At 64.2% G+C, this 54,862-nt stretch carries 55 protein-coding genes (1 of these 55 cut by a window edge); 29 read left to right on the top strand and 26 right to left on the bottom strand.

Going from position 1 to position 54,862, the window contains the following annotated elements:
• Together ACPZMI_RS24825 and ACPZMI_RS24820 are read right to left on the bottom strand one after the other, a co-directional pair.
• A protein-coding gene (locus ACPZMI_RS24825; RefSeq protein WP_186710331.1) for a C13 family peptidase crosses the window boundary here: on the bottom strand, window positions 1-1,625 show its 5' portion. The gene continues 109 nt to the left of window position 1, outside the view; 1,625 of the gene's 1,734 nt are visible here — the first part of the coding sequence; it begins with the start codon at window positions 1,623-1,625; the stop codon falls past the left edge of the window.
• 94 nt (window positions 1,626-1,719) lie between these two features.
• The gene (locus tag ACPZMI_RS24820; RefSeq protein WP_426353242.1) at window positions 1,720-2,175 is read right to left on the bottom strand and encodes a MaoC family dehydratase; all 456 of its coding nucleotides are present in this window, start codon (window positions 2,173-2,175) and stop codon (window positions 1,720-1,722) included.
• Between the two features lie 148 nt (window positions 2,176-2,323).
• Here ACPZMI_RS24820 and ACPZMI_RS24815 point away from each other — a divergent pair, with 148 nt between their 5' ends.
• The 3 genes from ACPZMI_RS24815 to ACPZMI_RS24805 are packed head-to-tail and all read left to right on the top strand — an operon-like array spanning window position 2,324 to window position 3,999.
• The gene (locus tag ACPZMI_RS24815) at window positions 2,324-2,686 is read left to right on the top strand and encodes a CidA/LrgA family protein (protein WP_186669247.1); all 363 of its coding nucleotides are present in this window, start codon (window positions 2,324-2,326) and stop codon (window positions 2,684-2,686) included.
• Window positions 2,683-3,399, top strand: coding sequence for an LrgB family protein (locus ACPZMI_RS24810; protein WP_063542592.1), 717 nt, complete (start codon window positions 2,683-2,685; stop codon window positions 3,397-3,399). Before ACPZMI_RS24815 ends, ACPZMI_RS24810 begins: the two co-directional genes overlap by 4 nt.
• A gap of 9 nt (window positions 3,400-3,408) precedes the next feature.
• Window positions 3,409-3,999 (top strand): LON peptidase substrate-binding domain-containing protein, encoded by a 591-nt coding sequence (locus ACPZMI_RS24805; RefSeq protein WP_426353241.1) that lies wholly within the window; start codon window positions 3,409-3,411, stop codon window positions 3,997-3,999.
• Between the two features lie 44 nt (window positions 4,000-4,043).
• Here the strand turns inward: ACPZMI_RS24805 and ACPZMI_RS24800 are convergent, their stop codons facing one another.
• A complete protein-coding gene (locus ACPZMI_RS24800) occupies window positions 4,044-5,360 on the bottom strand; it encodes a bifunctional DedA family/phosphatase PAP2 family protein (RefSeq protein ID WP_426353240.1) in 1,317 nt (438 codons plus the stop codon).
• A 4-nt stretch (window positions 5,361-5,364) separates the two neighbouring features.
• The gene (locus ACPZMI_RS24795) at window positions 5,365-6,051 is read right to left on the bottom strand and encodes a DNA-3-methyladenine glycosylase (RefSeq protein WP_186669253.1); all 687 of its coding nucleotides are present in this window, start codon (window positions 6,049-6,051) and stop codon (window positions 5,365-5,367) included.
• Between the two features lie 308 nt (window positions 6,052-6,359).
• Between ACPZMI_RS24795 and ACPZMI_RS24790 the strand changes: the two genes are divergently transcribed.
• The 13 genes from ACPZMI_RS24790 (at window position 6,360) to ACPZMI_RS24730 (ending at window position 18,740) form a co-directional block, all read left to right on the top strand.
• On the top strand, window positions 6,360-7,625 hold the full coding sequence (locus ACPZMI_RS24790; protein WP_186711433.1) for a glutamate-5-semialdehyde dehydrogenase: 1,266 nt from the start codon (window positions 6,360-6,362) through the stop codon (window positions 7,623-7,625).
• 1 nt (window position 7,626) lies between these two features.
• On the top strand, window positions 7,627-8,286 hold the full coding sequence (nadD, locus tag ACPZMI_RS24785) for a nicotinate-nucleotide adenylyltransferase (protein WP_186669256.1): 660 nt from the start codon (window positions 7,627-7,629) through the stop codon (window positions 8,284-8,286).
• 45 nt (window positions 8,287-8,331) lie between these two features.
• Window positions 8,332-8,754: a ribosome silencing factor gene (gene rsfS / locus ACPZMI_RS24780; protein WP_054892808.1), complete on the top strand. Its 423-nt coding sequence runs from the start codon at window positions 8,332-8,334 to the stop codon at window positions 8,752-8,754.
• Between the two features lie 9 nt (window positions 8,755-8,763).
• On the top strand, window positions 8,764-9,231 hold the full coding sequence (rlmH, locus tag ACPZMI_RS24775) for a 23S rRNA (pseudouridine(1915)-N(3))-methyltransferase RlmH (RefSeq protein ID WP_054892809.1): 468 nt from the start codon (window positions 8,764-8,766) through the stop codon (window positions 9,229-9,231).
• A 17-nt stretch (window positions 9,232-9,248) separates the two neighbouring features.
• A complete protein-coding gene (gene mrdA / locus ACPZMI_RS24770; RefSeq protein WP_186669257.1) occupies window positions 9,249-11,144 on the top strand; it encodes a penicillin-binding protein 2 in 1,896 nt (631 codons plus the stop codon).
• A 38-nt stretch (window positions 11,145-11,182) separates the two neighbouring features.
• Window positions 11,183-12,286 carry a rod shape-determining protein RodA gene (rodA, locus tag ACPZMI_RS24765; RefSeq protein ID WP_054892858.1) on the top strand — a complete coding sequence of 368 codons (1,104 nt, stop codon included), beginning with the start codon at window positions 11,183-11,185 and terminating at the stop codon, window positions 12,284-12,286.
• A 17-nt stretch (window positions 12,287-12,303) separates the two neighbouring features.
• The gene (gene mltB / locus ACPZMI_RS24760; RefSeq protein WP_426353239.1) at window positions 12,304-13,314 is read left to right on the top strand and encodes a lytic murein transglycosylase B; all 1,011 of its coding nucleotides are present in this window, start codon (window positions 12,304-12,306) and stop codon (window positions 13,312-13,314) included.
• Entirely contained in the window at window positions 13,314-14,315 is a 1,002-nt protein-coding gene (locus ACPZMI_RS24755) for a septal ring lytic transglycosylase RlpA family protein (RefSeq protein WP_426353238.1), read from the top strand. The genes mltB and ACPZMI_RS24755 overlap by 1 nt, the downstream gene beginning before the upstream one ends.
• A 171-nt stretch (window positions 14,316-14,486) precedes the next feature.
• A complete protein-coding gene (locus ACPZMI_RS24750; RefSeq protein WP_186669260.1) occupies window positions 14,487-15,647 on the top strand; it encodes a D-alanyl-D-alanine carboxypeptidase family protein in 1,161 nt (386 codons plus the stop codon).
• Between the two features lie 75 nt (window positions 15,648-15,722).
• The gene (locus ACPZMI_RS24745) at window positions 15,723-15,998 is read left to right on the top strand and encodes a DUF493 domain-containing protein (RefSeq protein WP_054892813.1); all 276 of its coding nucleotides are present in this window, start codon (window positions 15,723-15,725) and stop codon (window positions 15,996-15,998) included.
• The gene (gene lipB, locus ACPZMI_RS24740; RefSeq protein ID WP_186669262.1) at window positions 15,998-16,645 is read left to right on the top strand and encodes a lipoyl(octanoyl) transferase LipB; all 648 of its coding nucleotides are present in this window, start codon (window positions 15,998-16,000) and stop codon (window positions 16,643-16,645) included. The genes ACPZMI_RS24745 and lipB overlap by 1 nt, the downstream gene beginning before the upstream one ends.
• A 2-nt stretch (window positions 16,646-16,647) precedes the next feature.
• Window positions 16,648-17,664, top strand: coding sequence for a lipoyl synthase (lipA, locus tag ACPZMI_RS24735; RefSeq protein ID WP_238343328.1), 1,017 nt, complete (start codon window positions 16,648-16,650; stop codon window positions 17,662-17,664).
• 137 nt (window positions 17,665-17,801) lie between these two features.
• Window positions 17,802-18,740 carry a S66 peptidase family protein gene (locus ACPZMI_RS24730; RefSeq protein WP_426353237.1) on the top strand — a complete coding sequence of 313 codons (939 nt, stop codon included), beginning with the start codon at window positions 17,802-17,804 and terminating at the stop codon, window positions 18,738-18,740.
• Between the two features lie 35 nt (window positions 18,741-18,775).
• Here the strand turns inward: ACPZMI_RS24730 and ACPZMI_RS24725 are convergent, their stop codons facing one another.
• From ACPZMI_RS24725 to leuS, 5 genes are all read right to left on the bottom strand, one after another.
• Complete coding sequence (locus ACPZMI_RS24725; protein ID WP_186669264.1) at window positions 18,776-20,089, bottom strand: lytic murein transglycosylase; 1,314 nt, start codon at window positions 20,087-20,089, stop codon at window positions 18,776-18,778.
• 54 nt (window positions 20,090-20,143) lie between these two features.
• Window positions 20,144-20,308 (bottom strand): alternative ribosome rescue factor ArfA, encoded by a 165-nt coding sequence (arfA, locus tag ACPZMI_RS24720; protein ID WP_039580593.1) that lies wholly within the window; start codon window positions 20,306-20,308, stop codon window positions 20,144-20,146.
• 132 nt (window positions 20,309-20,440) lie between these two features.
• The gene (gene holA, locus ACPZMI_RS24715; RefSeq protein WP_186669265.1) at window positions 20,441-21,478 is read right to left on the bottom strand and encodes a DNA polymerase III subunit delta; all 1,038 of its coding nucleotides are present in this window, start codon (window positions 21,476-21,478) and stop codon (window positions 20,441-20,443) included.
• 36 nt (window positions 21,479-21,514) lie between these two features.
• Window positions 21,515-22,120, bottom strand: coding sequence for an LPS-assembly lipoprotein LptE (locus ACPZMI_RS24710; protein WP_426353236.1), 606 nt, complete (start codon window positions 22,118-22,120; stop codon window positions 21,515-21,517).
• A 60-nt stretch (window positions 22,121-22,180) separates the two neighbouring features.
• A complete protein-coding gene (gene leuS, locus ACPZMI_RS24705) occupies window positions 22,181-24,787 on the bottom strand; it encodes a leucine--tRNA ligase (protein WP_426353235.1) in 2,607 nt (868 codons plus the stop codon).
• A gap of 238 nt (window positions 24,788-25,025) precedes the next feature.
• On the opposite strand from leuS, the gene ACPZMI_RS24700 reads away from it, so the two are divergent.
• Both ACPZMI_RS24700 and ACPZMI_RS24695 read left to right on the top strand, forming a co-directional pair.
• Window positions 25,026-25,340, top strand: a complete 315-nt coding sequence (locus ACPZMI_RS24700; RefSeq protein ID WP_054892821.1) for a hypothetical protein — start codon at window positions 25,026-25,028, stop codon at window positions 25,338-25,340.
• A gap of 130 nt (window positions 25,341-25,470) precedes the next feature.
• Window positions 25,471-26,232: a YdcF family protein gene (locus ACPZMI_RS24695; RefSeq protein WP_411383717.1), complete on the top strand. Its 762-nt coding sequence runs from the start codon at window positions 25,471-25,473 to the stop codon at window positions 26,230-26,232.
• Window positions 26,233-26,334: 102 nt separating this feature from the next.
• Here the strand turns inward: ACPZMI_RS24695 and lnt are convergent, their stop codons facing one another.
• The 8 genes from lnt to ACPZMI_RS24655 all read right to left on the bottom strand — a co-directional run bounded on the left by lnt (window position 26,335) and on the right by ACPZMI_RS24655 (window position 33,845).
• The gene (gene lnt / locus ACPZMI_RS24690; RefSeq protein WP_426353234.1) at window positions 26,335-27,852 is read right to left on the bottom strand and encodes an apolipoprotein N-acyltransferase; all 1,518 of its coding nucleotides are present in this window, start codon (window positions 27,850-27,852) and stop codon (window positions 26,335-26,337) included.
• A gap of 8 nt (window positions 27,853-27,860) precedes the next feature.
• Window positions 27,861-28,700: a CorC family transporter gene (locus tag ACPZMI_RS24685; protein ID WP_186669271.1), complete on the bottom strand. Its 840-nt coding sequence runs from the start codon at window positions 28,698-28,700 to the stop codon at window positions 27,861-27,863.
• Between the two features lie 29 nt (window positions 28,701-28,729).
• The gene (ybeY, locus tag ACPZMI_RS24680) at window positions 28,730-29,203 is read right to left on the bottom strand and encodes an rRNA maturation RNase YbeY (RefSeq protein ID WP_186669273.1); all 474 of its coding nucleotides are present in this window, start codon (window positions 29,201-29,203) and stop codon (window positions 28,730-28,732) included.
• The gene (locus ACPZMI_RS24675; protein WP_063542619.1) at window positions 29,196-30,194 is read right to left on the bottom strand and encodes a PhoH family protein; all 999 of its coding nucleotides are present in this window, start codon (window positions 30,192-30,194) and stop codon (window positions 29,196-29,198) included. The genes ybeY and ACPZMI_RS24675 overlap by 8 nt, the downstream gene beginning before the upstream one ends.
• 131 nt (window positions 30,195-30,325) lie before the next feature.
• On the bottom strand, window positions 30,326-30,877 hold the full coding sequence (locus tag ACPZMI_RS24670; RefSeq protein WP_186669275.1) for a tetratricopeptide repeat protein: 552 nt from the start codon (window positions 30,875-30,877) through the stop codon (window positions 30,326-30,328).
• 231 nt (window positions 30,878-31,108) lie between these two features.
• Window positions 31,109-32,392: a glutamate-1-semialdehyde 2,1-aminomutase gene (gene hemL, locus ACPZMI_RS24665; RefSeq protein WP_411383719.1), complete on the bottom strand. Its 1,284-nt coding sequence runs from the start codon at window positions 32,390-32,392 to the stop codon at window positions 31,109-31,111.
• A 17-nt stretch (window positions 32,393-32,409) separates the two neighbouring features.
• Complete coding sequence (gene thiE / locus ACPZMI_RS24660) at window positions 32,410-33,033, bottom strand: thiamine phosphate synthase (RefSeq protein ID WP_426353233.1); 624 nt, start codon at window positions 33,031-33,033, stop codon at window positions 32,410-32,412.
• Window positions 33,034-33,047: 14 nt separating this feature from the next.
• Complete coding sequence (locus ACPZMI_RS24655) at window positions 33,048-33,845, bottom strand: hydroxymethylpyrimidine/phosphomethylpyrimidine kinase (RefSeq protein WP_186669278.1); 798 nt, start codon at window positions 33,843-33,845, stop codon at window positions 33,048-33,050.
• A gap of 264 nt (window positions 33,846-34,109) precedes the next feature.
• On the opposite strand from ACPZMI_RS24655, the gene ACPZMI_RS24650 reads away from it, so the two are divergent.
• From ACPZMI_RS24650 to ACPZMI_RS24635, 4 genes are all read left to right on the top strand, one after another.
• The gene (locus ACPZMI_RS24650; protein ID WP_426353232.1) at window positions 34,110-36,101 is read left to right on the top strand and encodes a sensor histidine kinase; all 1,992 of its coding nucleotides are present in this window, start codon (window positions 34,110-34,112) and stop codon (window positions 36,099-36,101) included.
• A 95-nt stretch (window positions 36,102-36,196) separates the two neighbouring features.
• Window positions 36,197-37,840, top strand: a complete 1,644-nt coding sequence (locus tag ACPZMI_RS24645; protein WP_186669280.1) for an acyl-CoA dehydrogenase family protein — start codon at window positions 36,197-36,199, stop codon at window positions 37,838-37,840.
• Window positions 37,841-37,975: 135 nt separating this feature from the next.
• Entirely contained in the window at window positions 37,976-39,478 is a 1,503-nt protein-coding gene (gene amn, locus ACPZMI_RS24640) for an AMP nucleosidase (RefSeq protein WP_186669281.1), read from the top strand.
• Between the two features lie 6 nt (window positions 39,479-39,484).
• Window positions 39,485-40,114 carry a pseudouridine synthase gene (locus ACPZMI_RS24635; protein WP_238348373.1) on the top strand — a complete coding sequence of 210 codons (630 nt, stop codon included), beginning with the start codon at window positions 39,485-39,487 and terminating at the stop codon, window positions 40,112-40,114.
• 7 nt (window positions 40,115-40,121) lie between these two features.
• Here the strand turns inward: ACPZMI_RS24635 and ACPZMI_RS24630 are convergent, their stop codons facing one another.
• A complete protein-coding gene (locus tag ACPZMI_RS24630) occupies window positions 40,122-40,325 on the bottom strand; it encodes a DUF2788 domain-containing protein (protein ID WP_013974331.1) in 204 nt (67 codons plus the stop codon).
• 53 nt (window positions 40,326-40,378) lie between these two features.
• Entirely contained in the window at window positions 40,379-40,855 is a 477-nt protein-coding gene (locus tag ACPZMI_RS24625) for an Lrp/AsnC family transcriptional regulator (RefSeq protein ID WP_016712159.1), read from the bottom strand.
• A 404-nt stretch (window positions 40,856-41,259) separates the two neighbouring features.
• Between ACPZMI_RS24625 and ACPZMI_RS24620 the strand changes: the two genes are divergently transcribed.
• Window positions 41,260-42,099 carry a DUF6515 family protein gene (locus ACPZMI_RS24620; RefSeq protein ID WP_426353231.1) on the top strand — a complete coding sequence of 280 codons (840 nt, stop codon included), beginning with the start codon at window positions 41,260-41,262 and terminating at the stop codon, window positions 42,097-42,099.
• Between the two features lie 43 nt (window positions 42,100-42,142).
• On the opposite strand, the gene ACPZMI_RS24615 is transcribed toward ACPZMI_RS24620, so the two are convergent.
• Together ACPZMI_RS24615 and ACPZMI_RS24610 are read right to left on the bottom strand one after the other, a co-directional pair.
• Complete coding sequence (locus tag ACPZMI_RS24615) at window positions 42,143-43,012, bottom strand: cation diffusion facilitator family transporter (protein ID WP_426353230.1); 870 nt, start codon at window positions 43,010-43,012, stop codon at window positions 42,143-42,145.
• Window positions 43,013-43,037: 25 nt separating this feature from the next.
• Window positions 43,038-43,457 (bottom strand): polyribonucleotide nucleotidyltransferase, encoded by a 420-nt coding sequence (locus tag ACPZMI_RS24610; protein WP_186669286.1) that lies wholly within the window; start codon window positions 43,455-43,457, stop codon window positions 43,038-43,040.
• Between the two features lie 121 nt (window positions 43,458-43,578).
• Between ACPZMI_RS24610 and hrpB the strand changes: the two genes are divergently transcribed.
• The gene (hrpB, locus tag ACPZMI_RS24605; protein ID WP_426353229.1) at window positions 43,579-46,113 is read left to right on the top strand and encodes an ATP-dependent helicase HrpB; all 2,535 of its coding nucleotides are present in this window, start codon (window positions 43,579-43,581) and stop codon (window positions 46,111-46,113) included.
• A 210-nt stretch (window positions 46,114-46,323) separates the two neighbouring features.
• On the opposite strand, the gene ACPZMI_RS24600 is transcribed toward hrpB, so the two are convergent.
• Both ACPZMI_RS24600 and ACPZMI_RS24595 read right to left on the bottom strand, forming a co-directional pair.
• On the bottom strand, window positions 46,324-46,620 hold the full coding sequence (locus tag ACPZMI_RS24600) for a hypothetical protein (protein ID WP_426353228.1): 297 nt from the start codon (window positions 46,618-46,620) through the stop codon (window positions 46,324-46,326).
• Window positions 46,621-46,818: 198 nt separating this feature from the next.
• Window positions 46,819-47,592, bottom strand: coding sequence for an alpha/beta hydrolase (locus ACPZMI_RS24595; RefSeq protein ID WP_186669290.1), 774 nt, complete (start codon window positions 47,590-47,592; stop codon window positions 46,819-46,821).
• Window positions 47,593-47,695: 103 nt separating this feature from the next.
• Here ACPZMI_RS24595 and ACPZMI_RS24590 point away from each other — a divergent pair, with 103 nt between their 5' ends.
• Complete coding sequence (locus ACPZMI_RS24590) at window positions 47,696-49,132, top strand: HD domain-containing phosphohydrolase (protein WP_186669291.1); 1,437 nt, start codon at window positions 47,696-47,698, stop codon at window positions 49,130-49,132.
• Window positions 49,133-49,142: 10 nt separating this feature from the next.
• Here the strand turns inward: ACPZMI_RS24590 and ACPZMI_RS24585 are convergent, their stop codons facing one another.
• Complete coding sequence (locus ACPZMI_RS24585; RefSeq protein WP_411383725.1) at window positions 49,143-49,634, bottom strand: hypothetical protein; 492 nt, start codon at window positions 49,632-49,634, stop codon at window positions 49,143-49,145.
• Between the two features lie 119 nt (window positions 49,635-49,753).
• On the bottom strand, window positions 49,754-50,422 hold the full coding sequence (locus ACPZMI_RS24580; RefSeq protein ID WP_186669293.1) for a YciC family protein: 669 nt from the start codon (window positions 50,420-50,422) through the stop codon (window positions 49,754-49,756).
• 151 nt (window positions 50,423-50,573) lie between these two features.
• Here ACPZMI_RS24580 and ACPZMI_RS24575 point away from each other — a divergent pair, with 151 nt between their 5' ends.
• A complete protein-coding gene (locus ACPZMI_RS24575; RefSeq protein WP_426353227.1) occupies window positions 50,574-51,317 on the top strand; it encodes a DUF2076 domain-containing protein in 744 nt (247 codons plus the stop codon).
• Window positions 51,318-51,388: 71 nt separating this feature from the next.
• A complete protein-coding gene (locus ACPZMI_RS24570) occupies window positions 51,389-51,868 on the top strand; it encodes an NYN domain-containing protein (protein ID WP_186669296.1) in 480 nt (159 codons plus the stop codon).
• Window positions 51,869-51,878: 10 nt separating this feature from the next.
• On the opposite strand, the gene ACPZMI_RS24565 is transcribed toward ACPZMI_RS24570, so the two are convergent.
• A complete protein-coding gene (locus ACPZMI_RS24565; RefSeq protein WP_054892846.1) occupies window positions 51,879-52,337 on the bottom strand; it encodes an Lrp/AsnC family transcriptional regulator in 459 nt (152 codons plus the stop codon).
• 155 nt (window positions 52,338-52,492) lie between these two features.
• Between ACPZMI_RS24565 and yedA the strand changes: the two genes are divergently transcribed.
• Window positions 52,493-53,389 carry a drug/metabolite exporter YedA gene (yedA, locus tag ACPZMI_RS24560; RefSeq protein ID WP_186710550.1) on the top strand — a complete coding sequence of 299 codons (897 nt, stop codon included), beginning with the start codon at window positions 52,493-52,495 and terminating at the stop codon, window positions 53,387-53,389.
• A 103-nt stretch (window positions 53,390-53,492) separates the two neighbouring features.
• The gene (rhlE1, locus tag ACPZMI_RS24555) at window positions 53,493-54,818 is read left to right on the top strand and encodes an RNA helicase RhlE1 (protein ID WP_186710551.1); all 1,326 of its coding nucleotides are present in this window, start codon (window positions 53,493-53,495) and stop codon (window positions 54,816-54,818) included.
• Window positions 54,819-54,862 lie beyond the last annotated feature (44 nt).

Raw genomic sequence — 54,862 nt, 5'->3', positions numbered from 1 at the left:
TGCGGTGGTGCCCAGATCTGCGGCTCGGAGGCTTCGAAACCTTCCCTTCGTTCCCGTTCGGCAACGCTGTTGCGCGCCAGTTCAAACGCTTGTTTCAGATCGTCGGTCTGATTCAGTGCCTGGGCGAACAGGGCATCGCCGAAATAGGTGAAGTCGGCTTCTTCGGAGCAGCCGAACGAGACCCGGTCAGGGCGCGCTGCAGTCATGATCAGCGTGCGATCATCCTTGAGCGGGGCGATGTAGCCACCTGAATAGCAGGCGGAGATGACAATCACCTTGTCGCGATCTTTCAGCGGGGCGAGGGCGTTGGCCAGTTCGTCGGCAGACAGGTCGGCCAGTTGCAGGCGCGGCTGGTCGAGCACCAGTTGGTGGTCATGGCTGCCGTGGCTGGTCAGGTAGACGAACACGATATCTTCCGGGCCGCTGCGTTCGGCCAGGGTGCGGGCGGCACGGGTGAGGTTCTCGCGGGTGGCCATTGGCCGGTCGGCCAGATGGTCGCGGTGATTGACCAGGGTCACCTGGCCACGGGCGCCGAAGCGCACTCTGAGCATGTTGCTGACATAGTCGGCTTCGCGCAGGAACACGCTCTGCTGGCCATCGCCGGCCAGCACCAGGCTGTACAGCTGGATGGGTGGGGCCGAGCGTGGCACCTTGGCCAGGGCCTCGTCGAGCAGCTTGCCCTGGTTGAGCAGGGCCAGGTCCAGCGGGTCGGGCAGCAGCGTGCCCTTGTCGTCGCGCACGCGCACGCCGTTGATCCACTGGCCGGCCTCGACACGGCCATCGGCCTGGATCAGCCGGCCGCTGCCCTGGTAGGCATCGTTGTCGAAACCGCCAATGTACTGGCTGCCGTCGGCCAGGTGCAGATGACCCTGGCCAGAGAAGCGCCAGTCCTGGAAGCCGCCCTTGTAGCGGCTGCCATCGCTGCCCAGCAGCTCGCCCTGGCCGCTGAGCGCGCCATCCTTGAAGTCGCCGATCCACACGTCGCCGTCGGCGTTCTCGTAGCGGCCGCGGCCTTCGAGGCGGTTTTCCTTGAATTCACCGATGTACTGCTCGCCTTCGACGCTGTCGTAGGTGCCGGCACCTTCGAGCTGGCCGTCGATGAAATGGCCGCTGAACTGGTTGCCGCTGGCATCGCTGCGCACTCCGGCGCCATTGGGCTTGCCCTTGGCGAACAGGCCTTGGTAGCGGCTGCCGTCAGCCAGCTCGAGCTGACCGGCGCCGTCGTACTGGTCGTCCTTGAACTGGCCGCGGTAGGTCTGGTCGTGCTGCTTGAGGGTGCCTTCGCCGTCGCGCCGGCCATGCTTGAAGGTGCCGGCGTAGTGGCTGCCGGGGGTGGTCAGGTCGCCCAGGCCTTCGAACAGCCCAGCGGCGAATTGGCCGCGATAGACCTCGCCGTTGCTGCCGTGCCACTCGCCCTGGCCGTGCCACTGACCGTCCTTGAACGTGCCCGCATACCAACTGCCGTTGGGGTAGTCGATGCGGCCTTCGCCCTGCAGCAGGCCATTGACCACTTCGCCCCGGTAGCGCCCGCCGTCGGGCAGGCGCGCGTCCGGCGGCGACAGCGGTTCGCCTTCGCCGCAGGCAGCGAGCAGCAGGATCAGGGTCAGGGGCAGCAGCGGGCGCATGGCGTAATCCGGGCACAAAGGTGCGCCGAGTATGCCGCAGAATCGGAGCGTGAGACAGCCGTGGCCGGGGCCGCCGAACGGCCCCGGTGCTGCCTCAGACGAAGCAGAGCGACAGTGGCTCGGCGATGTAGGCCGGTTTTTCCTGGCCTTCGATCTCGAGGGTGACGGTGGCCTTGAGCAGCCATTGGCCGGGCTTCTTCTCGGTGGCGTCGGTGAGTTCCACCTTCAGGCGCACGCGGCTGTCGACTTTCACCGGCTGGATGAAGCGCACGCTGTCCAGCCCGTAGTTGACCACCATCTTCAGGCCCTCGGGCAGCACGAGGATGTCTTCCATCAGCTTGGGAATCAGCGACAGGCTGAGGAAGCCGTGGGCGATGGTGGAGCCGAAGGGGGTCTTGGCGGCTTTCTCCGGATCGACATGGATGAACTGGAAATCGCCGGTGGCCTCGGCGAACAGGTTGATGCGCTGCTGATCGATCTTCAGCCATTCGGAACGTCCCAGTTCCTTTCCAACGTACTGCGAAAGCTCTGCAACAGGTACATAGGGCATCGCGACTCTCCAGGTTGTCTTTTGGTACGAAGGTGCAAGATCACCACGGCGCACCGTTGCGGTCAAGTTCTTCCCTTTTCGGCGAATATCGCCTTATACAGGCAGGACGCGTGCTTATAATGGCGCCCGATGCCCCAAGGAGATGCTTATGCTGTTGCGTGGATTGACCTGGCTGGTGATGTTTCAGTTGCTGGGCACGGCGATCAATCACCTGGTACTGCCCATGTTGCCGGGCCCGATCATCGGCTTGCTGTTGCTGCTGGCCTGCCTGATGATCCGCGGCGAAGTTGGCAAACCGCTCAACGAGGCCGCCAGCAGCCTGCTGCGTTACCTGCCGTTGCTGCTGGTGCCGCCAGCCGTCGGCGTGATGGTCTATGCCCGCGACATCGCCGCCGACTTCTGGGCCATTGCCGGTGCGCTGGTGATCTCCTGCCTGGTCACCCTGGTGTTCGTCGGCGTACTGATGCAGAAGCTGATCCATCGCCACGGCAAGCACGAGGAACAGCCATGAGCCTCGACTGGCAGGGTGCATTGCAAGCCGTCATTCACCACCCGTTGTTCGGGATTGGTATCACGCTTGGGGTTTACCAACTGGTACTTGCCGGCTACGAGCGCACCCGTTGGATCTTCCTGCAACCGGTGTTGGTGTCGATGCTGGTCCTGATCGGTGTGCTGCTGGCGTGTGGCATCGACTACAGCGAGTACAAGCGCAGCACCGAGATCCTCAATATTCTCCTCGGACCGGCCACTGTGGCCCTGGCGGTCCCGCTCTATCTCAACCTGCGGCGTATCCGCCAACTGTTCTGGCCGATCTTTACTACGCTGGTAATCGGGGGAGTGTTCGCCACCTTGGCCTGCGTGACGCTGGGCTGGTGGTTCGGCGCCGAACACATGATCCTGATGACCATGGCGCCCAAGTCGGTGACCTCGCCCATCGCCATGCTGGTGGCCGAGCAGATCGGTGGCGTAGCGGCATTGGCGGCGGTATTCGTGCTGATCACCGGGGTGATCGGCGCCATCTTCGGTCCGGCCCTGCTGACGCGCTGTGGTGTGCTCAGCCCCGAGGCGCGGGGTATGGCCCTGGGCGTCACCGCACACGCGGTGGGCACCTCGGCGGCCTTGCAGGAAAGTGATGAATGCGGCGCTTTTGCCGCACTGGCGATGAGCCTGATGGGCGTGGCCACGGCGGTGTTCCTGCCGCTGGCAGTCAGTCTGGTGGCTTGAGGAGTCGAGATGACGTTACCGCTGTTCCCCCTCAATACCGTGCTGTTCCCCGGCTGCCTGCTGGACTTGCAGATCTTCGAGGCGCGTTACCTGGACATGATCGGCCGCTGCATGAAGCAGGGCGAAGGTTTCGGGGTGGTGTGCATTCTCGAAGGCGAGCAGGTCGGCAAGGCGCCGGCAGGCATCGCTGCGTTCGGCTGCGAGGCGTTGATCCGCGACTTCGTGCAGCAGGACAACGGCCTGCTGGGCATTCGCGTCGAAGGTGTGCGGCGCTTCAGGGTGGAGCAGACCGATGTGCTCAAGGATCAGTTGATGGTCGGCGAGGTGCAGTGGCTGGCCGAACTGAGCGACAGCCCGCTGGGCGAGCAGGATGATGACCTGCTGGCGCTGCTGGTCGCGCTGGGCGAGCACCCGATGGTCGAGGCGCTGGACATGCCGCGCGAGGTGGACGGGAGGCAGTCGCTGGCTAACCAACTGGCGTACCTGCTGCCGTTCATGGAAGAGGACAAGATCGACCTGCTGGCGATCGATTCGCCGGCGCGGCGTCTGGAGCGGATTCAGACGCTGCTGGAGCGGATTCAGGGCGAGTTGTTCGCCTGAAGCTGCGGGTTGCCAGCGTCAGGGCCGGCAACCCGCGCATCACTTCAATACTGATAGCGCAGCAATGCCTTGGGCAACGAGTGCATGGCGAAGAACGCCAGCAGCGCGATACACGCCGGCAAGATCAGCCACCACACCTTCTGCGGCATTGCCCTCAGTGGCTCGCGATACTGCACCAGCGTCAGACTGGCCGCACACACGCAGCACGCCAGCAAGGCCCCGGCCAGGATGTCGGTGGGCCAGTGCACACCCAGGTACACCCGTGACAGCGCGATCGACAGCGCAGGCAGCACCCCCAGCAGCACCCAGGTCAGGCGCATGCGCGGCGGCTGGCCGCGACCGGCCAGCACCGCCAGTACCAGGAAGAACGCAAAGGATGCCGAGCTATGCCCGCTGGGCATGCTGTAGCTGGTCAGTGGATCGGCCAGCACTTCCGGGCGCGCCCGGGCGAACAGCCATTTCAGCGAGCCGTTGCACAGCGCGGTGCCGATCAGTGCGCCCCCGGCGAACAGTGCATGGCGCCATTGCCGTGCCAGGAGCAGGAGGCCGGTCAGCAGGCCGCCGAGGAAGAACTGGGTCTTGAAGTCGCCCAGGCGGGTGACGATGACCACGGCGCTGTCGAACGCCTTGCTGCGATGTTCCTGGACGAGGGTCATCACGCCCTGGTCGAACTCGTGCAAGTAGGGCCAGCCGAGAAATATGCCCGCCAGTGCTACCAGGCTCAGGCCGGCGATCAGGCGGGTGCCGTGGCGCTGGTCGCGGATGCTGGCGTTGAAGCTCAGGGCCACCAGCACCGCCAAGCCACCGGCGACGATCCCCGCATCCAGCCAGAAGCCTTCCGGCAGCGGCAGGCGCATGGCGGCACCGGTGGCCCAGCCAGGCAGCAGGTAGGCCACCGACCAGCCAGCACCGGCCACCAGGCTGACGGCGATGAAGCGCGGCAATGGCATGTCGAACATGCCAGCAACCATCGGCAGCATCGGCCGCAGCGGGCCGATGAAGCGGCCTACCAGCAGGCTGGCGATACCGTAGCGCTGGAAGTAGGTTTCGGCGCTGCCGATCCATTCGGGGTGGTGGCGCAGCAGCGGCAGGCGCCGGATGTTCTGGTGGAAGTACTTGCCGATGGCGTACGACATGGCGTCACCGAGCATGCCGCCGAGAAAGCCCAGCAGCAGCGTCTCGCCCAGGCTGAAGGTGCCGCTGCCGGCCAGCACCGCTACAGCGAACAGCAGCACCGTGCCGGGCACGATGATGCCGGCGATGGCCAGGCACTCGATGCAGGCGATCAGGAAGATGGCCAGGCCAAGCCACTGCGGGTTGGCGCTGAGCCAGCCGGTCAGGCTGTCGAGCCATTGGCTCATGGTGTCAGTTTCCTTGTTCCAGAATGAAGAAATCCCGTCCTTCGACCTGGCCCCGGCGTAGCGGGTTCCGGGTGCAGAAACGAGCGAATTCGGCGTCCACGAAGCGGTACGGCAGGTGTTCGTCGCGGCCGTGGGGGATGCCCAGGCGGGTGGTCTGGATCACGCGTGGCACATTGATTGCGCAATCTTCGACATAGAGCCCCTGCGGGTCGAAACGGCGGGCGTCCCAGTCCGGCACCTTCAGGCCCAGGGCGCGGCACAGCAGGGTCTGGCCGGCGCACAGGCGCTCTGCCGGGCGCAGGTTGCCGTTGGCGTCCGGGTTGTTCAACTGCATCTGCGCCAGGCTGTTGTCATCGGAGAGGGCGTCGACCCAGGGGTAGGCCGACTTGATCAACACCGCGTTGCCCGGCCCGTGGGCGCTGAAGTTCAACGAGTCGCCGCCGCGGGCGTAGTACATGTAGATGTGCCCGCCGTCGAGGAACAGCGCCTTGCGCTTTTCCGTATAGCCGAGCGAGGCGTGGCTGCCCTTGTCGGTGAGGTAGTAGGCTTCGGTCTCGATGATGCGGGCGGCCAGCCACAGATCGCCGTGGCGGTGGCGGATGACCTTGCCGAGCAACTCGCGGGCGAGGGTCTGGGCATCGCGGTCGAAAAAGCGGTCGGGCAGGGCGCGGGCCGGGCAGGGGACGGGCATGTTGGCGGTTCGTGGTGGCGAAGGCGGGGATGATAGCAATGAAAGGCTTAATCGAGGCTGAATCAGGTTGTAACCGGGTTGATCTTCCCAGGGTTTAGTCCGCGTCCCCCCAGGCTACGCCACTCCCGGTAGGAGCGGGCTTGCCCGCGAAAAGGTCGACGCCGAAGTGGGTCAATTCCGATACCCTCAGTTACATCTTTCCTACATATTTCCGCTGCCATCTTCTACCATCCGCCACCCGCCGCTGGGCGTACCCGAGCGCGGCAGTTATAATCAGCCGATTTCCCCTTCGCCAAGACACCGAACCCATGACCGAGTCCGTTCTTGACTACATGACCCGCCTGGGTCGCGCCGCCCGTGAGGCCTCGCGGGTGATCGGCCGCGCCAGCACTGCGCAGAAGAATCGCGCCCTGCAGGCCGCTGCCGACGCGCTCGACGCTGCCCGCGCCGAGCTGACCGCAGCCAACGAACAGGACCTCGCCGCAGGCCGTGCCAATGGCCTGGAGCCAGCACTGCTGGACCGTCTGGCCCTCACCCCGGCGCGCATCGATGGCATGATCACCGGCCTGCGCCAGGTGGCTGCGCTGCCGGACCCGGTCGGTGCGATCCGCGACATGAGCTACCGTCCGTCGGGCATCCAGGTTGGCAAGATGCGCGTACCGCTCGGTGTGATCGGCATCATCTACGAGTCTCGCCCGAACGTGACCATCGACGCTGCCAGCCTGTGCCTGAAGTCCGGCAACGCGACCATCCTGCGGGGCGGCTCGGAAGCCATCCACTCCAATCGCGCCATCGCCACCTGCATCCAGCGCGGCCTGGCCGAAGCCGGCCTGCCACCAGCCGTGGTACAGGTGGTCGAAACCACCGACCGCGAAGCCGTCGGTGCGCTGATCAGCATGCCGGAGTTCGTCGATGTCATCGTCCCGCGTGGTGGCCGTGGCCTGATCGAACGTATCAGCCGCGATGCGCGCGTGCCGGTGATCAAGCACCTGGACGGCATCTGTCACGTTTATGTCGATGCCCACGCCGACCTGGAAAAGGCCGCGCGCATCGCCTTCAACGCCAAGACTTACCGCTACGGCATCTGTGGCGCCATGGAGACGCTGCTGGTCGACGCCAGCGTGGCCCAGGCGTTCCTGCCGGACATGGCCCGCCGCTTCGAAGAGAAGGGTGTCGAACTGCGTGGCTGCGAGCGCACCCGGGCGATCATCGCCGCCAAGCCGGCCACCGAGGACGACTGGCACACCGAGTACCTGGATGCGATCCTGTCGATTCGCATCGTCGATGGCCTGGATCCGGCCATCGAGCACATCAATCACTATGGCTCGCACCACACCGACTCGATCGCCACCGAGCACCAGGGTAACGCCCGGCGCTTCATGGCCGAGGTCGATTCGGCGTCGGTCATGCTCAACACCCCGACCTGCTTTGCCGATGGCTTCGAGTATGGCCTGGGTGCGGAGATCGGGATTTCCACCGATAAGCTGCACGCCCGCGGTCCGGTCGGCCTGGAAGGGCTGACTTGCGAGAAGTACGTGGTGATCGGCGACGGTCAGTTGCGCGGGTCCTGCTGAGTTGAGCAAGGCCCCGGCAGTCCGGCGTATCGGCATTCTTGGCGGCACATTCGACCCGGTGCACATCGGCCACCTGCGCAGCGCGCTGGAAGTGGCCGAGTTCATGGGGTTGGACGAGTTGCGCCTGCTGCCCAACGCCCGGCCGCCGCACCGCGACACCCCGCAGGTGGCTGCCACCGACCGGCTGGCCATGGTGCGTAGCGCGGTACAAGGGGTCGAGGGCTTGAGCGTGGATGCCCGGGAGCTGGCGCGCGACAAACCGTCGTACACCATCGACACCCTGGAGTCGATCCGCAGCGAACTGAACACGCACGACCAGCTCTACCTGGTGCTGGGCTGGGATGCCTTCTGTGGTCTCCCGGGCTGGCACCGCTGGGAAGAGCTGCTGCAACATTGTCACATCCTGGTGCTGCAGCGCCCGGATGCCGATGTCGAACCCCCCGACGAGCTGCGCAACCTTCTGGCTGCGCGCTCGCAGAGCGATCCCACCGCCATGTCCGGCCCGGCGGGGAACATTTCGTTCGTCTGGCAGACGCCGCTTGCGGTGTCCGCCACACAGATCCGGCAGCTGCTGGCCAGCGGCAAGTCGGTTCGGTTCCTGGTGCCGGACGCAGTACTGGCCTACATCGAGGCGCACGGTCTGTACCGTGTGTCCAACTGAGGGCGCCGCAGGGCGCCTCATTACAACGAGTTGAACGAGTTTTATATGACCAAGCAGAAAATCAATGGCGAAGAACTGGTCGAACTGACCAAGGCCGCGCTGGAAGACGTCAAGGCCCAGGACATCCAGGTCATCGACGTGCGCGACAAGCACAGCCTCACCGACTACATGATCATTGCCACCGGTACCTCCAACCGCCAGATCAACGCGATGCTGGAAAAGGTCCGTGAGGCCGTCAAGGCCAAGGGCGCGCAGCCGCTGGGCGAAGAAGGCAAGGGCGACAGTGACTGGGTGCTGCTGGACCTGAACGACGTCATCGTGCACATGATGACCGCCGCTGCCCGTCAGTTCTACGACCTGGAGCGTCTGTGGCTGGGCGCCGAGCAGAGCCGTGCTGCTGATGCCAAGCACCACAGCCCGGAAAACGCCAGCGACTACTTCACCGACAAGCTCAAGGATCGGGAATAAGGAAGCGCCGTGCGTCTGCGTCTGATCGCGGTCGGCTCGCGTATGCCGAAGTGGGTCGAGGAAGGCTGGCACGAGTACGCCAAGCGCCTCCCCGCCGAGCTGTCGCTGGAGCTGGTTGAAATCCCGCTGAACACCCGTGGCAAGAACGCCGACGTTGCCCGCCTGATCCGTCAGGAAGGCGAGGCGATGCTGGCCAAGGTCCAGCCCGGTGAACGGATCGTCACGCTCGAAGTCCATGGCAAGCCGTGGAGCACCGAGCAACTGGCGACCGAGCTGGATCGCTGGCGCCTGGATGCGCGTACGGTCAACCTGATGGTGGGCGGCCCGGAAGGGCTGGCGCCGGAAGTCTGCGCCCGTGCCGAACAGCGCTGGTCGCTGTCGCCGCTGACCCTGCCGCACCCGTTGGTGCGGATACTCATCGGTGAACAGATCTACCGCGCCTGGACCGTGTTGTCCGGGCACCCTTACCACAAATGACTTCGTAAGCCTGTCCGATGCCGCAGCAGATCCGCCTCAAGGACCACGAGAAAGACGCACGCCTTGTGCGCAACCGCGTCGTGGTCGGCGCGGTGGCGATCATGCTGCTCGTGTCCGTGCTGATCGCGCGCCTGTATTACCTGCAGATCATCCAGTACGACTACCACTCGACGCTGTCGGAGAACAACCGGGTGCATGTGCAGCCGATTCCGCCGACCCGTGGGCTGATCTTCGATCGCAACGGTGTGATCGTCGCCGACAACCGCCCCAGTTTCAGCCTGACCATGACCCGCGAACGCGCGGGCAAGTGGCAGGAGGTGCTGGACACCATCATCGAGGTGCTCGAGCTGAGCGAAGATGATCGTGCCTTGTTCGAGCGCCGCATGAAGCAGGGGCGTCGGCCATTCGAGCCGGTGCCGATCCTGTTCGAACTGAACGAGGAGCAGATCGCCCGCGTCGCCGTGAACCAGTTCCGTCTTCCCGGGGTGGAGGTGGCGGCGCAACTGGTGCGGCATTACCCACAAGGTGCGCATTTCGCTCATTCGGTGGGCTATGTCGGGCGGATCAACGAGAAGGAACTCAAGTCCCTCGATCCGGTGAACTACAGCGGCACCCACCATATCGGCAAGACCGGCATCGAGCGTTTCTACGAGGACGACCTGCATGGCCAGGTTGGCTACGAGGAAGTCGAGACCAACGCTCGCGGCCGTGTCTTGCGGGTGCTCAAGCGCACCGACCCGATTCCTGGCAAGGATATTGTCCTGAGCCTGGACATCAAGCTGCAGGAGGCCGCCGAAGAGGCGCTGGCAGGCCGCCGTGGGGCGATCGTCGCCCTCGACCCGCGCACCGGCGAGGTGCTGGCGATGGTCAGCCAGCCGAGCTTCGACCCCAACCTGTTCGTCACCGGCATCAGCTTCAAGGCCTATGCCGAGCTGCGCGATTCGATCGATCGCCCGTTGTTCAACCGTGTGCTGCGCGGCCTGTATCCTCCGGGCTCGACCATCAAGCCGGCAGTGGCCATCGCCGGCCTGGACAGCGGTGTGGTCAATGCCAGCAGCCGGGTGTTCGACCCGGGCTACTACCAACTGCCCAACTATGACCACAAGTACCGCAACTGGAACCGCACCGGCGATGGCTGGGTGGATCTGGATGTGGCGATCATGCGTTCTAACGACACCTATTTCTACGATCTTGCGCACAAGATGGGGATTGATCGGCTGTCGGCCTACATGAACAAGTTCGGCATCGGCCAGAAAGTCTCGCTGGACATGTTCGAAGAGTCGCCCGGGCTGATGCCTTCGCGTGAATGGAAGCGCGCCACCCGCCGCCAGGCCTGGTTCCCCGGTGAAACGCTGATTCTGGGCATTGGCCAGGGGTACATGCAGGCAACGCCCCTGCAACTGGCCCAGGCCACCGCACTGATCGCCAACAAGGGCAAGTGGAACCGTCCGCACCTGGCCAAGACCATCGAGGGCAAGCAGCCGGTGGATGAGAACCCGGTGGAAGACATCGTGCTGCGCGACAAGAACGACTGGGCCCGGGTCACCCATGGCATGGAGCAGGTGATGCACGGCGCGCGCGGCACGGCGCGCAAGGCCGCGCTCGGCTCGCAATATCGTATCGCCGGCAAGAGCGGTACCGCACAGGTGGTGGCGATCAAGCAGGGCGAGAAGTACGACCGCAACAAACTCCAGGAGCGTCACCGCGACCACGCGCTGTTCGTCGCCTTCGCACCCGCCGAAGATCCGAAGATCGTGGTCTCGGTAATGGTCGAGAACGGCGAGTCCGGCTCTGGTGTTGCCGCCCCCGTGGTGCGCCAGGTCATGGACGCCTGGTTGCTCGACGAAAACGGCCGGCTCAAGCCCGAATTTGGCCCTGCCACTGTCACTGTCGCCCAGGAAACGGCCCCGTGAAGAACAATTTCGATCGCATGCTCTCCAGCGAGGACGTGATGCGCAGGCGCGCCAGCTTCCTGCAGCGCATCCATGTCGATGGTCCTCTGCTGCTCATTCTGCTGACGCTCGCCGCCGGCAGCCTGTTCGTCCTCTATTCGGCCAGCGGTAAGAACTGGGACCTGCTGATGAAGCAGGCCAGTTCCTTCGGCATCGGCCTGGTGTCCATGTTCATCATCGCCCAGCTCGAGCCACGCTTCATGGCGCGCTGGGTGCCGCTGGCCTACGTGGCGGGGGTCCTGTTGCTGGTGGTGGTGGACGTGATGGGCCACAACGCCATGGGCGCCACGCGCTGGATCAACATTCCCGGGGTGATTCGTTTCCAGCCCTCGGAATTCATGAAGATCATCATGCCGGCGACCATCGCCTGGTACCTGTCCAAGCGCACCCTGCCGCCCCATCTGAAACACGTGGCAATCAGCCTGGTGTTGATCGGTGTGCCGTTCATCCTTATCGTCCGACAACCCGACCTTGGCACGGCGCTGTTGATCCTTGCCTCCGGTGCGTTCGTGCTGTTCATGGGCGGCCTGCGCTGGCGCTGGATCATCAGCGTGGTGACGGCGGCCGTACCGGTGGCCGTGGCGATGTGGTTCTTCGTGATGCATGACTATCAGAAGCAGCGGGTCCTGACCTTCCTCGACCCCGAGAGCGATCCGCTGGGTACTGGCTGGAACATCATCCAGTCCAAGGCCGCGATCGGTTCGGGCGGCGTGTTCGGCAAGGGCTGGCTGCTGGGCACCCAGTCGCACCTGGACTTTCTGCCCGAAAGCCACACCGACTTCATCATCGCCGTGCTGGGTGAGGAATTCGGCCTGGTGGGCATCTGCCTGCTGCTGATCATCTACCTGTTGCTGATCGGTCGCGGCCTGGTCATCACCGCGCAGGCGCAGACCCTGTTCGGCAAGTTGCTGGCCGGCAGCCTGACGATGACCTTCTTTGTTTATGTGTTCGTCAACATCGGTATGGTGAGTGGCCTGCTGCCCGTGGTGGGTGTGCCGTTGCCCTTTATCAGCTATGGCGGAACTTCGTTGGTGACGCTGCTGTCAGCGTTTGGCGTTTTGATGTCGATCCACACGCACCGCAAATGGATCGCGCAGGTTTGAAAAAGGTGAAGAATTTCATGCAAGCAGTGCGTGGCTGGGCTGCCCGTTGTATGCCGTGGATCGGCGCGATGGGGCTGTTCGGCGCTGTCCAGCAGGCCAATGCCGGCGACTATGACGGCTCGCCCAAGGTGGCCGAATTCGTTGGCGAAATGACCCGCGACTACGGCTTTGCCGACGAGCAACTGATGGCCGTGTTCCGCGAGGTGCAGCGCAAGCAGGCGATCCTCGACGCGATCTCGCGTCCGGCCGAGCGGGTCAAGCCGTGGAAGGAATACCGCCCGATGTTCATCACCGATGCGCGCATTGCCCGCGGTGTGGACTTCTGGCGCCAGCACGAAGCCGTGCTGGCCCGCGCCGAGCAGGAATACGGCGTGCCGGCCCAGTACATCGTCGCGATCATCGGCGTGGAAACCTTCTTTGGCCGCAATACCGGTAACTACCGTGTCATCGATGCCTTGTCGACGCTGGGCTTCGACTACCCGCCGCGAGCCGAATTCTTCCGCAAGGAGCTGCGTGAGTTCCTCCTGCTGGCGCGCGAGGAGCAACTCGACCCGCTCACGCTCAAGGGCTCCTATGCTGGCGCCATGGGCCTGCCGCAGTTCATGCCGAGCAGTTTCCGCAATTACGCCGTGGACTTCGACGGCGACGGCCACATCAACATCTGGAACAACCCGGATGACGCCATCGGTAGCGTGGCCAGCTATTTCAAGCGCCACGGCTGGACCGCCGGGCAGCCGGTGGTCAGCCGGGCGCAGGTCAGTGGTACGCGTGTCGACGAGGGCCTGACCACTGGCATCGAGCCTGTGAAGACAGTCGGGGAGTTGCGAGCGCTGGGCTGGTCGAGTCATGATGCGCTGCGCGATGATCTGCCGGTCACGGCGTTCCGGCTCGAAGGCGACAATGGCCCCGAATACTGGATGGGCCTCAAGAACTTCTACGCGATCACGCGTTACAACCGCAGCGTGATGTATGCCATGGCGGTGCATCAGCTTTCGCAACAGCTGGTCCAGGCACGGGGCGTCAAGTAATGCGCGAATTGTTCAAAGCCAATACCTTCAAGCTGCTCACCTGTGCCGCCATCGGCCTGGTGCTGGTCAGCTGTTCTTCCAGCCGTCCGACCTCGCAGGCGGGCGGCAACACCGTTCGCTCGCAGCCGGGTCTGGACATCAACCGTGCCCACAAGGACGGTGCGCCCTGGTGGGACGTGGACGTCAACAAGATTCCCGACGCCACCCCGACCGTGCACACCGGCAACTACAAGGCCAACCCGTACACCGTGCTGGGCAAAACCTATTACCCGATGCAGGACTCGCGCAACTATCGCGCCGAGGGCACGGCGTCGTGGTACGGCACCAAGTTCCACGGGCAGAACACCGCCAACGGCGAGCTTTACGACCTTTACGGCATGAGCGCGGCGCACAAGACCCTGCCGCTGCCGGCCTATGTGCGGGTGACCAACCTGGCCAACGGCCGTAGCGTGATCCTGCGGGTCAACGATCGCGGGCCGTTCTATTCGGACCGCATCATCGACTTGTCGTATGCCGCGGCGAAGAAGCTCGGTTACGCCGAGATCGGCACCGCCCATGTGCGCGTCGAGGGTATCGACCCGCAGCAGTGGTGGGCGCAGAAGGGCCAGCAGCCGCCATCGATGCTCAAGGAGCCGCAGGTCGCCCAGGCGCAGCCGATCCCTGCCAGCACCGGGCGCGTCGAGCAGTGGACCCCGCCGCCGCAGCAGCACGCGGCACCCGTGGTGCCGGTGCAGGTTGCCGGCAACAACGTACCGGGCAACGGCGGCGGCAGCTTCCTTCAGGTGGGCGCCTTCGCCAACCCGGACGCGGCCGAGCTGTTGCGTTCCAAGTTGAGCACCATGGTCAGTGCTCCGGTGTTCATCAGTTCCATCGTACGCAACCAGCAAACGCTGCACCGGGTACGTCTGGGGCCGATCAACAGCCAGGGTGAGATCCAGCAGGCGCAGGACAGCATTCGCCTGGCGAACCTGGGGCAGGCCAAGCTGGTCACAGCAGACTGACTGCGCAGTATCTTGCCGACCTGTCGGTTTGTTCATGAATTGCCAGGTTCGGCCATGTACAATGGCGGTTTTGCCCCTTGGGGCATGGGGTTGTCCGCCAGCCCTGAAGCAGACTGAAACGCCGTGGTATCCCCGCGGAACATCAGACCATTAGCGATTTACGAGAGACGGATGAACATCACCAACCTTGCCAAACGACTTTGCCTGCCCGTACTGCTGATGATCGTGCCTGCTGCCTTTGCAGCCGAGCAGATGATGCCAGCACCTCCGCAGTTGGCAGCCAAGTCCTATGTACTCATGGATGCGTCCAGCGGCAACGTGCTGGTCGAGAACAACGGTGACGAGCGCCTGCCGCCAGCCAGCCTGACCAAGCTGATGACCGCCTACATCGCCACTCTCGACATCCGTCGTGGCCAGATCGGCGAGAACGACCCGGTGACCGTCAGCGAGAACGCCTGGCGTACCGGCGGTTCGCGCATGTTCATCAAGGTCGGCAGCCAGGTGACCGTCAGCGACCTGCTGCACGGCATCATCATCCAGTCGGGCAACGATGCCTCGGTCGCCCTGTCCGAGCACATCGCCGGCAGTGAAGACGCCTTCGCCGACATGATGAACAAGACTGCCGGCGACCTGGGCATGTCCAATTCGCACTTCATGAACCCGACCGGCCTGCCGAACCCTGAGCACTATTCCTCGGCCCACGACATGGCCCTGCTGGCGCGCGCGATCATCAACGAAGATCCGGCCCACTACGCGATCTACTCGCAGAAAGAGTTCTACTGGAACAACATCAAGCAGCCTAACCGCAACCTGCTGCTGTGGCGCGACAAGACCGTCGACGGTCTGAAGACCGGCCACACCGAGGAAGCCGGCTACTGCATGGTGGCGTCGGCCGTTCGCGACGGCCAGCGTCTGATCGCGGTGGTGTTCGGCACCAACAGCGAGCAGGCCCGTGCCGCCGAGACGCAGAAGCTGCTGACCTACGGTTTCCGCTTCTTCGAAACCCAGACCTTCTATCAGAAGGGCACCGAGCTGACCCAGGCTCCGGTCTGGAAGGGCGCCACCGGTCAAGTCAAGGCCGGTCTGGCCAACGACCTGACCATGACCATGCCTAAAGGCCAATTGAAACGCCTCCAGGCTTCGATGACCATGAACCCGCAACTGACCGCTCCGATCGCAAAAGGTGACGTGATCGGCAAAGTGGAAGTCAAACTGGACGAGAAAGTGGTGCACAGCGCCGACCTGATCGCCCTGGATGGCGTCGAGGAAGGTGGTTTCTTCCGCCGTATGTGGGATAGCATCCGCCTGTTCTTCTACGGTTTGTTCAACTGATACGTGACCGGCCATGCCCCCGTGCAACCACGCGGGGGCATTGTTGTTGCCACGCCTTACGAGGGCGTATGCGCTATGAGCGAAGCTGACGTCAAGTCGCACAAAATCGAATTCCCCTGCGCCGATTACCCGATCAAGGTCATCGGCGATACTGTTGTCGGCTTCAAGGACATGGTCATCGAAGTCCTGAGCAAGCACGCCAAGGTCGATCTTTCCACCCTGGCCGAGCGCCAGAGCAAGGAAGGCAAGTACACCACGGTGCAGTTGCACATCGTCGCCGAGAGCGAGAATCAGCTGCACGACATCAACAGTGCCCTGCGTGCCACCGGCATCGTGAAAATGGTGCTGTGATGCCCGCGTGTCTCGGTTTTCGCGATCTTGGCCTGCAGCCCTATGAACCGGTGCTGGAGGCCATGCGTCGTTTTACCGAGCAACGCAGCCCGGACAGCCAGGACGAAGTCTGGTTGGTCGAGCATCCTGCAGTCTTCACCCAGGGCCAGGCCGGCAAGGCCGAGCATCTGCTGATTCCGGGCGATATCCCGGTGGTGCAGACGGACCGCGGCGGCCAGGTCACCTACCACGGCCCCGGCCAGTTGGTCGCCTACCTGCTGCTGGACGTGCGCCGCCTGAGCATTGGCGTGCGCGAACTGGTCAGCCGCATCGAGACTACGCTCATCGAACTGCTCGCCAGCTATGGCGTGCAGGCGGTGGCCAAGCCCGACGCCCCTGGCGTCTATGTCGATGGGGCGAAGATCGCGTCACTTGGCCTTCGAATCCGCAATGGCCGTTCGTTCCACGGCCTTGCCCTGAACGTGGACATGGACCTCGCGCCATTCCGCCGAATCAACCCCTGCGGGTATGCGGGGCTGGCCATGACCCAGCTGCGCGACCTGGCAGGTCCGATCGAACTCGACGAGGTCAGGACAAGGCTGCGCGGACAGCTGGTCAAGCACCTCGACTATGCTGAGCAGACGACCCTCACGGGCGGAATCGACTGAATATGACAACTGTGCAAGAAGCCGTGCCGAACCTGATCGCGACCCAAGACGTCACCCCGCGCCCCGCCCCCAAGAAAGTGGAAGCCGGGGTCAAGCTGCGTGGCGCCGATAAGGTCGCGCGCATCCCGGTGAAAATCATCCCCACCGAAGAACTGCCGAAGAAGCCCGACTGGATTCGCGTGCGCATCCCGGTTTCGCCGGAAGTCGATCGCATCAAGCAACTGCTGCGCAAGCACAAGTTGCACAGCGTCTGCGAAGAGGCATCCTGCCCCAACCTGGGCGAGTGCTTCTCCGGTGGCACCGCGACCTTCATGATCATGGGTGACATCTGCACCCGCCGCTGCCCGTTCTGCGACGTTGGTCACGGCCGTCCGAAGCCTCTGGATCTGGACGAGCCGAAGAACCTGGCGGTCGCCATTGCCGACCTGCGCCTGAAGTACGTGGTGATCACCTCGGTAGACCGCGACGACCTGCGTGATGGTGGCGCCCAGCACTTTGCCGATTGCATCCGCGAAATCCGCGCCCTGTCCCCGGGCGTGCAGTTGGAAACCCTGGTGCCGGACTACCGCGGGCGTATGGACGTGGCGCTGGAAATCACCGCGCAAACGCCGCCTGATGTGTTCAACCACAACCTCGAGACCGTGCCGCGTCTGTACAAGGCCGCGCGTCCGGGTTCGGACTACGACTGGTCGCTGGACCTGCTGCAGAAGTTCAAGCAACTGGTGCCGCACGTCCCCACCAAGTCGGGCCTGATGCTCGGCCTGGGCGAGACCGACGAGGAAGTCATCGAAGTGATGCACCGCATGCGCGAGCATGACATCGACATGCTGACCCTCGGCCAGTACCTGCAGCCTTCGCGCAGCCACTTGCCGGTGCAGCGTTTCGTGCACCCCGACACCTTCGCCTGGTTCGCCGAGGAAGGCTACAAGATGGGCTTCAAGAACGTCGCCTCCGGCCCGCTGGTGCGCTCGTCGTACCACGCCGACCAGCAGGCTCACGAAGCCAAGATCAAGCTCTGATCCGGGCTTGCGCTGAACATGCCGATGCGCGCCGAAAGGCGGCATCGGCATTTTTGTTTTCTGGGGCAACGCGCCCTGTGTGCGCCTTCCAATACGCCCGTTAGAGTGGCAAGCCCCTGTATGCAAGGAGTCGCCCGATGAACTGTCTTGAAACCCCAACCTTCCGCCTGCCCAAGGCATTGCCCGGTAACGCCTGCTTCGCAATTGTCGCGCCGGCGGGGCCTGCACGGCTGGATGTGGACAAGGCGCGGCAATGGTTCGAACAGCGGGGCTTGCGCTGCCGCGTCTATCCGGGTGCGCTGCAGGCCGACGGCTATCTGGCAGGCAGCGACGAGCAACGCCTGCGTGACTTTCACGACGCCTTCGCTGACCCTCAGATCGACGCGATCCTGTGCATGCGGGGTGGCTATGGCAGCATGCGGCTGCTGGATCGGCTGGATTTCGAGCTGATTCGTCGTCACCCCAAACCCTTGATCGGCTACAGCGACATCACCGCCCTGCACACGGCAATCCAGCGCCATGCCGGGTTGCTCACCTTCCATGGCGGGATGCTCAATGCCGACCTGCTCGGTGCCAAGCTCGAGCCGACCGTCAGTTCGCTATTCCAGCAGTTGCAGGGGCAGGTCGGGCGAGGCGATGCCATCGAGCATCCTGCGGCGTTCGGCCTTACGACCGTGGTCGGTGGTGTTGCCAGCGGACGTTTGGTGGGTGGCAACCTGTCGATGCTCGGAGCGACCCAGGGCACTGTGGCGCAGATCGATACCCACGACAGCATCCTGTTCATCGAGGACGTCAACGAGCCCCTGTACCGCGTGGACCGTCTGCTGACCCAGTTGCGCTTGGCCGGCAATCTGGAGGGAATCAAGGGGGTGCTGGTGGGAGACTTCGCGGGGATCACGGTGGCGGCGCTGGAGCCGTTGCTCAGGGATATCTTCGGGCCACTGCAGGTGCCGGTGTTGGCAGGATGGCGCAGTGGGCACTGCGATCCGAATGTGTGCCTGCCGTTGGGTGCGCAGGTGCGGCTGGACAGTGATGCACAGCAGCTTGTGCTGGAGCAGGCGTTGTTCACAGCCTGAAGCTATAGGGGCTGCACAAGCAGCCCCGATATTCTCTAGCGCCGCAGGCTATCGAGCAGCTTGTGTGTTGGATAGCCATCGGCCGGCCAGCCCTGAGCTTGCTGGGCATTGCGAATGGCCTTGCGGGTGTTGGCGCCGATGATGCCATCGGCGTTACCGGCTTCGTGCCCGCTGGCGTTGAGCAGGTTTTGCAGCTCCATGCGCTCGCTGCGGCTCAGCGGCAGGTCGTCCTTCGGCCACGATCCGGCAATGAAGCCCCAGCCCGAGAAGCGATCGCCCAGCAGGCTGACCGCCAGGGCGTAGGACGAGGAATTGTTGTACTTCAGGATTGCACGGAAGTTGTCCAGTACCAGGAATGCCGGTCCGCGTGCGCCTGCTGGAAGCAATAGCGCTGCCGAGAGCTGGCTGCTGCCGCTGGGCAGTTGGGTGCCGGTTGGCAGTGTCACACCGAGGCTCAACCATTCGCTGACCGACTTGCGTTGAGCGCCGTCTGCCAGCCAGTAATCGAAGCCTGCCGGCACCTGAACCTCGAAGCCCCAAGGTTGGCCACGCTTCCAGCCCGAGCTTTGCAGGTAGTGCGCGGTGGAGGCCAGGGCGTCTGCCGTGCTGTTCCAGATGTCGCGGCGACCATCGCCGTCGAAGTCCACCGCGTGGGTGTTGTAGGTGGTAGGGATGAACTGGGTCTGCCCCATTGCACCGGCCCAGGAGCCGCGCATGGCCTCGGGCTGGATATCGCCGTTCTGCAGGATCTGCAGGGCCGCGATCAACTGGTCCTGGGCGAAGGTCGGGCGGCGGCCCTCATAGGCCAGGGTGGCCAGCGAGCGGATCACCGACTTGTTGCCCTGGAACTGCCCGAAATTGCTCTCCATGCCCCATACGGCAACCAGCACCTGGCGGTCGACGCCATAGCGTTGCTCGATACGACCGAGCAGCTCGGCGTGCTGTTCCAGCAGTTTCTTGCCGTTGCGCACGCGCAGCGGCGACAACGCACCGTCGAGATACTCCCAGACCGGGCGGGAGAATTCAGGCTGGCTGCGGTCGGCCTTGATCACGTCCATGTCGGGTGTGACGCCAAGGAATGCACGGTCGAAGGTATTGGGGCTGATGCCTGCCAGCAGGGCTTGCTGGCGGAAGCCCGCCTGCCATTGGGCGAAGGTCTGCAGCGGCTGGATTTCGCTGCTGGTGTCAGTGGCGGTGCCGGGCAGGGTAACGTTCGGAGCAGGCTGGGCCGGAGCCAGCGGCAGGGCGTCGGCGGCGGTGGGTTTTTCCGCGCAGGCGACGAGCAGGATGAAGCTGGAGGCCGCGATCAGCTGGCGGGGGCGCCAGCGCTGGGAAAGACTGAAGGACATGCACAGATCCAGTTTTGCAGTTCAGGTGCCGACCATATCATGCCTGCGCCTTTTTCAGGCGGCCAGAAAGCAAGAAGCCTCCCAATCTCTCGATTGGAAGGCTTCGCGGCGGTAGCTGCCCTTGCCCTTTTCCGGTCGTTCCTGACGGCAGCGGAACAGGGGTTGGGCGATGATCGACTTGGCCTTGTTGGGGCCGTGTTTTTTCGGCTTCTTGCTCATGGCGGGGTTCCCGGGTTGGATGAACTTGGGGCGGACTTTATGGCCTGGGCGAGCGGGGGGCCAATTGATTGTGTGTATGAGCTGCGACACCCCTGTGGGAGCGCCGAACCGCCGTTCCTACAGTAGTCCCAATTATTCCGAAGGAAGCGTCAGGCGCTGGCCGGCCATCAACAGCGACAGCCGCGACAACCCGGTCCACGGCGAGCCCTCGGCCTGGCCTTTGATCTGTGCGTCGATACGCTGGGCATCCTGCAGCAGTTGCGCCCAACGTTGCGCTGACAGGCGCTGCAGAGCCTTGCTGACCAAGGGGCGGCGTTTATCCCACACTGGTGGGCGCGACTGGCTGAAGGCCTTGTCCAGCGGCACGCCCTGGCTGAACTGCTGGGCCAGCCCCGCCAGCAAGCGCAGCTCGCGCGCCAGCGCCCATAGAATGACCGGCGGCTCGACGCCCTCGCCACGCAGCCCTTCGAGCATGCGCAGGGCATGCCCGGCCTCGCCGTTGAGGATGGCATCGACCAGGCCGAACACATCGAAGCGAGCGCTGTCGGCGACCGCGGCCTGGACGGTCTCGACGGTGATCTGGTTGCCCTCGGCGAGCAGCTTGAGTTTCTCGATCTCCTGGGCGGCCGCCAGCAGGTTGCCCTCGACCCTTGCGGCGATCAGGTCGATCGCATCGCGCTGCGCCGACAGCCCGGCCTGGGACAGGCGCTGGTTGATCCATTGCGGCAGCTGCTGGGCGTCCACCGGCCAGATCTGGATGAACTGGCAGTGTTCACCCTCGATGAGGGCCTTGCCCCATTTAGTCTTCTGCGCACTGCCGTCAAGCTTGGGCAGGCTGATCAGCAGCAGCGTGTCCTCGGCGGGATTGGCGCAATACTCCATGAGCGCAGCAGCGCCCTTGTCGCCGGGTTTGCCCGACGGCAGGCGCAGCTCCAGCAGACGTCGTTGGGCGAACAGCGAAAGGCTGGCACCGGCCAGCAGCAGGCTACCCCAGTCGAAGTTGGCATCGGCGCTGAACACCTGACGTTCATCGAAGCCCTGTTGGCGCGCGGCGGCGCGAATGGCGTCGGCGGCTTCCTGGCACAGCAGAGGGTCGTCGCCGCTGACCACATAGACCGGGGCCAGTGTGCCTTGCAGGTGCTTGTTGAGTTGGGCGGGAGAAAGCTTCATGGGATGGGCGGGGCACCAGCGGTGCCCCGTTCAGGCTCAATGGGCCGGGACTTCCAGCGGCGATTGCTGGGGCGTGTTGTCCTGGATGCGCTGGGCCTCTTTCAGGGCTTCGGCTTCGGCGCGGGCGCGTTCGTCAGCCTTGCGCTGAAGATGCGCCAGGTGCTCCGGGGTCAGCTGCTGCAGGCGGACCATCATGCTCTGGACCAGGTCACGACGCATTTCCTGGCGAACCTGAGTGGCTTCCTGGGTGGAGCCGGTGATGTTGTTGCCGTCGTAGACATAGATCTTGCGTACTTCCAGCTTGTCTGTGAGCAGTACCGCATCGTTCTGCCCCTGAACTTCGTAGTTCAGCACGGTAGTCAGCTCGTATTCAGCAGAGCGGCTGCCGCCGGAGTAGGTCGCCGCGCGCTGGCTGTCCTGCTCGTTGGTCAGTACCAGCTTGTAGGGCGCGCCGGCCTGAACCTTGACGCCACTGTTCTGCAGAGTCTGGCGCAGTTGGGTGACGGTCTCGCCATAGGCATTACGCGCGCTCAGATCCAGTTCCTTGAGGGCGATCTCGTTGGTGCCGGTACCGCGCAGCTGGAAACCGCAGGCGCTGAGCACGGCGGCCAGGCCTATTACCAGCAGATTGCGTTTGATCATGTTGTTGCTCCCTTGTGGGCCTGTTCCGCCCGCCCCGTGTCTAAGGGGCGGGCGTTGCCATCAGTTGGCGACGATATTGACCAGCTTGCCCGGTACCACGATGACCTTGCGGATGGTCAGGCCATCGATGAAGCGCAGGACATTGTCGTTGCTGCGGGCGGCGGCTTCGATTTCCTCGCGGCTGGCGGCGGCAGGCATTTCGACCTGGCCACGCAGCTTGCCGTTGACCTGCACTACCAGGGTGATGGTGTCTTGTACCAGCGCGCTTTCGTCGACGGCCGGCCAGCCAGCGTCGATCACCGCCTGGGTGTGGCCCAGTTCCTTCCACAGTGCGTGAGAGAGGTGCGGGGTGATCGGTGCCAGCAGCAGGGTGACGGCCTCCAGGCCTTCCTGCAGCAGGGCACGATCCTGTTCGCTGGCTTGCGGAGCTTTTTCCAGTACGTTCATCAGGGTCATCACCTGGGCGATGGCGGTGTTGAACTTGTGGAACTGACCCACATCGGTGCTGGCTTGCTTGATTGCAGCGTGGATGCCTCGGCGGATGACCTTCTGCGCGTCGTCCAGGGCGGCGATGTCCAGCTTGCCTGGCAGGCTCTGGGCAACATGGCCCTGGGCCAGGCGCCAGACACGGCGCAGGAAGCGGCTCGCGCCTTCGACACCGGAGTCGGACCATTCCAGGCTCATGTCGGGCGGCGAGGCGAACATCATGAACAGACGGCAGGTGTCGGCGCCGTAGGCGTCGATCATGGCTTGTGGGTCGACGCCGTTGTTCTTCGACTTCGACATCTTCTCGGTGCCGCCGATTTCCACCGGCAGGCCGTCGGTCTTCAGGCGTGCGCCGATGATCTTGGCCTTGGCATCACGCTCGACCTCGACATCGGCCGGGTTGAACCAGTCACGACCGCCGTTGCTGGCGACGCGGTAGTAGGTTTCGGCGACGACCATGCCTTGGGTCAGCAGGTTCTTGAACGGCTCGTTCGAGGTGACCAGGCCTTCGTCGCGCATCAGCTTGTGGAAGAAGCGTGCGTACAACAGGTGCAGGATGGCGTGCTCGATACCGCCGATGTACTGATCGACCGGCAGCCAGTGGTTGGCCGCTTTCGGATCGACCAGACCACCCTCGTAGTTGGGCGAGGCGTAGCGGGCGAAGTACCAGGACGATTCGACGAAGGTGTCCATGGTGTCGGTTTCGCGCTTGGCCGCAGTGCCGCATTTCGGGCAGGTGCACTCATAGAACTCGGGCATGCGCGCCAGTGGCGAACCGGCGCCGTCCGGCACCACGTTCTCCGGCAGCACGACCGGCAGTTGGTCTTCCGGCACCGGCACGTCGCCGCAGGACGGGCAATGGATGATCGGGATCGGGCAGCCCCAGTAGCGCTGGCGGCTGATACCCCAGTCGCGCAGGCGGAACTGGGTGCGCGACTTGCCGAGGTCCTTGCGGATCAGCGCGGCTTCGATGGCGTCGAAGGCGCCGGCGAAGTCCAGGCCGTCGAACTCGCCGGAGTTGATCAGTTGGCCGTGCTCGCCATAGGCGGCCAGCCACTCGCTGCCGACTTCATCGCCCGCGCTGGTGCGCACCACAGCCTTGACCGGCAAGTTGTACTTGTGGGCGAACTCGAAATCGCGCTCGTCATGGGCCGGAACAGCCATTACCGCGCCATCGCCGTAGTGCATCAGCACGTAGTTGGCGACCCAGACCGGCAGTTTCTCGCCGGTGAGCGGATGCTCGACCAGCAGCGAGGTGGCCATGCCTTTCTTCTCTTGCGTGGCCATGTCGGCCTCGGCCACGCTGCCGCTCTTGCATTCGTCGATGAATGCTTGCAGCGCCGGGTTGCCCTGGGCGGCCTGGGTGGCCAGCGGGTGTTCGGCGGCGACGGCGACGTAGGTGGCGCCCATCAGGGTGTCGGGGCGAGTGGTGAAGACCTTCAGCGTGCCCTCGTGACCGATGCTCGCCTGGTCGTAGGGGAACTGCACTTCCATGCCGCGCGACTTGCCGATCCAGTTGCGCTGCATGGTCTTGACCTGCTCGGGCCAGCCCGGCAGCTCGTCGAGGCTTTCCAGCAGCTCATCGGCGTAGTCGGTGATGCGGAAGTAGTACATCGGGATTTCGCGCTTCTCGATCAGCGCGCCCGAACGCCAGCCACGGCCGTCGATGACCTGCTCGTTGGCCAGCACGGTCTGGTCGGCCGGGTCCCAGTTCACGGTCCCGTTCTTGCGGTAGATCACGCCTTTTTCGAACAGGCGGGTGAACAGCCACTGCTCCCACCGGTAGTAGTCCGGCTTGCAGGTGGTGACTTCCCGCGACCAGTCGAAGGCCAGACCCAGGCTCTTGAGCTGGGTCTTCATGTAGTCGATGTTCTCGTAGGTCCACTTGGCCGGGGCAACGTTGTTCTTCATCGCCGCGTTTTCCGCCGGCATGCCGAAGGCATCCCAACCCATCGGCTGCAGGACATTCTTGCCCAGCATGCGCTGGTAGCGGGCAATGACGTCGCCGATGGTGTAGTTGCGCACGTGGCCCATGTGTAGCTTGCCGCTCGGGTACGGGAACATCGATAGGCAATAGTACGTATCCTTGCCTTGCTGTTCGGTGACAGCGAACGATTGTTGCTCGTCCCAGAACTTCTGGGCGGCGGCTTCTAAATCACGGGGCTGGTATTGTTCGTGCATGGCTACTTTTGCTGAAAGTGAAAGAGACCTTGTTTCCAGGCAGCGCAACCTCGCTGCGTCCGGCACTCCGGTGTCGATGAGAGTGAACGGCCTAGCATACATGAGCGTCGCGCGTCGTGGGAAACCCAGAATGCGATTGGCGCCATGCGGGCCGTTTGTCGCGGCAGGCGGCTGCTTTTTTCAGTGCCGCTAAGCTCATCTGTGGGGGGGATATTCTTACCTTCAATGAGGTGAACGGATGGGAGAGTCGCAGCTAACCGCAATCAAACCGGAGCTATACGAACGCCTGATCGACCGACTGGGCTTGGCACTCGAAGTGGCCAGGACCTCGGTGCGATTGCGCGACGAAATGCCAGCAGAATTGGAGCTGCGCGGCCTGAGCCCCGCGGAGTTCCAGGTGATCAAGGCTTATCTGGACACGCTTCCTGAGAGCCGTTTCGCCAGTGCCGGCGCCTACCCTCAGCCGGAGTCCGGCAAGGGCAAGATCGTCTGGCTCAAGGACCGGCAGCGCCCCGCTGCAATGGACAGATCCAGAACGCAACCTTCCCGATAGCCGTTCAGGACACCAGGCCCACGTCGTTTCGTGACGCTTCTTCGATTAACCACTCTGATCGACGCCGGTCGTGCACTTGTTGCCCGGCGTCGATCCTCTTAGGCTGCACCTCTTCCATGGAGGTGCGCGCATGCCGATTCGTTTTTTCATCAAGCAGTGGCTTATGCCGCCAGGCTTGCTGTTCCTGTTGCTTTTGGCGGCCTGGTGGCTGCGCAAGCGCCGCCCGCGCCTGGCCGGGTTGTGCTTTGTCATCGGGCTGGGTGGCTTGTGGCTGATGAGCCTGCCGCTGGTGGTGCAGGAGTCGGCACGGGCATTGGAAACAGAGGCGGCCCTGGGGCTGGATGAGTGGGCCGGTTTGGCCGCGCGTGCCGATGCCATCGTGATTCTCGGTGCAGGCCGGGAGCGCGGCGATCCGGCCTGGGGTGGGCAGGACCAGCCCACCGGCACGGCGCTGGAGCGCATGCGCTATGCGGCACAGTTGTCCAAGGCTTCGGGCTTGCCGGTGCTGACCACGGGTGGCCTGCACTACGGCACGCCGCCGAGCGAGGCACAATTGATGGCCGATCGGCTCAAGGCTGACTTCGGGGTGGAGGTAGCCTGGAAGGAAGAGGCCAGCCGCACGACTTGGGAAAACGCCCGTTTCAGCGCCGATGTTCTGCAGCCGTTGGGGTTGCGCCGTGTGGTGGTGGTGACCCAGGCCTGGCACATGCAGCGCTCACGCTGGAGCTTCGAGCAGGTGGGCTTCGAGGTGGTGCCGGCGCCAGTGGGGTTTCTGGGGGGCGATCATGCGCGACCGTTTGCCGGCTTGCTGCCGGAAAGCCGGGCGATCTGGCAGAGCGGGCAGTTGCTCAACGAGGCGGTGGGGCTGCTGGGATATCGACTGTTCTATTGATGGGGCGAACGCTGTGCCGGCCTCTTCCAGGGCAAGCCCGCCCCCGCAGGCACTGAGTCCTGAAGACCCTGCAGGAGCGGGCTTGCGCGTGAAAAAGCCCCTCTACAGGGCCCTGGCGATCCGCCCCGCCAGCAGCGCCCAGCCCATCAGTAGCGCGCAGACGATCGCCAATGGCCACGAGCGCCATTGCAGGTAGGGCGTGAGCTGCTGCATCGGCACCACATCACCATACAGAATCGCCTTCTGGAACTGCGGAATCTGGGTGGTGATCCTGCCGAACGGGTCGATCAGCGCCGTTACGCCATTGTTGGTGGCGCGGATCATCCAGCGCCCCGCCTCGAGCGCGCGCATCTGTGCCATCTGCAGGTGCTGCAACGGGCCGATCGAGGTGCCGAACCAGGTGTCGTTGCTGATGGTCAGCAGCAGATCGCTCTGTGCTGCCAGCTCTGCGGCGAATTCCGGGTAGACCACTTCGTAGCAGATGTACGGTGCTATCTGATAGCCCTTGGCCTGCAGTAGCGGCTGGTCTTCAGGCCCGCGGGCGAAGTCCGACATCGGCAGGTTGAAGAACTCGATCAGCCCGCGCAGCACGTCCTGCAGCGGAACGTATTCGCCAAATGGCACCAGCTTCTGCTTGAGGTAGGTGCCGTCGCCTTCGCCGGTCACGGTGATGCCGTTGTAGTAGCGGCGCTGGTGGTGCACCACTTCGCGGATCGGCACCCCGGTGATCAGCGCCGAATGACGGTCAGAAGCGAAGCTGCCCATCATGTCGATGTAGCCCTGGGCCTGGTCCTTGAGCACCGGTACCGCGGTCTCGGGCCAGACCAGCAGGTCGACCGGCTTGGAGCTCAGGCTCATGTCGCGGTACAGCGCCAGTTGCGCGTTGACGTGGGCCGGATCCCATTTCAGATCCTGCTCGACGTTGCCCTGCACCGCGGCCACTTTCAGTGGCTCGCCGGCCGGTTGGGTCCAGGCGTGGTCCTTGAGGCTCAGGCCGATGCCCCAGGGGGCGACCAGCAGCAGTGCGCCCACGGCGAGGAAGGCCGGGCGTGCCCGCAAACGGTGCAGGTTGCACAGCAGTGCGGCAGACAGCGCCAGGGCGAAGGAAATCAGCCAGACGCCCCCCAGCGGCGCAAGCCCCGCCAGCGGACCGTCGAGCTGGCTGTAGCCGGCATAGAGCCAGGGGAAACCGGTCAGGAACCAGCCGCGGAAGGCCTCCTGCAATAGCCACAGGGCAGCGAAGCACAGGGCATCGGCCAGCGGCGCCTCGTTACGCCGCAGCCAGCGTGCCCAAAGCCAGGCGGGCAGGGCGAAGAACCAGGCGATGGCGGCGAAGAAGGCCACCAGCAGCAGGATCGCCAGCAACGGCGAAGCCCCGCCGTAGGTGTTGATGCTGACGTAGATCCAGCTGGTGCCGGCGCCATACAGGCCGAACCCATAGCACCAGCCGCGACCCAATGCCTGGCGCGGGCTGAGCTCGCGCAGGCCGAGGTAGAACAGCATGATCGCCAGCAGGGCGATCGGCCAGATGTCGAAGGGCGCCAGGGCCAGGGAGGTGGAGGCGCCGGCCACCATGGCCAGCAGGTTACCGGGCCAGCCGGGGCGGGTGATCCAGCGCATGTTCGTCCTTAGCGAGTGATCGGGGTCAGGCGCAGCAGGTGTATCCGGCGGCTGTCGGCATTGAGAATGCGGAAGCGATAGGCGCCGATTTCGGTGGTCTCGTTGCGCTTGGGCAGGTGGCCAAAGGCGCTCATGACCAGGCCGCCGACAGTGTCGAACTCATCGTCGGAGAACTCGCTGTCGAAGAACTCGTTGAAGTTCTCGATCGGTGTCAGCGCTTTTACCAGGAAGTCGCCGCTGGGCAGTGGCTTGATATAGCTGTCTTCCTCGACGTCGTGCTCGTCTTCGATGTCGCCGACGATCTGCTCGAGCACGTCCTCGATGGTCACCAGGCCCGCGACGCCGCCGTATTCGTCGATGACGACGGCCATGTGATTGTGGTTGGCGCGGAACTCGCGCAACAGCACATTCAGGCGCTTGGACTCCGGCACGAAGGTGGCCGGGCGCAGCAAGTCCTTGATGTTGAAGCTGTCGCCGTTCTCCTTGAGGATCAGCGGCAGCAGGTCCTTGGCCAGCAGGATCCCGAGCACATCGTCATGGCTTTCACCGATCACCGGGTAGCGCGAGTGCGCGGCGTCGATCACCGCCGGCAGGAATTCGCGTGGCGACTGGCTGGCCTTGATGCTGATCATCTGCGAGCGCGGGACCATGATGTCGCGCACCTGCAGGTCAGCGACCTGGATGGCACCTTCGACGATGGTCAAAGCTTCGCTGTCGAGCAGCTTGTTCTGATGGGCTTCGCGCAGCAGCTCGAGGAGCTCCTGGCGGTTTTTCGGCTCATGGGCAAAAGCCTGGGTCAGTTTACCCAGCCAGGACTTCTGCCCGTTGCTCGATCGATCTTCGCTCATGGCGGTTTACTCGTGTTCCTTTGCAGTGATCAAGGGTTGATTGAATCGGTGTCGTCATCGGCGTACGGGTCGGGGTGACCCAGTTCGGCCAGCAATTCGCGTTCCAGGGCTTCCATTTCCTCGGCCTCATCGTCGTCGATGTGGTCGTAGCCCAGCAGGTGCAGGCAGCCGTGAATGACCAGGTGCGCCCAGTGTGCTTCCAGCGCCTTGCCTTGTTCGTTGGCTTCGCGCTCGACCACCGGCACGCAGATGACCAGGTCGCCCAGCAGCGGAATATCCAGCAGATCGTCGGGCACGTCAGCAGGGAAGGACAACACGTTGGTCGCGTAGTCCTTGTGCCGGTAGGTGTTGTTCAGCTCGCGGCCCTCGGCCTCGTCGACCAGGCGGATGGTCATTTCCGAGTCGGCGCTGCGCTGGCGCAATGCCAGCTCGCACCAGCGGCGGAATGCCGCGTCGTCCGGGGCGGGACTGTCGGTGGCCCGTTGCAGATCGAGTTCAAGCATCTTTGGCGGGCGCCTCGGGCTTGGCCTGACGGGCTTCGAAGCGATCGTAGGCTTCGACGATGCGCTGCACCAGCGGATGGCGTACCACGTCCTTGGGCTGGAAGTGGGTGAAGCTGATGCCCGGGACGTCCCTGAGTACTTCGATCACGTGGGCCAGGCCCGACTTGGTGCCGCGAGGCAGGTCGACCTGGGTGATGTCGCCGGTGATTACCGCGGTCGAGCCGAAGCCGATGCGGGTGAGGAACATCTTCATCTGCTCGAGGGTAGTGTTCTGGCTTTCATCGAGAATGATGAAGCTGTTGTTCAGCGTGCGGCCGCGCATGTAGGCCAGCGGGGCGATCTCGATTACCTGGCGCTCGATCAGCTTGGCCACGTGCTCGAAACCGAGCATCTCGTAGAGTGCGTCGTACAGCGGGCGCAGGTAGGGGTCAATCTTCTGGGCCAGGTCACCGGGCAGGAAGCCGAGCTTCTCGCCAGCTTCGACCGCCGGGCGCACCAGCAGGATGCGGCGCACCTGTTCGCGCTCCAGCGCATCGACGGCACAGGCCACGGCCAGGTACGTCTTGCCGGTGCCGGCCGGGCCGATGCCGAAGTTGATGTCGTTGGCCAGGATTTCCTTGACGTAGCGCTGCTGGTTGGCCCCACGCGGGCGGATGTTGCCCTTGCGCGTGCGCAGCGAGACGCTGACTTCGTTGACGGCGGGGTTGTCGATGTTCTCGACCGCCGACTCCTGGAGATAGAGGTGGACCGTTTCCGGCGACAGGTCGGTGGCCTTGGTCTCGCGGTAGAGACGGCGCAGCAGCTGTTCGGCAGCGGAGGTGGTCTTGGGCTCGCCGATCAGTTCGAACTGATTGCCGCGGTTGCGGATCTCGATGGCCAGGCGTTGTTCGATCAGGCGCAGGTGCTCGTCGAACTGGCCACACAAGTTGGCGAAACGGTGGGCCTCGAAAGGTTCGAGGGTGAAGCGATGGGGTTGTATGGGTGCGTTCAAGGTCGGTTCAAGGCGCTCGACGAAAGATATGAACTCAAGAATAACCCTTGAGCGACAGTGGCGAAAGATCTGAAACGATCAAGGGCAAGGCTGACAGTCTGCCAGCAAAATTTGACGGTTGGGTGATCGGATCAGGGCAGCGGCGAGAACGGCGTGCGCCCTTCGGCGCTTTGCAGCTCCAGCAGGTACTTGCGGAAGATCTGTCCGAGCACTTGCGTGGCATGCTCGAGTTCGTCGCGGGGCATCTGCTCGGTGACTTCGTCGGCCATGTCCAGGGCGTCTTCGGCGCCGTTGACCGCAGCGATCTTCAGCAGGATGTAGGCCTGGACGTTGTTGGCCTTGACCCCTTCGCCGTGGAAGAACATGCCGCCCAGACGGTACTGGGCCTGGGCGTGGCCCTGCAGCGAGGCTTTTTCAAACCAGTTCAGTGCCTTGTTCAGGTCCTTGGGGGCCTGGTTGCCGGTGTAGTAGAACTCGCCCAGTTCGTACTGCGCCTGGGCATCGCCGGATTCCGCAATTTGCGCGCAGGCTTTCAGTGCGTTCTCCAGGTCTTGCGGCTGGGCGTTGAGAGTGCAACGGCCCGTCGCTGGAATCAGCAACGAGTTACCGCCCTCCGCCAGGGCCAGCAGGGGCTGAAGAAGCAACAGGCAGCCCAGGATGAGGGCGCGGCCGGTGCGGTTCATGGGGATCGACTTACCTCTGCAAAGCTGCGGCCAATGTCTCTGGTGGCACATTATGGGATAAGCAGCGCCAACCTTACAAAGTTTTACTCGAAATTCTGCATCGAGGGGTATTTGTGCGACTTGTGATGGGGCTCACGTTTTGCTCTGAAGCAGCCTCATCGGGGTACAACCCTGCCCGCACAGACGGTAGCAGTGGGGGTGGGCTTGTCCCGCGATGAGGCCATCAGCTGGTCACTTCAGCTTGGCAAATGCCTGCTCGGCCGCATCCAGGGTGATCTGCAGCTCTTTCTCGCCATGGGCAATGGAGGTGAAGCCCGCTTCGAACGCACTCGGTGCCAGGTACACACCGCCCTCGAGCATCAGGTGGAAGAAACGCTTGAAGCGCTCCGCGTCGCTGGCCATCACGTCGTCGAAGGTGACGATGTCGTCGGCGCCGGTGAAGTACAAGCCGAACATCGCGCCCGCCTGGGTGGTGACGAACGGTACGCCGGCTGCATCGGCGCGCTGCTGCAGGCCGTCGAGCATACGGCTGGTGAAGGCGCTCAGTTCGTCGTGGAAGCCCGGGCGGCTGATCAGCTTGAGGGTGGTCAGGCCGGCGGCCATGGCCAGCGGGTTGCCCGACAGGGTGCCGGCCTGGTAGACCGGGCCGAGCGGGGCGATGCAGCCCATGATCTCGCGCTTGCCGCCGAAGCAGCCGACCGGCATGCCGCCGCCGACGATCTTGCCGAAGGTCGACAGGTCCGGGGTGATGCCGTAGTAGCCCTGGGCGCCGCCCAGCGATACGCGGAAACCGGTCATCACTTCATCGAAGATCAGCACCACACCGTGCTTGTCGCACAGTGTGCGCAGGCCTTCGAGGAAGCCGGGCGCCGGCGGTACGCAGTTCATGTTGCCGGCCACCGGCTCGACGATGATGCAGGCCACTGTCTGACCAACATCGGCGAGGGTCTTCTCGACGGCTGCGATGTCGTTGAACGGCAGGGTCAGGGTGTGCTTGGCGAAGTCGGCCGGCACGCCCGCCGAGCTCGGTACGCCCTGGGTGAGCAGACCGGAACCGGCCTTGACCAGCAGGCTGTCGGAGTGGCCGTGGTAGCAGCCTTCGAACTTGATGATCGCGTCGCGACCCGTGTAGCCACGGGCCAGGCGAATGGCGCTCATGGTGGCTTCGGTGCCCGAGCTGACCATGCGCACCATCTCCATCGACGGCACGATCGAGCAGACCAGGTCGGCCATCTCGGTTTCCATGGCGGTCGGTGCGCCGTACGACAGGCCGTGCTCCAGTTGGCGGCGCACCGCGTCCAGCACGTCCGGATGGCCGTGGCCGAGGATCATCGGCCCCCAGGAGCCGACATAGTCGACGTAGCGCTTGTCGTCTTCATCGACCACATAGGCGCCTTCGGCATGCTTGAAGAACAGCGGTGTGCCGCCGACGCTCTTGAAGGCGCGCACGGGCGAGTTGACGCCGCCGGGGATGTGCTTCTGGGCTTGGGCGAACAGGGTTTCGGAACGGGACATGGGATCTTCTCTCGAAATCAGGAAGCGAACAGGGCGTTGAAGGCGCGGGCGCGGCGGGTGACTTCCTGCGCGCTGTCGGCACCGAACAGGCCGTGGATCACCGCCAGCAGGTCGGCGCCATGGGCGACCAGCGGGGCGGCGTTGTCGAGGGTGATGCCACCGATCACCGCGATCGGCAGCTTGACCTGGGCGCGGGCCTGCTCGATCAGGTCGAGGTTGGCGGCCGGGGCGCCGGGCTTGGTCAGGGAATTGAAGAAGCGGCCGAAGGCCACGTAGTTTGCGCCTTCGCTGGCGGCCTGTGCGGCCAGGTCGAGGCTGGCATGGCAGGTTGAGCCAATGATGGCTTTGCGCCCGAGCAGGGCGCGGGCCGGCGTGAGTGGGCCGTCGGTCTGCCCCAGGTGCACGCCGACGCCCAGGCGCGCGGCCAGCTCGGCGTCATCGTTGATGATCAACTGGGTGCCGTAGCGTTCGCAGAGTTGCATCAGCGCTTCGGCCTCGCGCAGGCGTCGCGCCGCATCGTCACCCTTGTCGCGGTACTGCAGCAGGCAGACACCGCCTTCGAGCGCTGCCTCGACATGGGAGAGGAAACGGCCGGCGAGCAGCTGGCTGTCGGTGATCGCGTACAGGCCGCGTAGCTTCATGTGATGGCCTCGTATCAGGAGCAGAAGTCCAGGGGCAGGCGGCGTGGCACGTACTGGCCCTTGCCCAGTTGCTCGGCGTCGCGCAGCGTGCGCCAGGTGTAGTCCAGGGCACTGCGCACGGCGCTTTCGAGCTGCTCGCCCAGCGCCAGCCGGCCGGCCAGGGCGCTGGCCAGCGTGCAGCCGGAACCATGGTAGCTGCCGGGCAGGCGCTGGCAGGTCCAGGTGTGTTGCTGGCCGCTGCGGCTGTACAGGCGGTTGTGGATTTCCACCTCGTCGCCATGGCCGCCGGTAATCAGAAGATGCTCGCAGAACGGCAGAAGTTTCTCTGCGCATTCGTCGGCACTGCCGTTCGGCAGTTCGGCAAGGATGCGTGCCTCGGGCAGGTTGGGCGTGGCGATGGTAGCCCGCGGCAGCAGACGCTCGCGCAGGGCGTAGCCGACCTCGTCCTTGCCCAGGCGGCCGCCACCACCGGCACGCAGCACCGGGTCGCAGACCAGCGGCAGGTGCGGATGCGCGGCGAGGAGTTCGGCGACGGTGTCGACCATCTCGATCGAGCCGAGCATGCCCAGCTTCACCGCTGCCACGGTGGAGTCGGCCAGCACGGCATTGGCCTGGGCCAGCACCCACTCGCGGTCGAGTACGCGGAAGTCGGAAACGTTGACGGTATCCTGAACGGTCAGGGCGGTCACGGCAGGGGCGGCGTGACAGCCTTGGGCGATCAGGGCTTCGATATCTGCCTGCAGGCCGGCACCGCCACTGGGGTCGTGGCCGGAGAGACAGAGGACAACGGGGCGGGAGCTGTAGGTATTCATGGTCGGCGAGCTTACCACCAAACCCCTTTGCGCGAATCGGCGAGTGCGGCAATTTTGCTGACCAAATGGTCAGGTTGTACGTTTGGCGTTGCCTGAAATGTCCGTTCTAGAGGGCTTTCTTTGAAATTGGCAGTGGCTGCTGGACGGCTCCCAAGGCTATGCTAGAGTGCTCGGATAACTCGATTAACGGCGCTGCCGGGTTTCGTCGTCTCAAAGGGATGGGAGGCAATCACGACACAACCGCGCAGACCATGCTGGGGCTGTATGCGCTATTTGCTGATTGTGCTCTTGGGCTGCCTGCCCCTGCTCGCCGGAGCGGTCGATTTCGACGATGCTACCCGGCAACTCCCCTTGGGCAAGCTGATGCAGGTCTACGAAGACGTGGATGGCAGCACCAGCATCGACCAGGTCAGCGCGCCAGCGTTCGCATCGCGCTTTCGTACGCATACCCACGACGTGCTCAATGCCGGTTATTCGACGTCGGTGTTCTGGCTGAAGCTCGACCTGCGCCCTGTTGGTCTGCCGGCAGCGGCGCCCCGCCAATGGTTGCTGGAACTGGCGTACCCGCCGCTGGATCATCTGGAGCTCTATCTGCCTGACGGCGAGGGCAAGTGGCGCCTGGCGCAAAGCACTGGCGACGCTTTACCCTACGCCAGTCGGCAGATCCAGCAGAACAACTACCTGTTCGAACTGCCGTTGCCCCGCGAGCAGACCACCACGGTCTACCTGCGCCTGCACAGCCAGGGATCGGTGCAGGCGCCGCTGACCCTCTGGTCGGCCGAGGCCTACATCGAGTCGCAGCCGGGGCGCTTCTACATACTGGGCATGATCTACGGCGTACTGCTGGTGATGCTGGTCTACAACCTGTTCATCTATCTGAGCGTGCGCGATGTCAGCTATCTCTACTACATCCTTTATATAGGTGCGTTCGGGCTGTATCAGATCTCGGTGAACGGTGCCGGGGTCGCTTACTTCTGGCCTGAAAACCCCTGGTGGACCAACGCCGCCACGCCGTTGTTCATCGGTGCGGCCGGCCTGTTCGGTTGCCAGTTCACCCGCCACTTCCTGCAGGTGCGTCGCCTCAGCCCGGGGTTCGATCGGTTGTTGTTGCTGTTGATGGCCGGGGGTGTGCTGGTGATGCTGCTGGCCGTCAGCCTGTCCTATGGCGTGGCGCTGCGCATGGCCACGGCGCTGGCGCTGGCCTTCACGGTGACTGTGTTCGCTGCCGGTGTGATGGCCTGGCGGCGCGGCGTGCGCGTTGCGCGCTGGTTCGTCATCGCCTGGACGGCGTTTCTGCTCGGCGGGTTGGTCAACACGCTAATGGTGCTGGGTTACCTGCCAAATGTGTTCCTGACCATGTACGCCAGCCAGCTCGGCGCGGCACTGGAGGTGGCGTTGCTGTCGCTGGCCCTGGCCGATCGCATCAACAGCCTGCGCGAAGAGCAGTCGCGGGCGCTGCGTGACAGCGGCCGAAAACTGGAGCAGCTCAATCAGCAACTGGCGCGCAGCAATCGGCTCAAGGATGAATTCCTCGCCACCGTCACCCACGAGTTGCGCACACCGATGAACGGCGTGATCGGTTCGCTGGAACTGATGCAGACCCTGCCCATGGGCGCCGAGCAGGCGCAATACCACCGCACGGCCGTGGGCTCGGCACAGGACATGATGGCGATGGTCGACGACATCCTGATCCTCACCGAACTCCAGGCGGGCCGTCTGCGCGCCCACGGCGCACCGTTCAGCCTTCGGCGACTGTTGCAGGAGCTGCGGGCAGGGTATGCCGGGCAGGCACTGGGCAAGGGCTTGTACCTGAGCCTGGACGTGCCTGCGGACCTGCCCGACAGCCTGGTGTGCGATGCGCAGAAACTTGCCCGCTGCCTGGCCTGCCTGGTGGACAACGGGCTGAAATTCACCCATCAGGGCGGTGTGATGATCCAGGTTCGTGGCCGCTTGATCGGGCCCGACAGCCTGGCGTTGAGTGTGACGGTCAGCGACAGCGGCATCGGCTTCGACGACCTGGACCAGGCGATCCTGTACCAGCGTTTCTTCCAGGTCGATGGCTCCATGACCCGGCGCTATGGCGGCCTGGGGATCGGTTTGTCGATCTGTCGTCAGTTGGGCGAGCTCATCGGCGCGCGCCTGTCCCATGAGTCGACGCGTGGCCTGGGCAGTCGCTTCGAACTGGTGATGACGGTGGCCGTGGCCCAGGTGCAGGTCCCTGCCGGGCAGATCGCTTCCGGACCTCGGACGCTGTAGGTCGGGTCGCCAGAATCGGCGCTTTTGCCACTTTGACTCAAGGGTAATGAGTGCTTCACTGGACCTTCCAGGCCACTTCGGATCCAGGAGCCGCCATGAACCTGCACCAGTACGCCGAAACCCACGAAGTCACCAACCAACCGCCGCCGCTCGACGGTGCCAACCTGTACCGCCTCGATGTACCGCTGCAGGAGTGGTCCAAGCGTTTCGGTGCAGGGTGGGCCGAGGCACGGATCGATGCCTATGGTGCATTGGCGGGTGGGCCGCTGATGGCAGCAGGGTTCCTGGCCAATGCCCACAAGCCCGAATTCAGCAGCCACGACCGCTATGGGCATCGCATCGACCTGGTGACCTTCCATCCGGCCTACCACGAGCTGATGCGTACTGCGGTCGAGCATGGCCTGCCCTCGCTGCCCTGGTCCGAGCCGCGCGCCGGTGCCCATGTGGCCCGGGCCTCGATGACCTACCTGCACAGCCAGGCCGAGGCCGGCACAGGCTGCCCCTTGACCATGACCTTTGCCGCCGTACCGGCATTGCGCCTGCAGCCGGAGCTGGCCGAATACTGGCTGCCCAAGGTGCTGGCGCGTGAATACGACCCACGCAACATCGGTGACCGGCACAAGGCCGGGGTGACCATCGGCATGGCCATGACCGAGAAGCAGGGCGGCACCGACGTGCGTGCCAACACCACCCGTGCTTATCCGGTCGGCACGCCCGGGCCGGGGCAGGCCTACGAGCTGGTGGGACACAAGTGGTTCTGTTCGGCGCCGATGTGCGATGCCTTCCTGACCTTGGCGCAGACCGAAAAAGGCTTGAGTTGCTTCCTGCTGCCGCGTCATCGACCGGACGACCAGCGCAACCAGTTCTACATCCAGCGCTTGAAGAACAAACTGGGCAACGTATCGAACGCCTCCAGCGAGGTCGAGTTCCGGGGTGCCCTGGCCTGGATGATTGGCGAGGAGGGCCGCGGCGTGCCGACCATCATCGAGATGGTGGCCATGACCCGCTTCGACTGCATGGTCGGCTCCAGTGCCTTGATGCGTCAGGCCCTGACCCAGGCCACCCATCACTGCGCGCACCGCAAGGTCGGCGGCAAGCTGCTCAGCGAGCAGCCCCTGATGCAGAACGTGCTCGCCGACCTGGCCCTGGAAAGCGAAGCAGCGCTGGCCCTGAGCCTGCGCATGGGCCAGGCGCTGGATCAGCTCGACGATCCGCAGCAGGCGCATTTCGCGCGGCTGGTCACGGCGGTGGGCAAGTACTGGATCTGCAAACGTGCCCCGGCGATGATCAACGAAGCCGCTGAATGCATGGGCGGCGCGGGTTATGTAGAGGACAGCATCCTCCCGCGGCTGTACCGCGAGGCGCCGGTCAACTCCACCTGGGAGGGCTCGGGCAATGTGCAGTGCCTTGACGTGCTGCGCGCGCTGTCCAAGGAGCCGGGCGTGCTCGACGCCCTGTTCGTCGAGCTGGGGGATGGCCATGGCGATCCTCGGCTGGCCGCGCACATCGGCAATCTCAAGGGCGCCTTTGCCGACACCAGCGACATTCAGTACCGGGCACGCCAGTTGACCGAGGACATCGCCGTGGCGATTCAGGCCAAGCTGCTGCTCGAGGCGGGCAACGCCGCAGTGAGCGATGCGTTTATCGGCAGTCGCCTGGGCACTGGCGGTCGGGTGTATGGCGCGTTGCCGCGAGGCGTCGATGCCCAGGCCCTGGTGGCGCGGGCCACGCCGCTTTGATCGCGTTGGCCCCTTCGCGGGTAAACTCGCTCCCACAGGTATTGCGCTGTATTTGAAACCAGCGGTGAACGTGTGGGAGTGGGTTTACCCACGAAGAGACCACCGGGGATGTTTTTAGCGCCGAAGGCAGGCAAGATGGAAACCCTGCATGCCCTCGAAGACAGGAAGCCCAGCGTGAGCCAAGCGTTTGTAGTCGTTGATACCCCCGAACAGGCCGTCGATCGTCTGGCGGCCCTGCATGAACAGGCCACCGGGGCCCTCAGCCAGGCCCTCAAGCGTTACCTCAAGGACCGCACCGAACCGGACGAAGGCCAGCGCGCCCAGTTCCGCTATCCGGCGTTACGCCTCACCTACTTCAGCCAGGGCGAAGTCGCCGCTACCACGCGTGCCTATGCCAAGGTGCAGGTCGCCGGGACCTACAGCGTCACCGTTACCCAGCCTGCCGCCTTCCGCGGTTATTTGCTGGAGCAGCTACGCCCGCTGATGAACGACTACACCGTGACGGTGGAAGTAGGTGTCAGCGAGCAGAACATCCCGTATCCCTACGTGGTCGACCAAGGCGACGAACTGGCCGGCAGCGGCATCACCGCCGCGCAGCTGGCGCGGGTGTTCCCCAGCACCGACCTGTCTGCCGCCACCGACAACATTGCCGATGGCCTGTACGACTGGGAAAGCGCCGACACGCTGCCGCTGGCGCTGTTCGACGCCGCCCGTGTGGACTTCTCGCTGCGCCGCCTGGTGCATTACACCGGCAGTGACTGGCGCCACATGCAGCCGTGGATCCTGCTGACCAACTACCACCGTTATGTCGACCAGTTCATCGCCCACGGCCTCGAGCAGTTGCGCCAGGACCCGCGTTTCGTGCGCATGGTGCTGCCGGGCAATGTCGTGATCGAGAAGGGCATGGACAACGGCGAGGCCCAGGCTCTGGTGGCTGGCGTGGTCTGGCATCGCTACCAGATGCCGGCCTACCACCTGATCGCCGCCGACGGCGATGGCATCACCCTGGTCAACATCGGTGTCGGCCCGTCCAACGCCAAGAACATCACCGACCACCTGGCCGTGCTGCGTCCGCACTGCTGGCTGATGATCGGCCACTGTGGCGGCCTGCGTCAGTCGCAGACCATCGGCGACTACGTGCTGGCCCACGCCTACATGCGTCGCGACGGCATCCTCGATCGCGTGGTGCCGCCGAACATCCCGATCCCGGCCCTGGCCGAGGTGCAGTTGGCGCTGCAGGAAGCGGCGGCGCAGGTGACCGGCGAGCGCGGCGAGCAACTGAAGAAGCGCCTGCGTACCGGCACCGTGCTCACCTACGACGACCGCAACTGGGAGCTGCGCTGGGCCCAGGAGCGCCCGCTGATCAACCTGTCGCGCGCCGTGGCGGTAGACATGGAGAGCGGCACCATCGCCGCACAGGGTTATCGCCTGCGAGTGCCCTACGGCACCCTGCTGTGCGTTTCCGACAAGCCGCTGCACAGCGAGATCAAGCTGCCGGGCTCGGCGAACGCCTTCTACAACCGTGCGGTCAGCCAGCACCTGAAGATCGGCATCGCTGCCCTCGATCTGCTGCGCACCGAGCTCAACTCGCTGCACTCGCGTAAACTGCGCAGCTTCGATGAGCCGCCGTTCCGCTGAGGATCCATGCCCCTGCCACCCCGCTCCAAACCGCGCCGCCCGGCGGCGCGTCCTGTCGGCCCGCGTCGCCCGCCCAAGGCGCCGCCGGCCGAGCCGCGCCTGATTCTGTTCAACAAACCCTTCGATGTACTGACCCAGTTCAGCGACGACCAGGGGCGCGCCACGCTCAAGGACTTCATCGATATCCCGGGTATCTACCCCGCCGGGCGTCTGGACCGCGACAGCGAGGGCCTGTTGCTGCTGACCAATGACGGCGGTTTGCAGGCGCGCATCGCCGACCCGAAACACAAATTGCCCAAGACCTATTGGGTGCAGGTGGAGGGTGAGCCGAGCGAGGAGCAGTTGCGGCAATTGCGTGAGGGCGTCGAACTCAACGATGGCAAGACCTTGCCAGCCGAGGCGCGCCTGCTCGATGAGCCTGCACTGTGGCCGCGCAACCCACCGGTACGCTTTCGCAAGAGCATTCCCACGCAGTGGTTGGAGCTGGTGATCCGCGAAGGGCGCAACCGCCAGGTGCGGCGGATGACGGCGGCAGTGGGGTTGCCGACCTTGCGTCTGGTGCGGGTCAGGATCGGTAGCTGGACCCTTGATGGACTGGAGCAGGGCTGCTGGCGCGAGGTGCCGGCACGGCTGTAGGGCTGCGCTACACCCCTTCGAGAAACCCCACCACCACGCTCTTGATGATGAAGGCCAGCACCCCAAGCCCCAGCACGAAGAACAGGATCAGTGTGCCGAAGCGCCCGGCCTTGGATTTTTTCGCCAGGTCCCAGACGATGAAGCCCATGAACCCGATCAGCACGGTGACCAGGATGATCATCATCCATTCTTCGAATACGGCAGGATCCATCTTCAAGCTCCAGGCGGTTTGAAGGCCCGATCATACGCCGGGCCTGGCAGGGTTCAACGGAGGTGGGTCAATGGCATCTCGGTACTGGCCAGTACCTGGTTGAGCACGAAGCTCGAGCGCACGCTGGTGACGCCTTCGATGCGGGTCAGGCTGCCTAGTAGTAATTTCTGATAGTGGTCCATATCGGGTACCACCACCTTGAGCTGGTAGTCGGCGTCCATCCCGGTGACCAGGCTGCACTCGAGCACCTGGGGCAGGTTGCGGATGGCGGCTTCGAAGGTTTCGAAACGCTCGGGAGTGTGGCGGTCCATGCCGATCAGCACGTAGGCGGTGAGGCTCAGGCCGAGCTTCTTGCGGTCCAGCAGGGCCACCTGGCGCGAGATATAGCCGTCGTCTTCGAGCTGCTTGACCCGCCGTGAGCAGGGCGAGGGGGACAGGCCGATGCGTTCGGCCAGTTCCTGGTTGGAGATACGTGCATCGCGCTGCAATTCGGCAAGAATGCTCAGGTCATAGCGGTCGAGCTTGCTCATCAAGAAGGCCTTTTCTGTTCGGATTGCGACGAATTATCGATCCTGAGTGAAAAATTGCGCAAGTGCTATTTATCAGAGCAATCTTCGCAATCCTCTGTCGCACCCATTCCTCTATCTTTATCAACAGAATCACTGCCCGGACTCAAGTCCACGGCGACGCGCCCTAGGCGGGCGGTCGCGGCCAGCCATCCAACCGGATCACCTGGCCCCCGGGCTGCACAGCGTCCAGAAGACACTGTGAGGTGAGCCGACGCCACAAGCGTCGAGCACGGACGACAATTCCCAAAGGGAGGCCCAACGGCCTCCCTTTTTTATTGCCCGTGTACCTGGGGGATTTCATCTGCCTGCCCCCGCCTCAGGTTAGACTGCTGCCATCAAGCGCTGTGGATATCGAGAGGACGAGCATGAGGTCACGCATCTGGCAGTGGGCGGGTGTTGGGTTGCTGGGCATGGGCATCAGCCTCGGGGCGCTGGCCCAGGGGCCGGACGACGGACGTGGCTGGGGTGGCCAGCAGGAGTCCAACGGCCCAGGCCAGGGCAGTTCGCCGCTCAACTCTCGTGACGAAGTGCGCCAGACCCAACCTCCGCGCCAGGGCTACTATCAGGATATTCCGCGCCGCAACGGCGACAACCGCCACTGGGAAGCCGGCGGCCCGGGCCAGCGCCCTGGCGGTGATTGGCGGGGCCGGCCTGACGGCCATGGCAACGGCTGGGGACCGGGGCCGCAATACCGCCCTGGCTACACCACCGACCGTTTCCCGGACCGTTACTGGAAAGTGCCTTACCGCGGGCAGGACTATTTCTATTCAGGCGGCTACTGGTACCGCCCGCACAGTGGCGGCTACATCGTGGTGCGCCCGCCCTACGGCGTGCGGGTCAACTACCTGCCTCCCTATGCCCAGGAAGTGTGGTTGAGCGGATTGCTGTACTTCCTGGTGGCCGATACCTACTACCAGTATCAGCCCGACAGCCAGGAGTACGTGGTGGTCAATCCGTCCGCCCCTGCATATGCACCGCAACCCCAGCCCCAACCGGACAATGGTTATGACGTGGTCGCCTACCCGGCGAACGGACAGGGCCCCGAGCAGCAGGAGCAGGATCGCTACCAGTGCCATCGCTGGGCCGTCAGCCAGTCCGGGTTCGATCCGGCCACGGCCACCTATGCGCCACCGGCCAATGTGGCCAACGGCTACCGCCGTTCGCTGGCGGCGTGTCTGACCGGTCGGGGATACAGCGTCAACTGAGGGGGTGCGCGGCTTGGGGAGCAGAGCAAATCTGCTCCTGCCGCTAGACAGGGTCGGCGTGCACCATGACATCCGCGCGCGGATAACGCTGGCGGATCGCCTCCGACGCCTTCACGCACAGGGCATGGGCGTCATGCAGCGGCAGTGCGCCGGGCAGTTCCAGGTGCAACTGGACGAACCAATGGCTGCCTGACACCCGGGTACGCAGGTCGTGCACGCCCTTGACGCCGGGAATGGCCAGGGCCAGTTCCTGCATGCGTGCGCCGATGTCGGCGGGCAGCTCCTGGTCCATCAGGATCGAGGTGCTCTCACGGGCAATCTGCAGGGCGCTCCAGAGGATGTACAGCGCAATCCCCAAGCCGAACAGGGCATCCAGTTGTGGCCAGCCAAAGCCGGCCAGCAGCAGGGCGAGCAGGATGCTGCCGTTGAGCAGCAGGTCGGAGCGATAATGCAGCGAGTCGGCACGCACGGCAGTGGAGCCGGTGATGCGGATGACCTTGCGTTGGAACGCCAGCAGCGCCACGGTCAACACCAGCGACAGCAGCATCACCACAGTGCCAGCGCCCGTGTCGCCCAGCGGCTGCGGCGTCTGCAGGCGCTCCACCGCCTGGAAACCGATCAAGACCGCACTGACCGCGATGAACAGCGCCTGGGCCATACCGGCCAGGGCCTCGGCCTTGCCGTGGCCGAAACGGTGATCGTCGTCGGCCGGGCGCAAGGCGTAATGCACCGCCAGCAAGTTGAGGAAGGAGGCGACGGCGTCGAGCGCCGAATCGGTCAGGCCTGCGAGCAGGCTCACCGAGCCGCTCAGCCACCAGGCCACGGCCTTGGCCAGTACGAGAATGCCAGCCACCGTCAGCGAAGCACGGGTGGCCAGGCGCAGCAGGCGTAGATGTTCGGCCGTGGCAGTCATGCGTGGCGTGTCGTTCCGGGGTCGGTCAGGCGGCCGGGACCAGGCCGAAGGCGGCCAGTTGCTCAACGCTGCCACGATGCTGTATCAGCCGTGGATCGTTCAGTGGCAGGCGCTGGCCCAGTTCGCTTTCGAGAATAGCCTGCAGCTTGAGGTTGTCGATCTTGCCATCGGTACCGACCGCAGGCTTGAGCTTGGCCGGGTCGACCTGGGCGGTCTTGCCGCCAGGGTAGTAGATGGCGCCCGTGGCGAAGTCGACGCCGAAGGCGATCAGGCCAGGGATGACGTAGAAGAGGATGCCGATCGCGTCCATGGCGGCGACCACCGGGTCGATCTTGCCTTCGATCTGGCCACGGCGATCGGGATAGAAAAGGGTGCCGCAGGCCGTCAGCTGGGTCAGCAGGGCGGCGATGAGGGCGCCGCCGATGACGCGGGAATGGATGCGCATTTGAATCTCCGGAAAAGATGACTGCAGGAGGTCGGGCAAAAAACGCCTGCACCTGATGCTCAGACCATGACGAAGCGGCCTCGGTTCGCCGTTATACTCGCTCGTTCGTTTGAGGACCACCATGAATTCTTTACCGATCGATGCTGTCTTGCCCGCCCTGCGCCAAGCCTTGGGCCAACGCCACGAAGCTGTGCTCGAGGCGCCGCCGGGCGCGGGCAAGACCACCCGCGTGCCACTGGCCCTGCTCGACGAGCCATGGCTGGCCGGGCAGCGCATCGTCATGCTCGAGCCGCGTCGTCTCGCGGCCCGCGCTGCCGCCGAGCGCATGGCCAGCGAGTTGGGGGAAAAGGTCGGTGAGACGGTCGGCTATCGCATCCGGCTGGATAGCAAGGTCGGGCCGGATACCCGCATCGAAGTGGTTACCGAAGGCATTCTCACCCGCCGCCTGCAGGCCGATCCGGCGTTGGAGGGCGTGGGGCTGGTGATCTTCGATGAATTCCACCTGAGAAACCTCGATGCTGACCTTGCCTTGGCGCTCACGCTCAATGGTCGTGAACTGTTCCGGGACGATACGGCGCTAAAAGTGCTGCTCATGTCGGCGACTCTCGAAGGAGAAAGGCTGTCGCGCCTTCTGGAAGACGCTCCGATCATCACCAGCGAGGGGCGGATGTTCCCGGTCACGACGATCTGGGGCAAGCCGCAGCAAGCCGGCGAGTACATCGAGCCGCGAGTGATCAGCACCTGTCTCGATGCGCTGGCCGAGCAACCGGGAAGTCTGCTGGTGTTCCTGCCGGGCCAGGCTGAAATCCGTCGCGTCCTGACAGGGCTTCAGGACAGCCTCGATGCCTCCCCGTCCCTGAAGCGCAATACCTTGCTTTGCCCGTTGCATGGAGAGCTCGACCTGAACCAGCAACGGGCCGCGATCGACCCTGCGCCACCGGGCATGCGCAAAGTGGTGCTGGCCACCAACATTGCCGAGACCAGCGTCACCATCGATGGCGTGCGGGTGGTCATCGATGCCGGGCTTGAGCGTGTTCCGCGCTTCGATCCACGTAGCGGCATGACTCGTCTGGATACCCAGCGGATCTCCAGGGCCAGCGCTACCCAGCGGGCAGGGCGTGCCGGACGGCTGGAGACCGGCGTTTGCTATCGCTTGTGGTCCGAAGCGCAGCACGATCAGATGGCAGGCTTCGCCACCGCCGAAATCCAGCAGGCGGACCTGACCGGGCTGGCGCTGCAGTTGGCCAAGTGGGGTGTCCAGCCGAATGAGCTGGCGTGGCTCGATGCCCCCCCTGCGGCTGCGTACGCACAGGCCAACGACTTGCTGCGCCGCCTTGGCGCGCTCCAGGCGGACGGGCAACTGACCCGGCACGGGCAGGCGATGGCCGAGCTACCGAGCCATCCTCGAATCGCCCATCTTCTACTGCGAGGTCACGAGCTGGGGCTGGCCGAAACCGCGTGCACTATCGCGGCCCTGCTGGGAGAGCGGGATATACAGCGTGGCGCGGGCGCTGACCTGCACAGCCGGCTGGCCATTCTCAGCGGTGAGCAACGTGCCCAGCGCGGTGAGCAGGGGGGCGCCCAGCGCGCCAGGCAACTTTCCAGGCAGTATCGATCCTACCTGCGTGGCCCTGTGTCGCAAGCCGTCGCCGATCCTCATCATCCACGTTGGGTGGGCTGCCTGCTCGCGCTCGCTTATCCCGACCGTGTCGCCCAGCAGCGACGTGATGGCGGGGCCGAATATCGCCTGGCCAATGGCCGGGCAGCGATGTTCACCGAGCCGGACGCCTTGATGAAGCATACCTGGCTGGTCATCGCGGACCTGGGCAGCCGACAGGGCCAGCGGGAGGAGCGGATCTATCTGGCCGCCGACCTGGACGCGGCGCTGTTCGACACCGTCCTGAAAGAGCAGGTCCGCACGGTGGACGAGCTTGACTGGGATGAGCGAGAGGGCGCCCTGCGCGCCGAGCGACAAACCAAGGTTGGCGAGCTCGTGCTGTCGCGCACGCCCCTGGCCTCTCTGAGCGATGAGGCGCGCGTGCAGGCGCTGCTTGACTATGTTCGACGCAAAGGTCTGGAGCTTCTGCCCTGGACGCCTGACCTTCGTCAGTGGCAGGCGCGTGTGGAGCTGTTGCGGGTACTGGATGAGGAGGCGGGTGTCGTCGGCCAATGGCCCGACCTGCGGGATGAGACGTTGCTGCAATCATTGGACGAATGGTTGGGCCCCTATGTCGGCAAGGTCGCCCGGCTCAGCCATTTCGCCCTGCTCGATCTGTCTTCGATCCTGCGCAATCTCCTGCCCTGGCCGCTGCCGCAGCAACTGGATGTCCAGGCACCCCAGACGATGGCGGTGCCCTCAGGATCCAGTATTCGTATCGACTACAGCGAGCGCCCACCCGTGCTTGCCGTTCGACTTCAGGAGTTGTTCGGGCAGGCCGACACGCCACGCATTGCCAACGGCAGGCAGGTGCTCAAGCTGCACCTGCTGTCCCCAGCCCGGCGCCCGGTCCAGGTGACCCAGGACCTGGCGAACTTCTGGCGCTCGACCTACCTCGAGGTGAAGAAGGATTTGAAGGGCAGGTACCCCAAGCATTTCTGGCCAGATGACCCGTTGGTCGCGCAAGCCACTGCCCGCGCCAAACCAAGGGGTACTTGAGTTAGGCGACGGTGCGTTGAGGCGTTTCAATACACGTGCAGCCAGGAGGTGCCTTCAACTGAACCCGGCACATCCACCTTATGGATCACGAACTCGGCAGGTTGGGTATCTTGAATACTCAGATAGTGCATCTTGTGCCCCTCGATTTCCGTATGTTCGCTACAGACGCCTACGCGAATGCCACGATGGCCATCTAAGATGGCAGCGCATTTAGCCGTCTGCCCAATCCAGTAGCTCGATCTTCCAGGGATAGGTTGTGCTGTTGTAGTCATAAAGTCCCAGATAACCATTTTTGCTGAAGCCCAGGTGTCCAAGGTTGTCGCTGTAACCTGTGGCCATCAGCTTGAACCAGAGGCGGTCGGGCGTTTTGGAAAGGAACTTCATCGAAAACAAGGGTGATTCACCCATGCCGCCCGCTTGAGGCCAGTTCGCTTCGTTGAACACACCCCAAGCAAGGTGTTCGTTGGGGCGACTGAAGCGTAACGGCACCTTTGCTTCGTTTTGCAACAGGTAGATTCTGGCGTTGGAGTCTTCGATGGTGGGGGCGGCAAGAACTGCCTTGATTTCTTAATTGATCATTGGTCTCTAATCTCCTGCAGAGTTGGGGGCGTGTCCGGAACGGATACACACCCTCTACTCTGCAGTTGCTTCATCGATGGCAGCCGCGTGAAAGCGTTCCTGCAAGGGCGAAGCATGTCGCGCAGGTCACTGACTGCTGGCAACCTTGTCCACGGCCTGCAGGATCACCTTGGCCACTTCGGCCGGTTGCGACTGCTGCGGCACGTGGCTGGTCTGCAGTTCGGTGGTCTGTGCCCCCAGCTTCTTGGCGAAGTCGCGTTGCAGGCCTGGATCGATCATGCGGTCCTGACCGGCCACCACGTACCAGGACGGCTTGGTGCTCCAGGCTGCGGCGCTGGTGCGCTCCTCGAAGGCCGAGGCGCGGATCGGGCCTTGGGTGGCGGTCATGATGTCAGTCTGGGCCTTGGGCAGGTCCTGGGCGAAGTCGGTAGCCATGCCTTGAGGCGTCAGGTACAGGTAGCCGTTGCTGTCGGCCGCGATCTGGCTGATGCCGGGTGGGGTCGGGTAACCCTGGGCCAGGTCCTTGCTGGCCTGGCCGGCATCGGGTGCGAATGCTGCCACATAGACCAGCCCGCGAACGTTGGCGTCGGTACCCGCCTGGCTGATCACCGTGCCGCCCCAGGAGTGGCCTACCAGGACCACGTCCCCTTGCTGGTTGTTCAGCACGCGCCGGGTGGCGGCGACGTCCTCGGCCAGCGAGGTCAGCGGGTTCTGCACCACGGTGACCTTGACGCCATGGGCCTGCAGCAGCGGTACGACCTTGGCCCAGTCCGAGCCGTCGGCAAAGGCGCCGTGGACGATGACCACCGACGGTTTGGCGGTGTCGGCGAAGCTGCTGCCCAGGGTGAAGATCGAGGCAGTCATTGCGATTGCGGTGGCAAGCTTTTTGAATTGGAACATGGCGTGGTCTCCTGTGAGTGATGGCTGTATTCTCGGCAGGATGTGCCTGTACGGGTATCGGTCGAATGACCGAGCCTCCAATTCACTCCACTGTAGACCGCTCATGCCTGCTACCGACTGCATCCCCCTGGAAGATGCCATCCTCGCCCTGTCGATGGTGGGTGACCTGAGCATGGGTCAGCCTATAGATCAGTCGCGCCGCACGGCGCGGCTGGCGCGCAGGCTCGCGCACGCCTGCATGGGCGAGGGCGACCACCTGCAGGTGGCCGCTGATGTCGCACGGTTGCGCTGGTCCGGCTGCACTGCCAACGCCGAAGATTTCACCCGCCTGCTCGGTGACGACGTGGGTGGCCGCCAAGCCATGCTTGCGCAGACCCTCGACGCCGCCGGGCAGCGGGCGATGCTGCAGACCGGGCCGCTGGCGCGCGTGCACTGCGAGGTGGCAGGCGAGGTGGCCGCGGCTCTTGGGCTGGGCGCGCCAGTGGAGCAGGGGCTGCGGCATGTGTTCGAGCATTTCGACGGTAGCGGCCGACCATACGGCCTGCGTCATCCGCAGGTGCCTGAGGTGGTCTATCAGGTGGTGCTGGCAGGTGATCTGGAGATTCTTTCGCGGGCGCGGGGTCTTGAGGCGGCGCTGGCCTGGATCGAGGGGCAGGCCGACCAGCGGTATCCGCGCAGCCTGGTGAGGGAGCTGCAGTGTCAGGCGGCGGACTGGTTGCATGACTTGCAGGAGGCTGAACAAGCGACTGTCCTGAATACAGCCTGCTCCGACGTGCCTTTGACCTTGGTTGCCGATGTCATCGACCTCAAGTTGACCTGGCTTTCGGGCTATTCGCGTGGTGCGGCTGCGCTGGTGCATGACGCCGCCGCGCTGATGGGCATGCCGGAGGCGCTGCAGGGCGTGCTAAGACAGGCGGCCCTGGTGCATGGCATCGGCCGCGCCGCGGTGCCGAACCGGGTCTGGAACCTGCCAGGTGCATTGCTTGAGGGCGACCGCGAGCAGATTCGCCTGGTGCCCTACTGGACTCAGCGCGCTTGCGCGCAGATACCGGCATTGCAGCGTGCGGGCAAGCTTGCAGCACACGCCTACGAGCGTCTCGATGGCAGTGGTTATTTTCGTGGCGTGGAGGGTGATGCCCTGGCGCCGGAGCAGCGCTTGTTGGCCGTGGCGCTCGCCTGGCAGGCGCTGCGGGCCGAGCGTCCATGGCGAGCGGCGCTTGGCCAGCAGGAGGCCGAGCAGTTGCTCAGGCAGGAGGCGCAACAGGGGCGCTTCGACCTGCAGTGTTGTGAAGCCGTGTTCGCTGCCGAGCGCGGGGAGCGCAAGCTGCCGATAGCCAAAGGGGGCGGTGGCCTGTTGAGTGAACGCGAAAGCGAGGTGCTGCGTCAGATCAGCCTGGGTCACAGCAACAAGGAGGTCGCGCGGTTGCTGGGCATCAGTCCCAGTACTGTGCGCACCCATGTCGAGAGCACCTTCCGCAAGCTCGAATGCACCACGCGCGCTGCAGCAACGCTCAAGGCACTGACCCTCGGGTTGTTGTGAGCGCTGGGGTTCAGGTTGTGGGAACCACGAGGAACTCGGCGTCGTTCCCTTCGTAGGTGTTCAGGAAGTGGTAGGTGACATTATCGAAATGGGGGGAGTCCTGCCAGGTCTTGACGCCATGCCCTTCGTGATCACGCAAACGGCAGACCCAGCCATTGGGCGCGTGCCGCAACGGTTCCAGCTTCCAGTAGTCGGTCACCTCGCTGACCTTATAGAGCCCGAGATAGCCGCCGACGCTTCGCCCAAGCCTGATCAATCCGCTCGACCTGCTGATCATGTAGTGCAGGCGGTCTTCGGTCTTGGAGTGAAGCTCGAAGTCCAGAATCAGAGAAGGTTGGTCACCTCCTGCCTGCAGCCAGTCGTCCCCCGGGACTAATCCCCAGCTGAATTTGTCCGTCGTTTTGCTCCGCCTGATCGGGACGAGCACGTCCCCTTTCATCCAGTAGATCGTGGCTTTGAAGTCACGCTGTAGCTCGGTTGCGGAATCTGTTGTCATACCCATTGCATGCATCTCCTGAGGGTGCCCGCGACTGTCGGGCGTCGTTCAGGAGTGTCGATGCAATACGTTGGGCAGGGCACCGCGAACGCTTTCCAGAGCGTTGCCGTCATCCCGTGCCGCTTTCAGTTTCCCGCAGCGGCGCCGGCCTCGCTCTCCAACAGCATGAACAGGCGGTACAGCACCACGCTGCTGAACAATTGCAGGAAGCCGCTCAGGCTGTCCAGCGCCAGTTGCGCGCCCGGCTGTGGCTCTGGGAAGGCCATCAGCAGCAGGCCATCGAGCAGCCATAGCGGCGCGAGCACCGACAGCACGCAGATCAGGATGCGCATGAAGTGCCCGGTGGTCATGCGTGCGCTCTCGCGCATCGACTGCACGACAGGCAGGCCGCGCAGCACCAGCAGGTACTCGGCGAACACCAGGTTGATCATGATCCATACGCCCGGGAAGATGAACAGCGCCAGGCCCGCCATGATCAGCAGCGAACTGATCAGGATCAGCAGGGCCAGCGCCGGCCACAACTGCACGGCGCGCGCGAACAGGTTGCGCTTGCTGATCTGCTGGCCGTTGCTGCGGGTGTCCAGGTAGAGGATCAGCGCGGCGCTGTACAACGGGTAGAACAGCAGGCTGACCAGCATGCCGTAGGCTGGCGAGGCGTCGTCACCCAGCTGGCGGTACAGCAATTGGCTGAACAGGGCTTCCAGCACCACCAGCGGCAGGCACAGCTGCAGGATGCTGGTGAAGTGGCGGCGGAAGAAGTAGAGGGAGTCGCGCAGTATCGTCAGCGGGTTCATCGGTCTATATCGCAGGAAAAAGCAGTGCGTCACTTTAGCCCAGGAGCGAGCGATGCTGAAAAAAGTTTCATCGGCCCCGTAATTGAATCCGGCCCTGGCACGCCCCATCTTTGACCTTGTCCGATGTTCCGCATGGCCCAAGAGGTAGCCCATGAACACTGAAGAACAAACCCTGATCGACGGCCTGTTCGGCCGCATCAAGCAGGCCGAGGATCCACAACAGCCGCGCGATGCCCAGGCCCAGGCGCGGATCGAGGAGCATCTGCGCCAGCAGCCGGCGGCCCCGTACTACATGGCCCAGGCGATCCTGGTGCAGGAAGCGGCGATCAAGAAGCTCGACGAGCAGAACAAGCAGCTCGAGGCCGAGCTCAGACAAGCCCGCGCCCAGGCCCAGCAAGAGGCGCCGAAGGCCAGCGGTGGCTTCCTGTCGAGCATCTTCGGCAGCAGTACACGTAGCCCGGAGCCTCAGCGTCCGGTCGCGCCGCCCCCAACCTCCGGTTCCGGTGGCTGGCGCGAGCCTGCGCCCCAGGCCTATGCCCCGCAGCCTCAGGCTCAACCGCAACCACAAGGTTTTGCTGCGGCCCCGGCGCGCAGTGGTGCGAGCAGCTTCCTCGGGGGGGCCATGCAAACGGCTGCGGGGGTGGCGGGCGGTGTGTTGCTGGCGCAAGGCATCAGCAGTTTGTTCGGCCATAACTCGCAACCCAACGAGGTGGTCGAGGTGATCCGCGAAGAGCCGGCCCCAGCCAGCGACAATGGTGGCTGGAATGACCAGGACAACCAGCGCCAGGTCGCTGACAACGGCGATTGGGGCAACGATCAGGGCGGCTACGTGGACAGCGACTACGACAGCGGCGGCGGTGGCTTCTTCTCGGACGATGACGACACCTTCGTCTGATGCGTCTGGCATAATCGCGGGATTCCCAGGGGCGCACTGCGCCCCTTTTGCCGTTATCCCGGGGCCACCAGGTGAAAAAGATCGCGCTGTTCGCGGATGTGCAGAACCTCTACTACACCGTGCGCCAGGCCCATGGCTGTCACTTCAACTACAGTGCCCTTTGGTCCCAGGTCAGCCGCGATGGCGACATCGTCGAGGCCGTGGCCTATGCCATCGACCGGGGTGACAGCAAGCAGCAGCAATTTCAGCAGATCCTGCGCAACCTCGGCTTCGAGGTGCGCCTCAAACCTTACATCCAGCGCAGCGACGGCTCGGCCAAGGGTGACTGGGACGTGGGCATCACCCTGGATGTGTATGAGGCCGCCGGCCGGGTCGACCAGGTCGTACTGGCCTCCGGTGATGGCGACTTCGACCAGTTGCTCGAGCGGGTGATGCTGCGCCATGGCGTCGAGACGGTGGTCTACGGCGCGCCAGGGCTTACCGCGCTGTCGTTGATTCGCGCAGCCACGCGCTATGTCCCGATCGAGGGTAATTTGCTGCTGCGTCACTGAACCGGCGCACTCATCCCTTCCTGCCATTGCCCTGCAAGTGATCCAGCGGCACCCGCCGTTCCACCGCGCTGGACAGAATGATCGACGTCTTGCTGAACCCCAGTTGCGACACCTGGTTGATCAGCGCTTCGAGCTCATGCATCGAACCCACCGCCGCCTGCATGATCACGCACGGGTCGCCCGTGACCCGATGGCATTCGGTGAGCTGCGGGATGCGCGCCAGGGCGTCATAGGCCTGCTGGTTGCCGTGGCTGGCCAGGCGCAGTTCGATGATGCACTGGATGGGCAGGCCGATCTTTTCCAGGTCGACCTTGGCGGCGTAACCGGTGATCACTCCGCTGGCCTCGAGTTTGGCGACTCGTTCGGCTACCGCCGGCGCCGACAGGTTGACCTGGCGGGCGAGCTGGGCGTAGGTGGCGCGACCGTCTTCGAGCAGGGCGGCGAGCAGCATGCGATCGTACTTGTCCATGGGCTTCTCGGTGCGGATATGCAATCAACGGAAAAACAGGCGAATTACCGTTCATTGCAAAGTGTATGGGTCTATTAAACGTGTTTTGTAACTTATGTTTACGGGAGTGCCTTTCTAAACTAAGTCACCCGTAAACGGATTTCGAGTCTTTTGTCATGCCTGCCTCCCGTCGTTTTCCCTGGCTGCTGATCGGCGCCTTCATCGCCCTCTATCTGGTCTGGGGGTCTACCTACCTGGCCATTCGCATCGGTGTCGAATCCTGGCCGCCCTTGCTCATGGCCGGGGTGCGTTTTGTCATTGCCGGCAGCCTGTTGTATGGCTTCCTGCGCTGGCGCGGGGTGCCGGCTCCGACCTGGGCGCAATGGCGGGCGGCGGGGGCGATCGGGTTTCTGCTGCTCAGTTGCGGCAACGGTGGCGTGACCCTGGCCGAGCATGCTGGCGTGGCATCGGGCGTTGCAGCGCTGGCGGTGGCCACGGTGCCGTTGTTCACCTTGCTGTTCGGGCTGCTGTTCGGTCATCGCAATTCGCGTCTTGAATGGGCGGGGATTTTCCTCGGGCTTGCCGGTATCGGGCTGCTCAACCTCGGTTCGAACCTGCAGGCCAGCCCCATGGGGGCGGTGTTGATCCTGTTCGCAGCCGCGGCCTGGGCGTTCGGCTCGGTGTGGAGCAAGAACCTGCCCTTGCCCCAGGGCGCCATGGCCAGTGCTGCCGAGATGCTGGTGGGCGGCGCTGCGTTGTTGATCGGCAGCGCCCTGAGCGGTGAGCGCCTGACCCAGATGCCGACGGCGGCGGGCTGGGGGGCACTGGCCTACCTGATCTTCTTCGGTTCGATCGTGGCCTTCAGCTCGTACATGTACCTGCTCAAGCACGTGCGGCCGGCGGCTGCGACCAGCTACGCGTACGTCAACCCGGTGGTGGCGGTATTGCTCGGGATTGTCTTTGCCGGTGAGCAGATCGGCGCCGAGGAATGCCTGGCCATGGGGGTGATCGTCGGGGCGGTGGTGCTGATCGGGCTGCCACAGTGGCGGCGTGCGCCCCGGCAGGTGGCCTGAGGGGCCGGTGCATCCGGTGGTAGCGGTGGGCGTCAAAGCCAGCGCAACTCCAGGGGGCTTGCGGTAAACTGCCGCCTTCGCTGAACCCCCTGACGGTATCACCATGAATTTCGCCAAACTCGGCCTGATCGAACCCCTGCTGCGCACCCTGCAGCAGCGGGACTATTCCACCCCGACCCCGATCCAGGCCCAGGCCATCCCCGCCGTGCTGGCAGGGCGCGACCTGATGGCCGCTGCCCAGACCGGCACCGGCAAGACCGCCGGTTTTGCCTTGCCGGTATTACAGCGCCTGGCGCTCGAGGGTGAGAAGGTAGCCAGCAATTCGATCCGCGCGTTGGTGCTGGTGCCCACCCGCGAGCTGGCCGAGCAGGTACACGCCAATATCCGTGAATACGCCGAGCACCTGCCATTGAGCACCTACGCGGTGTACGGCGGCGTCAGCCTCAACCCGCAGATGATGCGCCTGCGCCGTGGCGTCGACTTGCTGGTGGCCACGCCGGGCCGCCTGCTCGATCTGTTCCGCCAGAACGCGGTGAAGTTCGGCCAGGTGCAAACCTTGGTGCTCGACGAAGCCGACCGCATGCTCGACCTGGGCTTTGCCGAAGAACTGCAGGCGGTTTACGCCGCCTTGCCACGCAAGCGCCAGACCTTGCTGTTCTCGGCGACGTTCTCCGACCAGATCCGCATGCTCGCCGGCCTGGCCCTGAACGATCCGCTGAGTATCGAAGTCAGCCCGCGCAACGCCGCCGCCACCACCGTCAAGCAATGGCTGGTGCCGGTAGACAAAAAGCGCAAGGCCGACCTGTTCTGCCACCTGATGCGCAAGCAGCGCTGGAAGCAGGTGCTGGTGTTCGCCAAGACCCGCAACGGCGTCGATCAACTGGTCGAGCGGCTGCTGGCCGAGGGGATCAATGCCGATGGCATCCATGGCGATCGTCCACAGGCGACCCGCCAGCGGGCGCTGGATACCTTCAAGGCGCGTGAAGTCCAGGTGCTGGTCGCGACAGACGTCGCTGCTCGCGGCATCGATATCGACGACCTGCCGCTGGTGGTCAACCTCGACCTGCCGATCGTTGCCGAGGATTACGTGCACCGCATCGGTCGTACCGGGCGAGCGGGTAACAAGGGCGAGGCGATTTCGCTGGTGTGCGCCGACGAGGTGCAACTGCTGTCGGCGATCGAGGTCCTGATCCGCCAGACGTTGCCGCGTCATGAAGAGCCGGACTTCATCCCCGATCACCGGGTGCCGATGACCGATGCCAGCGGCCAGGTGCTGAAGAAACCGAAAAAGCCCAAGAAACCCAAAGAGAACAGTGCCAAGCGCGGGCTGGGCAAGTGGATGGACAGCTCGGAAGATTCGGCACCGACGGTCAAGCCGGTGCGCAAGGTGCCGAGCTTCAACAGCGGGCCACGCAAGCGCAAACCCTAGTGCGGGGGTTCCTGTAGGAGCGGGCTTGTCCCGCGATCGGGCGC

The sequence above is a fragment of the Pseudomonas wayambapalatensis genome (assembly GCF_049942315.1).
Classification (GTDB): domain Bacteria; phylum Pseudomonadota; class Gammaproteobacteria; order Pseudomonadales; family Pseudomonadaceae; genus Aquipseudomonas; species Aquipseudomonas wayambapalatensis.
Note: the sequence above shows the minus strand (reverse complement) of the source record. Positions and strands in the feature narration are given on the sequence as shown.

Excerpts from the sequence above, each read along its gene's own strand:
- thiE (WP_426353233.1), bottom strand. The coding sequence starts at position 33,033 with ATGAAGCTACGCGGCCTGTACGCGATCACCGACAGCCAGCTGCTCGCC.
- ybeY (WP_186669273.1), bottom strand. The coding sequence starts at position 29,203 with ATGCTTGAACTCGATCTGCAACGGGCCACCGACAGTCCCGCCCCGGAC.
- ACPZMI_RS24625 (WP_016712159.1), bottom strand. The coding sequence starts at position 40,855 with ATGAGCAAGCTCGACCGCTATGACCTGAGCATTCTTGCCGAATTGCAG.
- ACPZMI_RS24795 (WP_186669253.1), bottom strand. The coding sequence starts at position 6,051 with ATGCCCGTCCCCTGCCCGGCCCGCGCCCTGCCCGACCGCTTTTTCGAC.
- hrpB (WP_426353229.1), top strand. The coding sequence starts at position 43,579 with ATGAATTCTTTACCGATCGATGCTGTCTTGCCCGCCCTGCGCCAAGCC.
- ACPZMI_RS24810 (WP_063542592.1), top strand. The coding sequence starts at position 2,683 with ATGAGCCTCGACTGGCAGGGTGCATTGCAAGCCGTCATTCACCACCCG.
- ACPZMI_RS24730 (WP_426353237.1), top strand. The coding sequence starts at position 17,802 with ATGAACTGTCTTGAAACCCCAACCTTCCGCCTGCCCAAGGCATTGCCC.
- ACPZMI_RS24585 (WP_411383725.1), bottom strand. The coding sequence starts at position 49,634 with ATGGGTATGACAACAGATTCCGCAACCGAGCTACAGCGTGACTTCAAA.
- hemL (WP_411383719.1), bottom strand. The coding sequence starts at position 32,392 with ATGTCCCGTTCCGAAACCCTGTTCGCCCAAGCCCAGAAGCACATCCCC.
- ACPZMI_RS24750 (WP_186669260.1), top strand. The coding sequence starts at position 14,487 with ATGAACATCACCAACCTTGCCAAACGACTTTGCCTGCCCGTACTGCTG.
- arfA (WP_039580593.1), bottom strand. The coding sequence starts at position 20,308 with ATGAGCAAGAAGCCGAAAAAACACGGCCCCAACAAGGCCAAGTCGATC.
- ACPZMI_RS24575 (WP_426353227.1), top strand. The coding sequence starts at position 50,574 with ATGAACACTGAAGAACAAACCCTGATCGACGGCCTGTTCGGCCGCATC.
- rhlE1 (WP_186710551.1), top strand. The coding sequence starts at position 53,493 with ATGAATTTCGCCAAACTCGGCCTGATCGAACCCCTGCTGCGCACCCTG.
- ACPZMI_RS24695 (WP_411383717.1), top strand. The coding sequence starts at position 25,471 with ATGCCGATTCGTTTTTTCATCAAGCAGTGGCTTATGCCGCCAGGCTTG.
- ACPZMI_RS24645 (WP_186669280.1), top strand. The coding sequence starts at position 36,197 with ATGAACCTGCACCAGTACGCCGAAACCCACGAAGTCACCAACCAACCG.
- lipA (WP_238343328.1), top strand. The coding sequence starts at position 16,648 with ATGACAACTGTGCAAGAAGCCGTGCCGAACCTGATCGCGACCCAAGAC.
- ACPZMI_RS24685 (WP_186669271.1), bottom strand. The coding sequence starts at position 28,700 with ATGAGCGAAGATCGATCGAGCAACGGGCAGAAGTCCTGGCTGGGTAAA.
- ACPZMI_RS24725 (WP_186669264.1), bottom strand. The coding sequence starts at position 20,089 with ATGTCCTTCAGTCTTTCCCAGCGCTGGCGCCCCCGCCAGCTGATCGCG.
- ACPZMI_RS24755 (WP_426353238.1), top strand. The coding sequence starts at position 13,314 with ATGCGCGAATTGTTCAAAGCCAATACCTTCAAGCTGCTCACCTGTGCC.
- ACPZMI_RS24650 (WP_426353232.1), top strand. The coding sequence starts at position 34,110 with ATGCGCTATTTGCTGATTGTGCTCTTGGGCTGCCTGCCCCTGCTCGCC.
- ACPZMI_RS24620 (WP_426353231.1), top strand. The coding sequence starts at position 41,260 with ATGAGGTCACGCATCTGGCAGTGGGCGGGTGTTGGGTTGCTGGGCATG.
- holA (WP_186669265.1), bottom strand. The coding sequence starts at position 21,478 with ATGAAGCTTTCTCCCGCCCAACTCAACAAGCACCTGCAAGGCACACTG.
- mrdA (WP_186669257.1), top strand. The coding sequence starts at position 9,249 with ATGCCGCAGCAGATCCGCCTCAAGGACCACGAGAAAGACGCACGCCTT.
- mltB (WP_426353239.1), top strand. The coding sequence starts at position 12,304 with ATGCAAGCAGTGCGTGGCTGGGCTGCCCGTTGTATGCCGTGGATCGGC.
- ACPZMI_RS24800 (WP_426353240.1), bottom strand. The coding sequence starts at position 5,360 with ATGAGCCAATGGCTCGACAGCCTGACCGGCTGGCTCAGCGCCAACCCG.
- ACPZMI_RS24805 (WP_426353241.1), top strand. The coding sequence starts at position 3,409 with ATGACGTTACCGCTGTTCCCCCTCAATACCGTGCTGTTCCCCGGCTGC.
- ACPZMI_RS24610 (WP_186669286.1), bottom strand. The coding sequence starts at position 43,457 with ATGCGCATCCATTCCCGCGTCATCGGCGGCGCCCTCATCGCCGCCCTG.
- rsfS (WP_054892808.1), top strand. The coding sequence starts at position 8,332 with ATGACCAAGCAGAAAATCAATGGCGAAGAACTGGTCGAACTGACCAAG.
- ACPZMI_RS24815 (WP_186669247.1), top strand. The coding sequence starts at position 2,324 with ATGCTGTTGCGTGGATTGACCTGGCTGGTGATGTTTCAGTTGCTGGGC.
- amn (WP_186669281.1), top strand. The coding sequence starts at position 37,976 with ATGGAAACCCTGCATGCCCTCGAAGACAGGAAGCCCAGCGTGAGCCAA.
- ACPZMI_RS24655 (WP_186669278.1), bottom strand. The coding sequence starts at position 33,845 with ATGAATACCTACAGCTCCCGCCCCGTTGTCCTCTGTCTCTCCGGCCAC.
- ACPZMI_RS24790 (WP_186711433.1), top strand. The coding sequence starts at position 6,360 with ATGACCGAGTCCGTTCTTGACTACATGACCCGCCTGGGTCGCGCCGCC.
- lnt (WP_426353234.1), bottom strand. The coding sequence starts at position 27,852 with ATGCGCTGGATCACCCGCCCCGGCTGGCCCGGTAACCTGCTGGCCATG.
- ACPZMI_RS24590 (WP_186669291.1), top strand. The coding sequence starts at position 47,696 with ATGCCTGCTACCGACTGCATCCCCCTGGAAGATGCCATCCTCGCCCTG.
- ACPZMI_RS24745 (WP_054892813.1), top strand. The coding sequence starts at position 15,723 with ATGAGCGAAGCTGACGTCAAGTCGCACAAAATCGAATTCCCCTGCGCC.
- ACPZMI_RS24630 (WP_013974331.1), bottom strand. The coding sequence starts at position 40,325 with ATGGATCCTGCCGTATTCGAAGAATGGATGATGATCATCCTGGTCACC.
- leuS (WP_426353235.1), bottom strand. The coding sequence starts at position 24,787 with ATGCACGAACAATACCAGCCCCGTGATTTAGAAGCCGCCGCCCAGAAG.
- ACPZMI_RS24700 (WP_054892821.1), top strand. The coding sequence starts at position 25,026 with ATGGGAGAGTCGCAGCTAACCGCAATCAAACCGGAGCTATACGAACGC.
- rodA (WP_054892858.1), top strand. The coding sequence starts at position 11,183 with ATGCGCAGGCGCGCCAGCTTCCTGCAGCGCATCCATGTCGATGGTCCT.
- lipB (WP_186669262.1), top strand. The coding sequence starts at position 15,998 with ATGCCCGCGTGTCTCGGTTTTCGCGATCTTGGCCTGCAGCCCTATGAA.
- ACPZMI_RS24635 (WP_238348373.1), top strand. The coding sequence starts at position 39,485 with ATGCCCCTGCCACCCCGCTCCAAACCGCGCCGCCCGGCGGCGCGTCCT.
- ACPZMI_RS24565 (WP_054892846.1), bottom strand. The coding sequence starts at position 52,337 with ATGGACAAGTACGATCGCATGCTGCTCGCCGCCCTGCTCGAAGACGGT.
- ACPZMI_RS24595 (WP_186669290.1), bottom strand. The coding sequence starts at position 47,592 with ATGTTCCAATTCAAAAAGCTTGCCACCGCAATCGCAATGACTGCCTCG.
- ACPZMI_RS24580 (WP_186669293.1), bottom strand. The coding sequence starts at position 50,422 with ATGAACCCGCTGACGATACTGCGCGACTCCCTCTACTTCTTCCGCCGC.
- ACPZMI_RS24820 (WP_426353242.1), bottom strand. The coding sequence starts at position 2,175 with ATGCCCTATGTACCTGTTGCAGAGCTTTCGCAGTACGTTGGAAAGGAA.
- ACPZMI_RS24710 (WP_426353236.1), bottom strand. The coding sequence starts at position 22,120 with ATGATCAAACGCAATCTGCTGGTAATAGGCCTGGCCGCCGTGCTCAGC.
- ACPZMI_RS24670 (WP_186669275.1), bottom strand. The coding sequence starts at position 30,877 with ATGAACCGCACCGGCCGCGCCCTCATCCTGGGCTGCCTGTTGCTTCTT.
- yedA (WP_186710550.1), top strand. The coding sequence starts at position 52,493 with ATGCCTGCCTCCCGTCGTTTTCCCTGGCTGCTGATCGGCGCCTTCATC.
- ACPZMI_RS24615 (WP_426353230.1), bottom strand. The coding sequence starts at position 43,012 with ATGACTGCCACGGCCGAACATCTACGCCTGCTGCGCCTGGCCACCCGT.